The organism is Bacillus sp. PSXD-155 (genome assembly GCF_049310765.1).
Lineage (GTDB): Bacteria > Bacillota > Bacilli > Bacillales > Bacillaceae_G > Bacillus_A > Bacillus_A cereus.
Map to the genome: position 1 here is coordinate 1 of NZ_JBMOWC010000030.1, position 54951 is coordinate 54951.

Here is a 54951-nt window from a genome sequence, read left to right on the forward strand (position 1 = left end):
TGAAATGATATGACAAAGCAGAATAAAGCATATAAATTCCGTTTGTATCCAACAGAAGACCAAGCACATCTTATGCGTAAAACCTTCGGTTGTGTGCGTTTCGTGTATAACAGAATGTTAGCTGAACGGAAAGAAGCGTATGAAAAACACAAAGAGGATAAAGAACAACTAAAAAAACAAAAGCTTCCCACTCCTGCGAAATACAAAGCAGAATTTGAGTGGTTAAAAGAAGTGGATTCATTAGCTTTGGCAAATGCTCAACTAAACTTGCAAACTGCCTATAAAAATTTCTTTCGTGGTCAAAATGACTTCCCAACATTCAAAAGCAAAAAAGACAGAAAGTCTTATACAACGAATGTAGTGAACGGAAATATTATGTTGCTTAACGGTCATATCAAATTGCCAAAACTGAAAATGGTACGTATCAAACAGCATAGAGAAATACCACAAGACCATATCATTAAATCTTGTACAATCTCCATGACACCTACTGGTAAATACTATGTGTCCATTTTGACTGAATACGAAAAAGAGATCATACAAAAAGAAGTAGAAACAGTTGTTGGATTAGACTTTGCAATGGATCAATTATACGTCAGTTCTGAGGATGAGAGAGCCAATTATCCTAAGTTCTATCGTGAAATGTTAGACCGATTAGCAAAGGCTCAACGAGTATTATCAAGACGTACAAAAGGTTCAGGACGTTGGAATAAACAACGTATCCGTGTAGCTAAGCTGCATGAAAAAGTAGCAAACCAACGTAAGAACTTTCTTCATCATAAGTCTAAAGAGTTAGCTACTCATTTTGATGTTGTAGCTATTGAAGATCTAAATATGAAGGGAATGTCGCAAGCACTTCATTTTGGAAAAAGCGTCGCTGATAATGCTTGGGGTATGTTCACCACTTTCTTAGCTTATAAACTAAATGAACAAGGCAAACAGCTTGTGAAAATAGACAAATGGTTTCCTTCCACAAAAACATGTAGCAGTTGTGGTAATGTGAAAAATATGTCATTGTCTGAGCGAGTCTATTCTTGTATATGTGGTGTAAATCTCGATAGAGATTATAACGCAGCTATCAATATCAAAAATGAAGCAATACGCCTATTAGCGTTAGCATAGATAGTAATAAAATAACCCTTGGAACAAGGGAGTTAGCTCGGTTGTCCTAGGACGAATTCGTTAGCTATTAAAAGTAACGACTAACCGAGAAGCCCCCACTTCAAACAGTCCGCTAGGACGTTAAGTGGCGGGTAGTTCACGTATTGAGAGTAAAAGAATAGAAATAGAAAAATTAATGTTTTGCTAAATAATCTATTAAAGAAACTTAAAGGAATAACAAGTTCTCCTATTGTAAGGATTTTAAGTTTATCCTTATTTAGTCCTTTTATTAATTCTTTTAATGTTTGGAAATTTATTTTATTAACGAAAGACCAACTTGGCACAGCTTTTGTATCTGAACCTATTTTGAAAATGATATGAATACTATGTGCACGAAAACCGCTTATTATTAAAATAAGCATAAACCCTAAAATAATGAACCAAGTCATTTTTCAACATCTCCTTTCAGTATTTAATATTAAGATATTAAAACTGTTGAGAAAGTGTGCTGTTGTCCATGAAAAATATTGAGAATTTGTTGAGGAAATATTGAGAATGTTGAAATGCGATTGATTGTAGGGGAGTTAGAGTTAATAATGCTTGTCAGATTATATGCGTGAAAAAAGGAAATAGGAAAGAGAACAGTTGCGTAGACTGTTCTCTTAAGGAGCGGAAGTGCTGAACATTTTCAATGACAATGATTCAACCATTCCGTTAATAGTATGTGCAAATATTTATAATTCATATAAGAAAGACGGCTATTAAAAATAGCCGCCTTGCCTCAGGGAGAATTCAAGAAAATCAGAGATTCATCATGGATACAGATTGGTTGTTACCAATCTATTCTTAGTATTGGAAATAATTCCATAAATTATTCGTAGGTTAAAATCTCAATTCATTGTAGGATGAGTGACATGCAAAGTAAAAAGAGCACTTTTTAAAAGTGCTCTTTTTAAGGTGTGTATTAGGACTTGAAAGAGGCATCAATGACAATTTAGAAGGAGATATTTCTATACAACATATGGAGGTACAATGGAAGGGTGACGATAAAAAATAAAAAGAGCAGTTAGAATGAACTAACTGCTCAGCTCTAGGGGAAATGAATAGTTTCAATTATCGAGACAATAAAAGGATAAGCAAAAAGGATTGAATTTGAAGAAAGTGTGTTGTTTTAATTGTATTAGGAGTTTTAATCATCGTATAACTATTTCCCCTATATGAATGGATAAATTGGAAAGAAGTCTTTGTATATCCTATAGGCTTAATTCTATGTATGATATTTGGACATTTTGGGTTACTAGAGTTTTATATATGAGTAGGGTTAGTATGTATTGTATGAGGTATCCTTATGGCAGTAGGAATTAGTGTCATATAGAAACAATAAGAGCACAGAGCACTTAAATAGAATGCTTTTTATTTTACATAGAAAAAGGAACCCAGAAGGGTTCCTTTTCTTATTCCGATCTATCTTAAGCGCATATAAGACAATGTTATTTTACATCTTAATATTAGGAATTACAATAAAGAAGTAAAGATTACCGTGAGGTGGTGTAAATAGGAGAAAGAACCATAAGTATTCCTGCATGCTCTGGTTGTAATGAGCCTTGCATGTGGATATTAAATGTCTATTAAGTAAATTGGTCAAATTTTTTCTACAAGTGTTTCATAAAGGTAGATTAATTCGTAAATATGAAGTATTACGCTATAAGATAGAAATACTTACAAATTTTAAAAGAATTCCATTTGTGTACCAAGAAGCAAAATATATTTATGATAAAATATAGAAAAAGATGATTAAGAGGGGACAATTAAAGTGAAACCAACAATTTATGATGTTGCGGAAAAAGCAGGTGTATCAATAGCAACTGTATCCAAGGTAATTAATCAAACTGGGCGTATTAGTGAAAAAACAATAAACAAAGTAAATCAGGTAATGGATGAATTAGATTACCAGCCAAGTAGTGTAGCAGTAGCGTTAACAGGTAAAAAAACATATACAATTGGGGTACTTGTCCCAGATATCTCAAACCCTTTTTTTGCTGAAGTAGCAAGAGCTTTTGAAAATAGTGCACGAGAATCAGGGTATACACTCATTTTATGTAGTACAGACCATCAAACAAAACGTGAACATGAATACATTGATTTATTATTTAAAAAGCAAGTAGATGGCATAATTATTGCAACGGAGCTAAATGATTATAAACTTGTAAAAAAAATCGTGAATCGAGATTTACCACTTGTATTATTTACCGTAGATCATCCTTCCATCACGACTCATGTTGTGACAACTGATGATATGAGGGGAGGCTATCTAGCTGGAAGTTATCTAACGCAGAAAGGCCATACATCTTTAACGATTATGATGGAGAAGGATAGAAAAAGTAGCTTAGGGAGATTGAATGGTTTCAAACAAGCTCTTACGGATTCAGCTATTTCGTTAGATGATGATGCTATTATTAGTTGCTATTCGACAGTGGAAGATAGTAAACGTGCAAGTAAGGAATTACTTAATTTACCTAACAGGCCTACAGCGGTTTTTGCTTGTACAGATTTAATTGCGATATGTCTTATGAATGAAGCAAGAAAACTAGGGCTTTCAATTCCGGAAGATTTATCAATTATCGGATTTGATAATACAATTTATGCTGAGATTGCAGATCCTGGGTTAACGACGATTGAACAGCCAATTACACAAATGGCAGCCTGTACATTTGAACAACTCTTAAAAACGATGGAAATGAAGGAGCATGCTAAGCAAAAAATTACTATTATTCCTCAGTTAGTAGAGAGATCCTCAGTAAACGATATTACATGATAGCTTTTTTAATAGCCTATTTGAATGTAACGAAAAGAAGGTCATCATAAACATGTGCAGTTATGATGACCTTCTTTTTAATTAGAGTTTATACTGAGAATTGCTCGCCGCTTTTCGTATTTAAATCTTGTTTCATCTCATTTTCCTTTGGAATAGTAAGGAAATGAGTTAGAAATGCACCAAAGAAGTATAAGCCAGCAAAGATCCACATCACGCCGCCTACACCTAATGGGCCGATGAATGCAGTTACAACTAATGGCCCAACGAATGCTGATAATCCTGAACCTAAATTTAAGACAGACATTGCAGCCCCTTTATTTTCAGGAGATAAAGATGGAACTAAAGCTGTAAGAGGTACATAACCGGCGAGTGTTGCTCCATAGCAACATGCAACAAATAATATAGCCCAATAATTATGTCCTACCATTTGTGGTACATAATAGAGTGCAAGAGTTACAATTCCACAACCGACTCCTCCGAACCATTTAATCGTATTTACCCAACCAAACTTGTCTCCAACAATACCAAAAATAATATTAAACACCATATTTACAAAGAATAGAGTACCCCAAATTTGAAGCCATTCCGTCATCGAAAAATTATATTTCATCATATAAGTAGGCAGGAAAACAACAAATCCAAACTGAGCGGCCGAGTTTATAATTTTTACAATGCCACCAATCCCAACTTTAGGGTTTTCAAATGCGATGGTAATGCCTTTTAGTAATTCACTTGATTTGTTAGCGCTTACGGTTTGTGCTTTAAACTTGTCCTTATTTACAACAATAGAGAATAATCCCCCGACGACAACGAAAATTAAGGCGCTCCATAAAGTAGCGATTTCTCCGATTTTAGGAACCATATAACTAGAATAAAAGGCCCCGATAACACTAAGCCCAAGCTGGAATACGAACCAGAACCAGCCAACTGCTCTTGAAAGCATTTGCTGCGGAGTACTGTATGATACCCAGACTAAGAAAGAATAAGCAAATAAGGGATAACCAAATCCTCGTAGGGCATAGCAAATTATAATTACTGGATAATTCATATGTTGAATACCTATACCTATGAACCCAATAGAACCTAGAATGAATGATACTAAACCAAAAGTCATGACTTTCCTTGGTCCCCACATTTGTACAAATACCCCCGAAAACCAAGAAGAAGCAGATACAGTTATTCCGTAAATAGTAAACAAAAATGCAGCATGTTCTAGCGTTAGGCCTTTCTCAACGAGATAAGGGGATAACCATCCTTGTTCTAAACCATCCCCAATCATAAAAACAATAATTCCTATGTATCCCCAAGTTAAATTAGAAGGGATACCAATCCTGTCCATAAATGTTTTGCTTGAACTAATAGCGTTCATTCTCCCACCACCGATAAGTTATTTTTGGTTAAGCGCTTAATTATTTTTGATAAAAAAAGTATACGCTTACATTATGAGACCGTCAATGAAATTTTTTGATAATTTACAACTTTCTTTTATAGGGGCATTCTATTTACTTATCGGACAATAAAATAATAGTGAGTATGAAAAGAAGGGAATACCTTATAGATGGGAGTTTAGCCTTTAAAAAGCTTCGTTTTCTTTGTTATATCAGTATTTTAAAAGATTATTTTTGTAGCTGTTTAGATTATTTGTTTCTAATTATTAATTTGTATATGGATGTAGTACGTTTAATTACGAAATGTGAAATTCGGATGAAAAGAAGAGTATTCAAAAAAATAAAAATGTTTTCAATTTAGAATCAAGTGTGTATAATGAAGAAAAATAGGGAAAGCGCTTAACTGATTTGGTACGCTAAACCCTATAGACTTTCATTTCGTTTCTTAAATTTTAATATAGAGGGAGAAATCATATGAACGTTTTAACAATTGGGATTATTGGTGCTGGACGAATTGGGAAACTACATGTTGATAATTTGCAGCTTATGCCACAAGTGAAAATTAAAGCGGTTTCAGATGTAGTAATTAGTCATCTAGAAAAGTGGGCTCAAGATAAAGGGATTTCCACTCTGACTACAAACTATCAGGATTTATTAACTGATCCAGAAATTGATGCTGTATTTATTTGTTCACCAACAAATACACATGCGCAAATTATTAAAGAAGCGGCGCTTGCGAAAAAACACATTTTCTGTGAAAAGCCTGTTAGTTTCTCAGTAGAAGAAACATTAGATGCATTAGAAGTGGTAAAAGAACAAGGAGTATCTCTTCAAGTAGGTTTTAACCGTCGTTTCGATCCTAACTTCAGAAAAGTCTATGACCTTATTCAACAAGGGGAAGTGGGACATCCACATATTTTAAAAATTACGTCTAGAGATCCACAACCACCAAGTATAGAGTATGTCCGTTCTTCAGGTGGATTGTTTATGGATATGATGATTCATGATTTTGATATGGCTCGTTATGTGATGAATAGTGAAGTCGTTGAAGTATTTGCATATGGAACAACATTAATTGATCCATCCATTCAGGAAGTAAATGATGTTGATACTGCAATTGTCACATTAAAATTTGCAAATGGAGCTTTAGGGGTAATTGATAATAGCCGCCAAGCTGTTTATGGATATGATCAGCGTGTTGAAGTGTTTGGTGAAAAAGGGGCGGTCGCTGCGGATAATTGTTGCCCGACAACAGTACAAGTTTCAAAAACAGGAGGTGTTATAAAAGACAAGCCGCTTTATTTCTTCTTAGAGCGCTATACGCAGGCTTACATTGAGGAAGTAACACAATTTACAAAGTCAATTATAGAAGGACAAGCCGTTATTTGCAGTGGTAATGATGGATTACAAGCAGAGCGAATCGCGAAGGCTGCGAAGGAATCCTTACTAACAGGAAAACCTGTACAAATTGAACATAAACAGCCTGCATTAAATCAATAAAGAGAGCGCTTACTTATAGATGGATAAAGAGTAATGAATAGTAAGTTTATAAAAATATGAACCATATCATTCACTCATTCATAAAGCATGGGAGGTAGAAATAATGAATCCACTTATTTTTAAAGAAGATTGTCCATTAGACCTAATTGCAGTTGGACGTTTATGCGTTGATTTAAATGCTAATGAAACACAACGTCCTATGGAAGAAACAAGAACGTTTACTAAGTATGTGGGGGGATCTCCTGCGAATATCGCAATTGGTGCGGCGCGTCTTGGCTTACAAACAGGATTTATCGGTAAAGTGTCCGATGATCAAATGGGCCGCTTTATTACAGGGTACCTAAAGGATAACAATATTAATACAGATCAGATATGTATTGATCGTACTGGTGCAGTGACAGGTTTAGCTTTCACAGAAATTAAAAGCCCTGAAGATTGCAGTATTTTAATGTATCGCGACAATGTCGCAGATTTAAATCTTGATCCAACAGAAGTTTCTGAGGACTATATTAAACAATCAAAAGCTCTCTTAATTTCAGGAACAGCTTTAGCGAAAAGTCCTTCTCGCGAGGCGGTATTTTTAGCGCTAGAATATGCGCGTAAACATGATGTAGTCGTATTTTTTGATGTTGATTACCGCCCGTATACATGGCAATCAGAGGCTGAAACGGCTGTGTATTACAATCTAGCGGCTGAAAAATCTGATGTCATTATTGGGACGCGTGAAGAGTTCGATATGATGGAAAAACTATTAAACTACGAACAATCTAATGACCAAGTTACAGCTGAAAGATGGTTTTCTCATCATGCGAAAATCGTCGTAATTAAGCACGGCGGGGATGGTTCAATCGCTTATACGAGAGACGGCCAATCACACCCAGGCGGTATCTTTAAAACAAAGGTATTAAAGACGTTTGGTGCTGGCGACTCGTATGCATCTGCGTTTATTTATGGCCTAATGCAAGGGCTTGAAATTCCTCAGGCGATGCGATTAGGTGGTGCTTCTGCTTCAATTGTTATTTCAAAACATAGCTGTTCTGATGCAATGCCAACAAGGGCAGAGATTTCTACATTCATGGAAACGGCTGAGGAAATTGTATAGAAACATCATAAACCATTAATTAAGCAAGGGCGTATCTTATATACGCTTCTACATTACATAAAAGGGAGAGAATGAATATGACAGTACAAACAGCACAAATTGTAAAAAACTACATTGGCGGCGAATGGGTAGAATCTGTTTCAACTAAGATGGAAGCTGTATACAATCCAGCAACAGGGGAAGTAATCGCCCAGGTACCACTTTCAACAAAAGCAGATGTTGAACAAGCTGTATTAGCAGCAAATGAAGCGTTCAAGTCTTGGTCTAAAACTGCTGTACCAAAACGCGCTCGTATTCTATTTAAATATCAACAATTACTAGTAGATAACTGGGAAGAGTTAGCGAAACTGATTACGATTGAAAACGGAAAAAGCTATAACGAGGCCTACGGTGAAGTTCTTCGTGGTATTGAGTGTGTGGAATTTGCTGCAGGTGCTCCTACATTAATGATGGGAAAACAGCTTCCTGATATTGCGACAGGTATTGAGTCTGGTATGTATCGTTACCCAATTGGTGTTATAGGCGGGATTACACCTTTTAACTTCCCAATGATGGTTCCATGCTGGATGTTCCCACTTGCGATTGCTTGCGGTAATACATTTGTGTTAAAACCTTCAGAGCGCACGCCACTTCTAGCAGCAAAATTAGCAGAATTAGCTGAAGAAGCTGGTTTACCTAAAGGTGTATTAAATATCGTAAATGGTGCACACGATGTAGTAAATGGTCTTCTGGAACATAAATTAGTGAAGGCAATTTCATTTGTAGGTTCTCAGCCTGTCGCAGAATATGTATACAAAAAAGGAACAGAAAACTTAAAACGAGTTCAAGCGCTAGCGGGCGCAAAAAACCATTCCATTGTATTAAATGATGCGAATCTTGAGCTAGCAACAAAGCAAATTATTAGTGCTGCATTCGGTTCAGCTGGCGAGCGTTGTATGGCTGCTTCTGTTGTTACAGTAGAAGAAGAAATTGCAGATCAATTAATTGGAAGACTCTTAGAAGAAGCAAATAAAATTGTAATCGGCAATGGTCTTGATGAAGATGTATTTTTAGGACCAGTTATTCGTGATAACCATAAAGAGCGTACAATTGGTTACATCGATTCAGGTGTAGAGCAGGGCGCTACATTAGTTCGTGATGGACGCGAAGATACAGCTGTAAAAGGAGCTGGTTACTTCGTTGGCCCAACAATTTTTGACCATGTTACAAAAGAAATGAAAATCTGGCAAGATGAGATTTTTGCTCCTGTTTTATCCATTGTTCGTGTGAAATCATTAGATGAAGCGATTGAAATTGCGAATGAATCTCGCTTTGCAAATGGTGCATGCATTTATACAGATAGCGGAGCAAGTGTACGTCAATTCCGTGAAACAATTGAATCAGGTATGTTAGGTGTGAATGTTGGGGTTCCAGCACCGATGGCATTCTTCCCGTTCTCTGGCTGGAAAGACTCTTTCTATGGTGATCTTCATGCGAATGGTACTGACGGCGTTGAGTTTTATACGAGAAAGAAAATGCTTACATCTCGTTGGGAAAAGTAATCATGAAGAGAGAAGTAGAATCTCTCTAGGTGCTTGGAAGCGAAAGTAACGAAGGTAGTAAAACATAAGAAGGAAGTATTAGGAGTCTATCAAATTCCTGATACTCCTTTTTCATATGCAGAATGACTGATAGAGATGGAAAGGAGTAAACAATATGCAAACTGTTAGAATGACGACGGCGCAAGCTTTGGTGAGATTTTTGAATCAGCAATACGTAGAGTTTGATGGAAAGCAACAAAAGTTTATTAAGGGAATCTTTACGATTTTTGGTCATGGAAATGTAGTTGGCCTAGGTCAAGCTTTAGAAGAAGACGCAGGAGAATTAGAAGTATATCAAGGGAGAAATGAACAAGGAATGGCAAATGCTGCGATGGCTTTTGCAAAACAAAAACATAGAAAACAAATTATGGCATGTACTTCTTCTGTTGGTCCTGGATCAGCAAATATGATTACCTCTGCTGCAACAGCTTCTGCAAATAATATTCCCGTTTTACTACTTCCAGGTGATGTATTTGCAACGAGACAACCTGATCCTGTTCTTCAACAAATTGAACAAACACATGACTTATCTATTTCTACGAACGATGCTTTTCGTGCGGTAAGTAAGTACTGGGACCGGATAAATCGTCCTGAACAATTGATGACAGCTATGATTCAAGCCATGCGTGTTTTAACGAATCCGGCAGATACAGGAGCTGTAACAATTTGCTTACCACAAGATGTCCAAGGGGAAGCATGGGATTTTCCGACTTACTTCTTCCAAAAGCGCGTTCACCGTATTGAGCGTCGCCTACCTACCAAAGCCAGCTTAGCGGATGCGGTTGAAATGATTAAGAGAAAGAAAAAGCCAGTTATGATTTGCGGTGGTGGTATAAGATACGCAGAAGCGGCAGAAGAACTCAAACAGTTTGCTGAAACATTCCGCATTCCATTTGGAGAAACGCAAGCTGGGAAAAGCGCGATAGAAAGCAATCATCCATATAATCTTGGCGGCATTGGGGTAACTGGGAATTTAGCAGCTAATACAATTGCAAAGGAAGCCGATCTTGTTATTGGAATCGGGACAAGATTTACTGATTTTACAACGGCATCTAAACAATTGTTCCAGAATAAAGAGGTTGAGTTTTTAAACATCAACATTTCGGAATTTCATGCGAACAAACTTGATGCATTGAAGGTTATAGCAGATGCAAAAGAAGCACTTCTTGCTTTAATAGATGAACTGCAAGTAATTGAGTATCAATCTAGTTACACAGTAGAAATTGCTGATGCAAAAGAGGCTTGGGAAACAGAATTAGCACGTTTGCATAACATTCGCTTTACAAATCAAGATTTTAAACCAGAAATTGAAGGTCATTTCGATGAGAATTTAAATGAATATGTGGACACACTTGGTACACAATTAACACAGACTGCAGTCATTGGACAAATCAATACATTACTTGATGAAGATGCAATTATTGTTGGTGCGGCAGGAAGTCTTCCAGGTGATTTACAAAGAATGTGGGCAGCAAGAAAACCTAATACATATCATATGGAGTATGGATACTCTTGCATGGGCTATGAAGTTGCAGGTGCACTTGGTGCAAAGCTAGCTGAACCATTGAAGGAAGTATATGCAATGGTAGGGGATGGCAGTTACCAAATGCTTCATTCTGAGCTTGTCACAAGTCTTCAAGAAAACAAAAAAATTAACGTCTTATTGTTTGATAACTCCGGATTTGGTTGTATTAATAACTTACAAATGGGCAATGGAATGGGGAGCTTTGGAACAGAGTTTCGCTACCGAAACCAGCAAACTCGTAAATTAGACGGGGCAATTATGAAAATTGATTTTGCAGCTAGCGCAGCTGGATATGGTGTGAAAACATATCATGTTACATCAATAGAACAATTACAAGAAGCACTTATAGATGCGAAAAAACAAACAGTTTCTACATTAATTGATATTAAAGTATTACCAAAAACAATGACAAATGGATACGAGTCATGGTGGCATGTGGGTGTTGCAGAAGTATCTAAAAGTCAAAGTGTACAAGCTGCGTACGAGAGTAAAGTAAGTAACTTGCAACAGGCAAGGTCTTATTAGATTAGGACACAAAGAGAGCTTTTTATCTACATGCATATTGATTAGGAAGCTCTCTATTTAATGACCAGTTAAGAGAATTTGGCAAAATTCTATCACATTTTGTAAAGAGGAGAGACAAGGGGATGTTCAAAGAAAATACAATTAAGCTTGGAATTGCACCAATTGCTTGGACAAATGATGATATGCCGGAGCTAGGGGCAGAAAATACATTTGAACAATGTATTAGTGAGATGGCACTAGCTGGATTTAATGGAAGTGAAGTGGGGAATAAATATCCAAGAAATACTGTTGTATTAAAAAAATCTTTGGAATTACGAAACCTGGAGATTGCTAGTGCATGGTTTAGTACATTCTTGACAACGAAGCCGCTTGAAGAGACGGTACAAGAATTTATTAAGCATAGGGATTTTTTGCATGACATGGGTGCAAAGGTCATCGTTGTTTCAGAGCAAGGGCATAGTATTCAAGGTTTAATGGACGTACCGTTATTTCAAAATAAGCCCGTTTTTACAGACGAAGAGTGGGATAAGCTTGTAGATGGGTTACATCACCTCGGTAAATTAGCTCAGGAAAAGGGTCTACATATTGTATACCATCATCATATGGGCACGGGTGTTCAAACAACGGCAGAAATTGAAAAGTTAATGGATATAACGGATCCAAATCTGGTATCTCTGCTTTTTGATACAGGTCATCTTGTTTTTTCAGGAGAAGAGCCGCTTTATATTCTAAAAAAATATTTACCTCGTATTAAACATGTACATTTAAAAGATATTCGTAAGGAAGTAGTAGATGCTGTAAAGGAAAACGAATTAAGCTTCTTACAGGCAGTGAAGAATGGTGCATTTACAGTTCCCGGGGATGGCGTAATTGTATTTGATGAAGTGTTTAATATTCTTGCAAACTCTGATTATAAAGGGTGGTTTGTGGTAGAAGCAGAGCAAGACCCAGCTTTAGCGAACCCTTTTGAATACGCATTAAAAGCCCGAAAATTTATAAAAGAAAAAGCAGGTCTTTAGTTTCAGCATTTTGAGACTATATCTAAGTTAATCATTCGGCAATCGACATGTCCTCTTACAAATGGAGTAAAAAGACGAGACGTTTGTTTTCTATTTATAAATAATATTGAAACAGGTGAATGTGTAATGCCATTAGTGCAAATGAAGGATATTTTAATTAAGGCAAATCAAGAGAATTATGGGGTTGGAGCTTTCAGTATTGCTAATATGGAAATGGTAATGGGAGCTATCAAAGCAGCTGAAGAGTTACATTCGCCGCTTATTCTACAAATTGCGGAAGTTCGTTTGAATCATTCGCCAATTCATATGATTGGTCCTTTGATGGTAGCTGCAGCGAAAAAAGCAACTGTTCCAGTAGCAGTTCACTTTGATCACGGTATGACTTTTGAAACAATTAAAGAGACATTAGAAATTGGTTTTAGTTCGATTATGTTTGATGGCTCTCACTATCCGTTAGAGGAAAATATACAAAAGACAAAAGAAATTGTAGAACTTGCGAAACAGTACGGTGCGACGGTAGAGGCTGAGATTGGCAGAGTTGGTGGTAGTGAGGACGGATCAGAAGATATTGAAATGTTGCTGACAAGCACTACAGAAGCAAAACGATTTGCAGAAGAAACGGGCGTAGATGCGTTAGCTGTTGCAATTGGAAATGCGCATGGTATGTACAGTGGAGATCCTGATTTACGATTAGACCGTCTACAGGAAATTAATGAGGTAGTTCATATCCCGCTCGTATTACATGGTGGATCTGGAATTAGCCCAGATAATTTCAAACAATGTATCCAACATGGTGTTCGAAAAATTAATGTAGCAACAGCCACGTTTCAGAATGTAATTACTAGAGTTAACACTGCGGCCTTAAATACTCCTTATTTAGATTACTTTATGTACCATCAAGATGTAATTGAGCCCGCATACGAAAACGTTAAAAATCATATACGCATATTCGGAAGTGAAAACAAAGCATAACCAGAAAGGACTTCTTCATTAAATAATAGAAGGAACTCATAATTTAGTTAGTTGACAAAAGTAGAGAATGATAGAGTAGCCATAAAAAAAAGGGGAGAACATCATGTTAGGAAAATTAGGTGAATTAAATGAAGGCTATAATGTATTAACAGAAATGAACGGTCAATGCAGTGATATGTTAATGGATATAGGCATATATAAGATGTCTAATGGAAAAGAAGAGTTGCTATTTGATAATAAAAATGAAACGGCAGTACTTTTACTAGAAGGGACAATACGTCTAGAGTGGGAAGGAATGGAACAAGTTATTCAAAGACAGTCTGTTTTTGAAGAAAACCCTTGGTGTTTACATGTGGCTAAAAAAGTGAAGGTTACAATTACTGCTCTTTCAGATAGTGAAGTGCTTGTTCAAAAAACAGATAATGATCAAGAATTTTCGTCCAAGTTGTATACTCCAAATGAGTGTCAAAGTGTTGTAGCTGGAGAAGGAGTATGGGAGGGAACAGCACAACGTGTTATTCGTACGATTTTTGACTTTAACAATGCAGCATATTCTAATATGGTAGTAGGAGAAGTTATTTCATATCCAGGTCGATGGTCTAGTTATCCACCGCATCATCATGAGCAGCCAGAGGTATATTATTATCGCTTTAACAAGCCACAGGGATTTGGATGTGCGATGGTAGGTGAAGATGCTTATCGCGTTGTACATAATAGTTTTATTACAATTCCAGGTGATCTAGATCACCCGCAAGCAACTGCGCCTGGATATGCAATGTATTTTTGTTGGATGATTCGACATCTTGAGAATAACCCATGGAATGATCGTATCATGGAGGAAGAACACAAGTGGTTATTAGAACCAAATGCGAAAATTTGGCCAGAAAAAGAATAGATGAAAATAAAGGTTCTGGACAAAAACGATGTCACTTGCAATTGTTTTTGCTAAGAACCATTAATTTTTTGTCAATGTAGGCAGGCTCTTATGTGAGGTAACGTAAGAGCTTGTTTGCATGTTCTACCTTTTTTTATGTAGAATAGTAATAAGAGATGATATAGACAGGGAGAGGAAATCCATGTCCACTAAATTAGTAAATTTACGGATTGATTTTGCTTTTAAACAGCTTTTTGGAACAAAAGGAAATGAGGAAATTTTAACGGGTTTCCTAAATGCAATTTTAGAGGAATCTTTAGATGCACCTATTACTTCGCTACAATTAGATGATCCACATCTCCATAAATCTTATGAAGATGATAAGTTATCGATTTTAGACCTATTAGCAACACTGGATAATGGGACGCAAGTAAATATCGAAATCCAGCTTCGAAATACACATGATATGGTGAAGCGCTCCTTATATTACTGGAGTAAACTTTATACTTCACAAATGCAAGAAGGGATGCCATATCGTTCACTTCGGAAAACAATTACCATTAACTTACTAGACTTTATTTTATTTTCTCAGGATGATGAATTTCATACCATCGGACAATTATGGAATACAAAATTACAGCAACTCTTAAGTGACGACATTGAAATCCATTTTGTAGAGATACCGAAATTGGTAAAACAATGGCGTGAAGAAAAAGTAAACCCATGGGAAAATACATTTGTTCGTTGGATGTTATTATTACCAGCACATGAAGATGAACATTTAACTCAAACATTGGAGGAGATTGCGATGAATCAAGATCCAATTTTACAAAAGGCAATAAATAAATGGGAAAATATGAGCCATGATTCTTCTTTCCGAACAGCATATGAAGCTCGAGAGAAATTACTTCTAGATGAACAAGCTAAGTTAGCTCATGCAGAACAAGAGGGAATGGAAAAAGGCATTGAGCAAGGTAAGATGCAGATGATCCGAGGAATGCATGAAATTGGTGTACCACTTGAAACTATTGCAAAAGCAAGTAAGTTGAGTGTGGAAGAAATAGAACGTATCTTAAAGCTAAAATAAATATATATGAGTATATAGAACTCATGAGTAGAAAAAATAGACTTTCATTATCATAGCACGTTTAATGGGAAAGCATTGCTGAAGATTTCAGCAATGCTTTTTCTATATCATTTAAGGAAATTATTCTTTTGTTAAAAAGTCAATTTCTTTTTTACGATTTAAAAATATTTTAACTTTGTAATAAAGGAACCTAAATCATAACCTGTTTTTATTATAGCTATAGCTGAAATTACAGTTAATGGATATTTGATATATGGATTGTTGAGGAATTCCATTATGTTTTTCATATTCTAAACCTCCATGGCATTATTTATATCATTAAATTTATTATCTCAAATATAATGATTAACAGTCAATATAATGTAAAGAAAGATACTTAATTAGCGGAGAACTAAACAAAATAATGGATAACAAAACAATCGTACTTTTTATAAAAACTGCATAGTAATTCACAAGGAAAGACTTCATTTTAATCAAACTTTATTTCAAAGCTACACCTACGATATTACTCTTTTTCAATAATGACAAAATAAATATCATTGTACACTTAATGTACGTGAATAATAAACCTGTTAAAAAGTAATAACGTCATTTCAAAAAACTTTAGAAACACATGGTAATAATTGGTGTAATCACTCTTTATCCTGTATGATAAAAATGGAAATATTCCAATGTTTTTATAGTCAATAATTGACTTAATAGAAGTAGAAAAAATTATTGATAGGAACGAAAAGGATGACCAAAATGGGAAGGAAAAGGAACTGGCATGGCATAGACCGTGTTTTTGTTAAAGATTTAAAATATGAAATAGGATCGCCTGAATCTCATGCAATATCCATACATAAAACTAACTTTGAAGATTGGGAGTTAGAGTTAAGTGCCTATGAAGAAGAACTATATTATTTTGAAGAAGCAAAATAAAAACAGGAACCTATAGAATTTGCTATTTATATTCAATATATGAATCGTTTAACAGGAAAAGCGATAGTGAAAAGTATTGAGGTAAATACAATTGTAGTAAAGGGAATTACTGATTTACATGGTTATAGATATGCATCATCACGTTGAAAATATTTTGACCTTTAAACAGAATAAAATAAACAAATTAAGGGGTATGTAAGATGGGGAAATTTGTGAAAGACCAAAAGGTAGTTGCACTGACATTAGAAGGATTAGCACCATGTACAGTTGTAAGAGTGGATTGGATTTTCATCATGGTACAAGTAGAAGAAACGAAGCATTTATATTCTGTTACAAAAGGTAAAATGACGCCTATAGAAGAAGATCAACACTATCTACTAGAAGAGAGTATTGATGAAGAAGGTGTATTCGATATAGGTAGAATGTTTGCTAAAATAGAAGCAGAAGACATGGACCTTGCAAAGAAATCATTTGAAGAAAATGAAGAATTCAAGAAATACGAAGATTTCCATAAACCATCAGAAGGGAAACTGTATAGTGGGGAGTACTATACTACAATCAAAACAGGTAAAGAGTTACTAGAACAATACTTTAATCGAGAAGAGTTAGAGCGTAATGGTACTAATTAAATTAGATGTGTAAACGGTTAAAGGTCAAATCTTATTTATGTTAGGTATATAGACTAAGAAAATTTATATTTGTTTTTTATGATTAAAAATATGCATAAAAAATCCTCCTCTATACAAAGAGGTAAAGCGGTGCAACCTTCTTCTAAACGGTATGACTTTAGGCTATTTACTCACTCTTAACGTGAATATTGGATAGGTCATGCAAGATATATTACTATTTGAAGAACTATAATCTTGCCGTTGGGCATAGTTACGGTTCAAATCACAAAATAATCTAAACTTGATAACGTCAATTGATTCTATTTTACATCTATTATATTAGAGAATAGCAGTTTCATTTTATTATAAAAAACATCGGTACATATAACAGCACTATTTGGTGGATCAATACCAACTACAGTCATATAATTAGAGAGTAAATAACCATCTTCGTAATATGTAATTAGAACTTCCTCTTCAGATAATAAGGAACATAATAGCATGTTCTCAATCATTAATTCGATATAGAAGAGAAGATATAGAAAGTGTTGTGGATTTCTCGCTTCCTCTTGTTGTTGATAAAGAAAAACTATTGTCAAATATAGAGACTGTAATTTGCGGTGAGGACCAATAGACGTAAGGTTTGAGTGTAATTGTCCTACATTACAAAATCCCAAACGCTCATTTGAATAACAAAGAATGGTGTTTGGGATTTTATAATGAAATTCAACAAACAAGTCAGTTTATTTTTTTTTATAATATAAATGGAGAAGTCCAACGAGAATAAAGGAAATGGAGAGGATTAGTAATTTTTGACCCTGTATCTCATTAAAAGCTGTAAAAAATTTACCTAATGACTTATCCCATTCATCTAATGAGTTTGTATAAAATGCAGCTGCTATATAAGTGAAACCGAAAAGAAGAATTCCAGATAGTATAAGAATTGCTCCAGGTATTTTCATTATTATCTCCCCCTTCTTACTTTATTTATACAAAAAAGTGAAAAAGACCTTTAAAATCTAAGGTCTTTTTCACTTTCTATATTATAACTTCCAAACTACGAAGCAGAATCCTACTTGTCTATAGGCTGTTCCTGTTCCTTTGAATAATTTGGTGAAATATACATCGAATGGTTGGATTCTGAAATCGTCATAAGCAACTATTTGATAATTTTGGCCAGCAGTATCTACTTCTCGTTTTGCTGTTCTGTTAAATTCTGCCCCAACGTTATATCCGACGCCAGCTGAAACGACTTTAGCCGAAACGCCGACATTCGATGAATAAGAATTTGAGACTTTAACTGATTGTTCTAATATTAATTTTCCGCTCGCTGGATCACCAGTTCCTGAAGTTCTTGCACGTACTACTACACCACAACCATCTCTTTCCATTCCATTTTTAACTACGAGCCAATCCCAATCAGCTAAAGGAGCTTTAGAAGACTTTTGAACGTCTTCTATTGAAGATACTCGAATAACCTTCTCGATTTGGGCGTTAGGTGTTGGTTTTTCCCATCCTGTTTCTTGTAATAATTTCTCTTGATTAATTGGGGCGAACTCTTGTTTTTTTTCAGATTGATCAAAGGATAGGTTTTCTTCTGTAAGTTTAAGATTATGTTGATCGTAACATGCTGCTGTAGTTTTAATCGGTTTTGAATTTGGCGATTTTTCAGTAGCTGCAAATGATGTACTTGAAAACAATAAACTAACTAACAAAATTGATGTCCCCGCGATTTTTTTGAAAGTCATTCCCATTCCCCTTTCTACTCCCTGTTTTGAACTAGTTCAATTTCAATTTTACAATAAAAGGAAGTTCTCTAATATTGATAAAATTGGTAATGATTTGGTAATTACAAAGTGGAAAATGATATTGGATCTGAATGAAGACATATCAGTATTTGATATTACTATAAGAAAAAGTGAATATAGAATGTGCTTCTTTATTAGAATCTTAAAGATTTTTCGCTAATCATATAGTATTCACTTTATAGAAAATATCGCAGGAATTGTGTAACAAATGTTGAGAAAACTCCGTTTTAACATTTAATCATTATGGATTTTCGTTCTTGGTTACAGATTTAGATTTGCTATTAAGAGAATAGATTAAGCTATATATGATGAGTTTTTCGACTTTTTCCGTGGATGTAGATTCGAAAAAAGTTTAATCATTTTGAATAAAAAGTAGCATTATTATAACCAATTAGCTTTTCGAAAGTTTTAATATTTATATATAATTAATATTAAAATAAAAGGATTTAGTGTAAGCTTACTATGTTTATAATAATGTAAATGTTTTAGAAGGTTACGTTTTTTATTTGTTTTTGAAAGTATTTATGTAAAAGGAGCCATGTTCTTGAGAAATTTATTCTATTTTATTTTAACTATTTTTAGCTTAATTCTACTTACATCTTGTGGTGTAACGGCGGAGGAAAAAAGGAGACAGAAGCATCATTAGAAAAACAAGTACAGAAATCTATCGAATCACTCAAATCTGATGAGGTACTTACAAAATATTTATCGAATGTTAAATATGAAAAGGATGTAGATTCTGATGATACCAATCTACACTATAATATTCTAGGTACTTTGAATGATTCTTTTGAAGAATTAAAGGAAGCGGAACAATTCGCCGTTATTTCACATTCAATAGATAAAATACATGAAGTTAATAAGGAGAATAATGGTAATCTAAGCTGTGGTAGGCTTTTTCTTTGTGATATCTGGTATGTTGAATTCTCTACAAGCAAAGAAAAATATAGGATGTTCTATGAGGATCCGAACATCAATAATATGAATGGAGAGGAATGAACCCTAGTGGTTGGAGATAGATTTGAATTCAATTCCAAGGGGCTTTTGGTTATCGATAGAAAAGATAATAGTATTAACTCTAGTACAACAAAAGCAAATTCTTCTACAGAAGATGGTAATGATTGGTTGAAAATGGGTGATTCTCAAAAATATAGTACTGTTACTACTATTCTTACTTCACTAAAAAGTAATGGATATACAGTTTTTGAGAACACCGATTGGTTTGTTGATGCTTTAAATGCTTTTTACGGAGTGGATGCAACAAATGGAACAAAGATAACTGAAGCAATTACGCTAGCGGGATTTGCCGGCAAGGTTATCACCAAACCATAATTATATTAGAGATAAAAGTATGGAAAGTTTAAAAGACACATACTTTGACAAGAGGTGTGTCTTATTTTTTGTATATGAAAAGTGATTTTAAATTAAGATATTATTATCATGTAGGTGTTGGCAGATTTCAATAACCTTTTCTCTTGATAAACCTAATTCTTTAAATATACTTTCGTCACATATCTCAAGCTTTTCTAACCACTCAGGTGTTACACCAGTTTGTGGTACCCACATTCCGAGAAATTTAAATGACATCAATTTCACCCTTTTTATTTACTTTTTTTTCCTGCATCAAATACTTCATCTAATATTTCATCTACTTTTTCATTATTATTTAATAGTGAAATCACGCATATCACTGTCCTTTCGCTTATAACATGTAGTATTACGATTTCCGCAAAAGGAGGTTTTTATTCAATTATGGATGAGAAGGAGATTAGATTTACGGTTTCAGAGGAAATATATGATCAGTTGGTAGAGATGGTAGGATATCAGAATTTCAGGAAAAAATTAAATACTGAAGAAAAAGTGGATCTTGAAATATTGGTCAGAGGAATTATTTTAACTTTTTTAAAGAAGATTGAAAAAGCCACAGAAACTGAAGAAATTAATGTAAACTATTTGAAATTATTAGCTTGTGATACAGGGAATCCATTACGTAATAAGTTGAGACAATATCTTAAGAAAATTGGTATGAAGCAAACAGAATTAGCTGCTATAACCAATATAAAAAAAGGGAATCTAAGCTTAATTGTAAATAATCATGTTCAGCCTTCGCTAGAAGCATTCTTTAAAATTTGGGCAGCACTACAATATCCACCTATTGAGGAATTATTCTATCGAGATAAGGATTAGAGTAGTTTTTATTTTGTCCTTAAGTTTTAAATTTAAAACTTTTTGATTTAATTTTAAAAATAAATGTCATAAAACCAGGCACAGGCGTAATAAATTTTACCAAATCGAGAAGAAAAGGTGGCATGACAATATGACTGGTATAGGGTTTCTTATAATGACTGTATCGAAGTTTGGAGTTGCGGGCGCTTTTACAGTTGGTGTTACGAAAGCGATAGACTATTTTCATACCTTCGATAAAAAGAATAAGAAACAAACAAAGTCTAAAGCGCCAGCTTCACCAACTCATGATTATGAAGCAATTAGAAAGGAACTTAACGAAGAAAATGTTTAGTAGTTAATTATTTTTTAAATGGGGTGTACTTATGTTAGAACATCACAGAACTGATGAAGGGCAAGGACATCCATTTTCCGTCGAACAAGTGGGAAACACATATAAAATAAAGTTTCATCAAAATCAGTCTGAGTATCAAAATGTTGAAAAAGAGTTTAATGAGCAACTTAAGAAAGTCCCTTTTCATGTAAAAAATCTAAAAAGGGAAGTGATAAACAGCAAAAAGAAGAAAAGGTACCAGTGGTTAGAATTAGCAAAAAAAAGTATACCAATGTTGAGTGGGATTCTCATGTACGCATCACCAGCAGCTGCTCAAACAGTATCGAAGACGGCGGAAGCAGTATTAATGCCAGCAGAAATGATACAAATACTATTGGCTATTTTAATGAGCTGTATCATTATAGCAATCGGAATTGCACTAGTAGGTTCCGTATTGGCAGGAGTTTGTCGCATGTTTCGAAAACACAAGTTTGCACAGGAATGGAGCAACGATATTATTCGCGGGTTAATTCAAGTATTATTAATGCCACTCGCTATATTTTGCATCATTTTGTTATTCCACTCACTGTTTGGAAATCTAGAGTGGTATATAGATCCCGCAAGGTACTTACCTACATTTCAAGAGGCTTTGGAAACCTTATTCCCTATGCAACCGTAGCAACATCTTTCCTAATGTTTCATGTGAAAGAAGCTTATGCTATGGAAAGTGCAGGTGAACCATGGGCGCCATTTGAAGATAAGTTTCAATTCAAACTACCTACTAAAACAGAAGACCCTGCTCCATTTTCATTTATCCCTGGAAGTAATTATTTTGAAAGTGTAAGTACTCTTTTAACAGATATTAAGTCAAAAGTAACAGGAATATCAGATGCAATTGATAGTATTGATATGTTTATGAAAAATCTACCTCAACACATATATAATGGCAGTGTGATTTTGCTAAATGAAATTTTTGAGTTAGTTTCAAACGTATTGTTAAAGTTACCGGCATTTCTGTTTGAAACGACAATTATTAAAGATCAGACACTTGTATTTTTTACTATTTCATTAATTTTAATCATGATTTTATGTACTATTAATTCGATAAAAATGATGCTTCGCAAACCACATACCCCTATACGAAAAATCCTTCACAGAATTCCTCTTGCATTATTACTAACTGGTGCTGCTCCTACACTTTTTGCAAAAGGTTTCTCCTTATTAAATCTATGTTCAGATGCAATTACTGGTATTGGTGTCAGTGAAATAAAAACTGGTGAATTGGTATTAAATGGATCCTTAAGTTTAATCAATTTAATTGCACTAATAGGTTTTGATTTACTACTTATTTCTACACTTATCCCTGTTTTATTAAAAGCCGGACGGCGATGGTTTGATTTGATGTTGCTTGTAATAAGTACTCCATTAGCACTATGTACATGGATTTTTGATCAACATCGGCATTGGTTTAACCTATGGTGGAAAAATGTTAAGCAGTTATCTTTAATACAGCTTATACATGCAACATTTATTACTTTTATGGCAATTGTTCTATTTGCTACAAGGGGACTTATAGAACCAAATATGATCTTATTGAAAATTTTATTTATAATTGGTGGCTTCTATAGAGTTGCGAATCCTCCTAGGTTTTTAAAAGGTTTTCAAGATAATGGTGATGATGTGTTTTCAATAGGAAAATCGTTAAAGAGTCATTTTACAAGAATTCCTTTAAAAGGAACAGTAATGAAGCTATGGAAAAAAGGGAAGAAAAAATAAATCGAATTGGGGGATCGGTGATGTTTTTTAAACATTTCCAACGTAGATTTACTTCTCAGGCTGATGTTTTATTATCGACAATCTATTCAATAAACACTTTTGATGAAAATACAGTCAAATATGTTTTGAATTGTGATGTGAATTCAACAATAGGGTTTGAGAAAATCATTTATAAAGAAGGTTGTAACAACTATTTATCTACGCCAGTAGGAAATAACTTTGAGGTAGTTCAGGAGCAGATAGATAATAATTATGTTTTAGAACTAATCAGTGGTATGAATCTGTATGAAGTGTCCCTACAAAAAGGGAGTATATTTCCATTGAAGAATGACAAAGGGATATTTCAAAATATACAGGATGTACTGCAAGAAAGAGAAAAAATATTGATACAATTTTTAGCTCAGAAAGAGGATAAAGCAAAAGAAGACCTCATAGAGCAATACATTGATTATTTATCAGGAATTGCGAATCCATCAGATGCTTTGTTTAAACGGAAGTTCCAAAAATATGTTCATCAACTATTTGAAAGTATGAACTATCCATTAAATAAAAATTCTCAGGTGAAGGATATTGAAAACAAAATAAAGGAGCCATTATATCAATATCAGTTAATCATTGGGATCTTCGCTGAAGACGGTTCAAGAAAAGACTATTTGCAGCATGTAATTGCTAATTCATTAGAGAAAGTAACTTATTTTAATCGCCTACACATGTCTCCAATCGAAGGAACTGAGGATGTTATAGACGGTATAAAAAGCAGAAAGATTCATGTGAACCAAAATAAACAGTATATAAGTGAGAGTGAAATTTTGTCTTTGGTTGTACAGCAGGAGAGGTAAGAAATTAAAAGAGATGTTATTGGAAGGAATGAATATGCGATGATTAACCCTACAAGTAATTCAGACACAAATACAGTGTACAGTTCCGACTTTATGGAAAAAGTGGTTGAACTATTACCTTATACAAAAGAGGAACGCACTGTTCGGTTAGAAGCAGATGAGATTACATTAAAGATACTAAATGTTATGAGAGAACAAAATATCATAAAAGAATCGTGTGAAATTATCAAAATAGAAGAAGGGTCTACAATTATGCATGTAACCCTTTCAATTCCTTCTAACGTTAAATTTAGAGACATAAAAAAACATGTAGAGGATATAAGGGTAGCTGTTGGTTTAGAGGACCTACAATTATCATCTGCTTCAGAACTCAACTCAATTATGTTTAGTTTTCCAAAAGAAAAGCGAAGTGTTGTTTACTTAAGAGATATCTTAAGCAGTTCAGAGTTCTTAACGTTCTCAAAAGAGGCGAAATTACCTTTTATCATCGGTTTAGATGGACATGGAAAGCCTCTCTATGAGGACTTAACAGATACCTTACACATGCTAATAGCTGGGGCAACTGGAAGTGGAAAAACGTATTTTTTAATTGGAGTAATTTTGTCCTTATGTTTATTGAAAACGCCTTATGATTTGCATTTTTATATTATAGATCCAAAGCGTATTGATTTTAAGAAATTTAAGGATTTCCCACATGTTCAAAAAATAGTTACTGAAGTTGAGGAGTCAACAGCTGTCTTAGCTGCAGTAACTGAGGAAATGGACCGAAGATATGCATTGATGGAAGAATACGATATAGATGATTTAGTTGACTATAATGTATTACCTGATGTGGAAAAACTTCCGTATATTGTTTGTATTGTCGATGAGTTTAGTGATTTAGTCATGCAAAACCCTGATGTGAAAGACTATATTGTGCGAATTGGTCAAAAAGCAAGAGCTGCAGGTATTTATGTGATTTGCGGGACTCAAAGACCGGAAGTAAAAGTTGTAGACGGGTTAATCAAGGCGAATTTACCAACGAAAATTGCTTTTAGTTGTGGTAGTTATCATGACTACAAAACGGTTTTTGGAAGTGCACCAGGTGTGAAGTTACTTGGTAAAGGAGATGCTTTATTAAAAAGCCCTGTCATGAGCGAAGAATACGTAAGGTTTCAAAGTCCTGTAATTGATTTATCTAAAGGCAAAACTAAGGATATATTGCAAAATATATGTGATTTGTTCCCTTATGAACGTCCAAACAATGGTTTAAACATAAAGCCATTACCAACACCATACGAGCGGATAAAGTCTTACATTATAGAAACAGGGGATACGGCAGTGACACGTGTAAAACAGGAAATGAAACTAGATGTGAAAGTAGTTCGTAATATTATGGATCAGTTAGTTGATGAAGGTTTACTTATAAAAACAGGAAAAGGGAGATTTAAATTGTTAGATGAAGTAGATGAAAAAAACACGAAAATCCATTGATTATTTTAAGACAATTAAAGGGGGATTTTATTATGAAAAGTTTTGTCTCTTTTACTTATAATGCTCCTGGGTGTTTTCGAAAAGAAAAAAAGCATTTTGAAGATAATGTGTTAGCAGAGCGATTCGTATATTCTTTAATTGCTCAATCGGTTTCAGCGCTTTCTAATTATGAAGTAGAGAAATATATGCAAAGTGAAGAAGAAGAATTTGAGAAAACAATGGAGTATTTCTTTGATACAGAAGAGGGGTATTATTTAGATTTATTAATTGAAACACCCATTCAAAATAGAGAATTGAATAGATTAATAATATAAATCAGCTATGCTGGGTTTTATTTTTTGAGCTGGAAAGTTAGGTGCTTTATTTTTATGTATTTTATAAAATTTCAAATTGAAGGTGTCTTCGTTAATTAGAAAACACCTTTTGTAAAGTATTTATTTATGATGAGGGTTTTGAAGTTTATAGTACTTTTTAAGATGTATATATCCCTCATAAAAGTTAATCATATCTTTTTGGATGAATAAGTTATCAAATGTTTTGTGAACGTTATTTTCTTCATATGTATTGGCAATCAAATTAAAATTTTTAATTGCATTTTGCATTAGTGAAAGTTTGATTATTGTTTCTGTATCAATAGATTCTTTTAAAGTGAGTAGGAGTGCTATTCTTTTATCAGTTTCAGTCATAACAAATTGGCTTGCTGTACTCCAGTAATCAAATTGTTTGTTTTGCAACATTATAGGCTTATTATTGATATCGGGTGGTATCCTATGGCTATTTTTCGGAATTGGTCCATTTTTTGATGGTATGTTCCAGGTAATACTAGTAAATTTTTTATTTGCTTAGGAACCATACTTTCTAAATTTAAAGGATGTGTTTCAAAGACATTTATTTCTGAATAACGTCTCATTTGGTAACTGAAGTCATTACATATGCTCCATAATGTACTTAATTCTTCATTAACCATCGGTTCTACTTTCTTTTTAAATTCTTTTTCAGGTAAATAATTATGTACTAAGTAAAATAGAAATGCTGCAATATAAGAAAGAGAAATCGCTTGAAATAACATTCCTAAATTATAGAATACTTCTGAAGGTGCTGGAATTAGTAAAAGGAACTGGTGTGAAATAGCCCAAAGTAAACTAATAACGAAGCAGGTCCATATGATAAATTTCTGCATTATTTAACCTCCATTTCAATATCTTTATATTATTATACAACAGTCATAAGCTGTTGGGATTATTTATCATTTTACTATAAATATTCACTGTATTACCTCTTACCTTCTTAGTTTTGATAGAAGAAATTTATATACTTAAAGTAAAGGGCTTAATATCAATAAAGGGGGAGGATAATTTGGAGGTATTTAATTCAGCTGCTCCTGCACAAACAAATAATGAAGAATTACCATTCGATATTTCCTGGATGACCGATTGGATTGTAGACTGGTTTGGTTCTTTGTTTAATGGCGGCAGTGATGTAATAAAAGATGGGGGAGATAAAATAGATGGTGCAGTCCATGCGAGTGTGCCTGCATTCTTTGATATTATTTTCCTTATTCTTTCTGTAGTAATCTTAATATCATTACTAGTTTTTGGAGCTTCTTTATGGTTTAAACATATAAAGTGGAAAAAAAGATCTATATATTTTGGAGTAGGATCCTTCATTCTAATACTACTAATAAGGATTTTACCGGTGTTAATGCTGACGACACGTTCTTTTGATTTTCAAACTTTTATGAGTAATATGGTGGGTTTAATCACTTCTATAATTTTAGGGACAGCTGTATTAATGTTTTTAATATCTCTAGCACTAGGTATGCTTTATAAGAAATTTGAACATCCGAAATATGGGAAATGGAGTTCGAGTTTGAGATATAGTTCAATTTTTATATTTGTAATGACATTGATAGTACCGGCCTTGTTGCGCCATTTATAATCTATGTTTATCTGGGGGAAGGAGGGAATAGTGCAGGTAATTTCTATTATTTTTCGATGTAATTATACTAGCACTCGTTCTCCTCTAATTTTATGAATTAAGTCTTAGACATTAAAAAGAATTTTGTTGTACGGAGTTTTGGCAAAGGGGGAGAGGTACTAGTGACTACGTTTGTTGTCATGGTGAGTATATTCTTAATTCTGTTCGTAATTGGTCCTAAAGCGACTAAGAAAAAAGAAGAAAGAGATAAAATTGAAAAAGAACATAAAGAGAAAATGGAGGCTTTAGAGGAAGAAAAAATTGACTTAGATATTAATGGGACTAAAGTACGGTTACACAAGAAGCCTAAGCTAAAGAACAGTATATATAAAATAAAGAGTAATAGATAAGGGGAAATTGAATTACATTTAAAAGTAAATTAAGAGCAGGTAGCATAAAACGGATAACATTTAAATATTTGGGGGGATTACTAATGTTTAATAGAACTAAAGAATTACCAAAATATCAACAAATACATTCAGGAGTATATAAGTTTGAATTACCTTACGTTACAGGGCTATTTATGTCCACGGAATCAAATAAAGATAAAGTACGGGAGGTACAACAATTTCCTGTAGAAGTATATGTACTTAATGATAAAGACATAGCAAGAGGTATAAGCGCAAGATTTGTGATTTATGGTAATGGTAGTCGATCAGTAGGAGATCGTTATGCTCAATTGGCAACGATTTTAAGGAGAGCTTATTTTACAGCACTATTTATTCCGGATGTTCCCCAAAAAATAAAATGGATTGAATACCGTGATTCTAAAAATACAGTACTGAATAAAGAAGAAATTTTAGAAGTCGAATTAAAATGGGATGAAAAATCGGCATCTTATAGCTTTGTAGGAAATAGCTTCCTCAATAGTATTTTTGACTGAAATACCAAACGGAGAAATATTTATGAAGCAAAATCAAAATAGTTTCTATGGAAAACCGATTACAAAATATCCCTCTGTAACAGTAGAATGCAAGGATATTGAAACTGGATTTCATTTAAATGTCGGTGGTGTATATGTATTTTATTCGGTTACTGGGGTTACTTTGTATGTGGGAATGTCGAATAACTTGAGAGGACGTATCCTTGAACATTTAAAAGGCAAAAGCGAAGGTACAGAGCTTCTAAATCATTATTTTCATCGGGTAAAGGTATATCTTGTAGAAGATGAAAATGAAAGGGAATCTTATGAACATGAACTAATTAATGAATTATTTCCATTGTTCAATATTGCTGGGAATGACAGTATGCATAGAGACTTTCTGAGTCGTCTTCGTTCATTTGTAAAAGAGATTATTTCAGAACAAGAACAGAAAATTAAAGAACTTGAAAAACCGAGTGAAGAAAAAATAGATTTATTTGGTTAATTTTGTTCAGAATTTTTTAACCCCGCTTATATTTTTTTAAGCGGGGTTATGTTTTATGAATAATTTAATTACAGTCTATATTTTTATTTATCCGTACATATGCAATGTTCTCAACTAATTGATAACCTGTTTCTATTAATTGAATAATAAATTCATTCGAATTGTTTAGCTCATCGATTTCCCGTAGTAAAACAAAATCTCCTAATGTTTTCCTTTCTTTAATTGGTAGGTTCCTATTTTCAAGTATTACGTTTAAGATCCCTAATTCAATGTTAGAAAAGGTTTGCTGCTTTGTTAATTTATTAGCTAGATGAAAGGCAATTAATTGATGAAACGATCTAATGTCATAAGGGATTGGATGAGCATCCCTATAACTATTTGCTAGTTCGTTAAGTACATACAATAGATGATCAAATTCCATAGAAGATAAGGCGGAAATATCTGTAACTGGGAGTTTAGGCTTCTTTTTTCTACCAAATGGTACTTTGATACTATTCATTTTTACACTTCCTTTTTTATATTTATCTCTTCCCATTCACTTTTTTCTAAGTAAATCATCTTAATGGTGCGTCTAAGTAATTGTGAAATGGTTTTAGTAACTATGGAATCATTTAATGGATTATATAATGTCTCAACTTGTTGAGGATTTTCCATTACGAAAATAATATGGTGTTTAGATCCAGTAGCATGAACTATTTCTCCTAAACTATTTGCAATAAGGGGATTATCTTTCTTTATATGAGCAATACAGTTAGGGAGGAAAGTTTCTAACAATTTGCTTGTTTCCCAAGTGATTTCTGGTAAAACAATATCTTTTGCAGTTTCCTTAGCTTTAGGATCGCGATAAATTTGAATGTTTCTGCGTCTTTGATTAGAAGTTGGTTCTTCTTTTTGTTTTTCTAATTCGTCTAAACGCTGATTGAATGCTGCGATGGTATCAAGTAAACTTTGTAACAATGTTTGATTAAGTTCATTGGAATCTTCATTTTCATTATTTTTGATATTCGGTTGGTTCGTTGATATTTCCTGCTCCAGCTGAATTATCTTAACTAATGCAATTTCAATTAGTGTCGCTGCATATACAGAATTCTTTATTTTATACTGCACCGTTGTAAGCTCTTCAAGAATACTTGGAATCTTGGATAATGGTATTCGTTCAGCAAGGTTTATAAAGGCATTATTATAAATGGCCACTTTAAACATGTCAGTTTTTTGAGATAGATTAAATATCATGAGGTCTCTATAGTAACCGATTAAATCGCTTAAAAAGAAATCCGCTTGTTTTCTCTCTAGGATAGTTTGTAAAGAATCCAAAGTGTTGGTTAAATCTTTCTGAGTTATATAATGTATTAGTTTTTCAATATCCTGAATAGCTACTTTACCAACGACAGTTGCAACATGCTCTATTGTTACATTATTTGTTGCGTATGCGATGACTTGGTCCATTATGCTAAGAGCATTTCTTAAACCACCTTCAGCTAATTGAGATATTAAATGTAATGCTTCGTCTGTAATCTGAATTCCTTGATCATTGGAGATGAATTTTAATCTGTCAATCATTGCTTGAAGAGGTATATTTCGAAATTCGAATTGTTGGCATCTTGAAATGATAGTTTTAGGAACCTTTTGTGGGTCTGTTGTAGCCAGTATGAAAATAACATGTGCTGGTGGCTCTTCTAATGTCTTTAATAGAGCATTAAATGCAGAGTTTGAAAGCATATGCACTTCATCGATAATGTACACTTTATATTTTCCTGTAACCGGTGCTAAATGTACCTGGTCTCGTATCTGCCGTATTTCTTCTACTCCATTATTACTTGCAGCATCAAATTCTAGAATGTCGGCGAATTTATTATTATTAATATCACTACAGTTGGCACACTTTTGACAAGGTTCACCATTACTTAATGGATTTAAGCAGTTAACACCTTTTCCAATTATTTTGGCAACAGTTGTTTTTCCAGTACCCCGTGGTCCAGATAGAAGGTAGGCATGTGCTACTTTTTCTAGTTTAATCGCATTCATGATTGTCGTTTTAATATGATCTTGCCCCACTAAATTGTTAAAGCTATTTGGTCTATACGCACGGTATAGTGCAACATAATTACTCATTAATATTCCTCCCGTAAATATCAAATTTTATTAAATGGCAATCCTTTTAAATGCAAAAAAGCAGCCAAATGAGTAGAGTTACTGTTCACATTTTCATGTGTTAACTCAACCCAAAGGGCTGCTTTTAATTTAAAGAAGAAAAAACAAAAAGTAAAAAATATAAGAATATTATAACTCTTGAACTGACAAAAAGGAAGATTAAAAACTTTATGAATCGATTTGACACTCATAATTCCACATATTACTATTTAGAGGAGTTATCAGAAAATTCTTTTGTGAGAGGGGATTTAAAATGGGTGAATTAGTTTCGATTACAAAAAAGGACGGAAAAGAATCAATAGATTTATTTAAACATTACAGTGAATGTTTTGAGGAAGGAGATTCTATAGGTCAAGATAAAATATCTGATGAATTATTTACAACAGTAAAAGATGCTGTTACTCAGTATTGGTTAGAATCTACAGATTCATTACCTGATGTTGTTGATTTGTACATTATTATATCTTTAATAGAAAGTGATTCACCGAAACACAAGAAAATAGTTACACGTTTTTTCAATGACTGTAAAATTTTCTTAACAGCGAAGGAAAAGAAACAGGGTAAACGAGGGAAAATTGATCGCTTGTTAAAAGAATATAGTAAACCACAAATGAAAGAAAGACTTCAAAAGAATTTAAAAGTCGCTGGTGAAATTGAGATAGCTCAATTACAAGCAGCGTATGATCAAACAGATAATCAACAGAAGCAAATTAAAGATGTACAAGAAGTAATTGAGAAGTACGGAATGCATTTCACAATTTTCATTACTGCTTATATAAAAACTCAAGGAACAGATGATATGCATGATTTGTACTTAGAAGCTGCTCCATTCAGATACATTAACATTCTTGCAGAATTAGCAATATTTCATAAGGAGAGATATCCTAGTCAAGAAAAGGCTGAAGAGATTTCGTTTAAAGAGGAGCGGAATAAACTTCAAAGTAAGTTAAACGAGTATGAAAAAAAGTTTAATAAACAAGAAAAAATGTTAAATAAATATAAAATGGAAAATGAACATCTGAAAAAACAAAAAATCTCATCAGATGCTAAGGCATCAAGAGTTGTTAAACAAACAGAGAGGTCGGTAAATGAATTGATGACTGATTTGGCAACTGAGGAGGAAATCAAGTCAGAACAACATAAAAAAGAAGTAGCGTATTTAAATAAAATGATTGAACAAATGGCTCAAGAAATCATTCAATTGCAGAAAGAAGAAGAGCCGCAAGGAAATGTGTATAGGAATGATTTATCAGGAAAGAAAGTGGCTGTAATTGGTGGAAATAAAGAAAGATACTATAGAGAGTGCGTTGAAAAATATAATGCAGAAATTATATTTGTAGCAGAAGATCAGCATCGTAAAATAGATAGTGCAGTTAAAAAAGCTGATGTAGTCTTTTATCTAACAGAATTACTGAGTCATATATATCATGAATTAATTATCCCTGCAGCAGCTCGTTATAACACTCCTATTCGCTTTGTAAATAGTAAGGGGATTTCAGCATTTGAAAGTGCATTAAAAAGATATGCTAGTGAGTAATATGCAAAGTGATTTGTATGTTTAAGTATGATATACTAGCCTTAATGTATTTTTTGAATTTTCTTTCGTTTATTTGAGATTATGCCCTTCGGGTAAAAGATCTATGTACATTGTACATGGCATTCTTTTTCCAGGAGGGCTGTTTTCATTTGTACACAAGTATGAAAGAGAGGGAAAGCTTTTGAAGATGTCAGAAAAACAAAGTGTATTTCTACCACAAGGTTACTTTGAAGTAAAGGCAATACCTCAAGCTGAAATAGCTGATATTTACACTTCTAAGGAATTGATTGCTGATAATGGACTTGATTCATTTTATCATTTTAGCCAAGAAGACTCCTTCCTCAAGGAACGCGAAGTGAGTAGGTGGGAGATGAATTGGCTTCGGACAAGGGATGGCAGAAAGTCATCTTAATTGTTCGACATACATAAACTGTTACTTCACTACCAAACGAACGTACGTTTGTTATATAATAGAATTATATCGAAATGGGGGTGAAATGAATGTTGATCAATAAAGCATATAAATTTCGTATCTATCCAAATAAAGCACAAGCGACACTAATCAATAAAACGATTGGTTGTTCCCGTTTTGTATTTAATCACTTCCTATCTCTATGGGATCATGCATATAAAGAAACAGGAAAAGGTTTGACATATGGTACATGCTCTGTCAAACTTCCTGCCTTGAAGAAAGAGTTTGTTTGGCTAAAAGAAGTCGATAGTATTGCGATTCAGTCATCTGTTCGCAACCTTGCGGATGCTTATACACGCTTTTTCAAAAAACAAAACAGTGCCCCGCGTTTCAAATCTAAGAAGAACAACGTACAATCTTACACCACAAAACAAACAAATGAAAACATTGCCGTTGTAGGAAACAAAATGAAATTGCCAAAACTAGGTCTTGTTCGATTTGCCAAAAGTCGTGAAGTAAAAGGACGTATTGTAAATGCTACGGTTAGACGGAACCCTTCTGGTAGATACTTTGTGTCATTGTTAGTGGAAACAGAAGTGCAAGAACTTCCGAAAACAAATTCTTACATTGGAATGGATGTGGGACTAAAAGATTTCGCCATTTTGTCAGATGGAACAACCTATAAAAATCCGAAGTTTTTTCGATTACTAGAAGAGAAGTTGGCAAAAGCACAGCGTGTTCTTTCTAGAAGAATGAAAGGATCTTCTCGCTGGAATAAACAACGAGTAAAAGTAGCTAGAATTCATGAATACATGGCAAATGCTAGAAAAGATTACTTGGACAAAATCTCGACTGAAATCATCAAAAACCACGATGTTATTGGTATAGAGGATTTGCAAGTATCGAATATGTTAAAGAATCATAAGTTAGCAAAAGCAATTAGTGAGGTATCATGGTCACAGTTTCGAGCCATGTTGGAATATAAAGCAAAATGGTATGGCAAACAAGTCATTGTCGTATCGAAAACATTTGCTTCAAGCCAATTATGTTCATGTTGTGGGTATCAAAATAAAGACGTTAAAAATCTAAACCTACGTAAATGGGAGTGTCCTTCTTGTCGTACACACCATGATAGGGATATTAACGCAAGTATCAATCTAAAGAATGAAGCGATAAGGCTTCTAACCGCAAGGACTGCGGGGTTAGCCTAATCAATTAGAGTTCGATAGAACTCTTTACTTAGGAATCCTCCACTTCTAAACGAAGTGAAAGTGGGGGTAGTTCAAGGCTGCACAGCATATAGTACGACAGGCTGTGATTTTCAAATTAAGGAGAAGATATTAGGAAAGAAAATATCTAGTGCACAAGTGAAAAAAATATTGAAAGATGGAAAAACAAACATGATTAAAGGATTTAAGAAAGGGGAGGATCTTTTCGGTGCTGTGTTGTCATATAACATAGCAGCTAATAAGTTAGAGTTTAACAAGCCTGAAATTAAAGAAAAGGTGGAAAAGAAGGAAAGAACCATTCAAATTTCAATTTTTAATCAACTGTAAAACGTTGAATCTGTTTTCATTGCAGGAAGAAATGAGGTTTTAAAGTGGAGAAAGCATTATTTAATGTAATTGGAATAACACTGGGGTTCTGTGTATTTATTACTGCGTGTTCAAAATCAGATACTACGTCTTCTAAATCTAATGAACTAAAAAGTGAAGTAGTTGAAAAGGAAAGCAGCAAAAAAGAACTTGAAAAAGAGGATACCAAGACATATGAATCGTTATTTGCTACAAATGCCCCGTTAATGACACAAGAAGGACCAGGTAAATACGCAAAGGAAAGGGCACTCTCATCAGAAGAAATGAATGAACTTAATCAGGAATTGATAAAATTACCAAAGGATTTAAGTGCAGAACAAATATACGTACAATTACTAAATTTACAAGCGCAAATTTATAAAGAAGCTGTAAGTAAACTGGAGGGAATTATCCCTGAATTAGCGATTAAAGAACAAAATAATGACAATGTACATTCTATAAAGCCAAAAGAAAAATCCCTGAATGTGGAGATTTTACTTGATGCAAGCGGTAGTATGGCTGGTAAAGTTAATGGTCAAGTTAAAATGGAAGCAGCTAAGAAAGCTATTTACAACTATCTTGATAAGATTCCGAATAATGCAAATGTAATGTTAAGAGTTTATGGACATAAAGGAAGTAATAATGAAAATGATAAAAGTTTATCCTGTGGATCTTCGGAGGTAATGTATCCATTACAGCCTTATAAAAAGGAGCAATTTAATGCTGCTTTATCCAATTTTGGTCCGAAGGGGTGGACGCCGTTAGCATCCGCTATTGAGTCTGTAAATGATGATTTTAAAGAGTATACCGGTGAGGAAAACCTAAATGTAGTATATATTGTGAGTGATGGAGAAGAGACTTGTGGGGGAGATCCAGTCAATGCTGCCAAAAATCTCAACCAATCTAGTACTCATGCAGTTGTAAATATTATTGGATTTGATGTGAAAAATAGTGAACAACAGCAATTAAAGAATACAGCAGAAGCAGGAAAAGGAAATTATGCGACAGTAAGTACTGCTGACGAATTATATCAAACTCTTAATACAGAGTATGAAAAACTATATAAGGAATGGGAAAATTGGAAGATTAATCAATACTTCAGTCTGAATACGCAGTGGGCAGATTTATTTATGAATATTAAAAAGGCTCATATGGAGATTAATGATGTAATTAATAAAGAGCATTATAACTTAAAGAATAATATTTCTTACTTAAGTGAGAAAGAAATTATTGATAATAATAAAAAGCTCAGTCTTGAAAAACTTATTAAACTTCGTTTTGATACATTAACTAGTTATTATAATGATAGAGAAAAGGAGTTAATAAATCTTATAACTGAAAATGAAAAGAAAATGAAACAACACTTGGAGCAATCTAAACCATAATGAAAAGGTGTTAGTATATAAATGATTTATAATTTATTAGGGGGAATATTATTATGAAAGCAACTGGAATTGTTCGAAAGGTTGATGAATTAGGAAGAGTTGTAATACCTAAAGAATTGAGAGATACACTAGGTATAGGGATTAAATCACCGTTAGAAATTTTTGTTGATAATGAAAATATAATTTTAAAAAGATACTCGCCTTATAATGCTTGCCAAATCACTGGAGAGGTATCTGAAAAAAATATAACTTTAGCAGATGGCAAAATTACTTTAAGTCCTAATGGAGCTAAACATTTAGCTGAAGAACTAGAAAAATTTTTGGTGAAATAGGTTTAATATCCAAACATTTCATTTGCAGCAAGTACAATCTGTAAAAATGGATGTTTACTAGGATAGAATGGTATTTAAAAAGATTGTGTGAATTTCTAATAATCAAGACCAAAAATGAATAGGCTTAGATAAATTAAAGGACATTACATATTTAATATGTAATGTCCTTTCTTATGTACTTAAAGCACATATTACTTTAGGTACATTTATTCATAGTTCTCTTCTTTTAAACAAAGTTCGATGAATGCAAAAATATTCTTTGCCTCGATAGCACGCCTTCCATAGTCATGGTAATAGTATAAAACCTGTCCTGTAAACCCAGCTTCAGAGGGATCTGTATCAATGCAAAGGTAATCTCCGCCACCATTTTCTGCAATTGGAATCCACTTAGAATTCCAAAGAGCTGGTTTAAGCTCTTTTTCAATATCTGGCTCTAAATCATCATCAGGGTCGAATTCTTCCTGTAAAAATTCCCAATTAGCTATAATTTCAGAAATGGGAGACAGAGTCAAATTTCTTACAAATGGATTCACCCCAGGTTCCCAAATTTGTCCGTTATACACTCTGTAAAAGCTCTTCATTTCTTCAGGGAGTGTAAGACCCAGTGTATCCTCAATAAGTTGAAAATCTTCATCACTTGCACCTGGCTGAAGATTTAACGATTCTTTAAAGTTACTTTCAGAATTTGATCCTCTTTCGATAATACGTTGCCACAACCATTCAGCTTGATTTATCATGCTATTTATCCACCTCGTCTCAAACTTAATACCTTCACTACAGGATTGGAGACTATGATTATCTTTATTTTATAGCCTTTTTAAATTTACGACCAAAAGTAATTAACATACCTGCAAGGATTGCTAATATACCTACAGCGGTACTATTATTTGAACTTGCACCTGTTTTTGGAAGCTCTTTTATAGTATCTTTTTTATTATCCAAAGTACTACTAGTGTTGTTATTGTCAGAGACGTTTCCGGTAGTAGTAGTACTATTGTCAGGACCTTCTCCAGAATTAGTATTGTTATTACTATTATCAGAACCATTTCCAGAATTAGAGTTGTTATTATTATTGTCAGAACCATTTCCAGAATTAGAGTTGTTATTACTATTATCAGAACCGTTTTCAGTGTCTGTATCTTTTACAGTTACTTTTTGTGTGGCCGTTACTTCATTTCCACTTGCATCACGAACTAGAAACTTAACTTCGAAATTACCTGCTTTAGATGTATCAACTTCGCCCATATGAATTACTTTGTCAGTAATATCGCCATCTTCTTTATCGATAGCTTTAACGCCAGAAAGTGGGTTGTATTTATCCCCGACATGAATAGTTACTTCAGTAGGTACAGTTAAAACTGGATCTTCATCTTTTGTTTCTACTTTTTGTTTTACTATAACAGTTTGCTTAGCGATAACTGTATGCCCATTAGAGTCTGAAACTGTATAAGTTAACTCATAAGTACCAGGTTTAGAAGCATCAACGCTGCCATCAACTGTTACTTTATTAATAATATCGCCGTCTTCATTATCAATAGCTTTAACGCCAGAAAGTGGATTGAATGTATCCCCTACATTAATCGTTGTTTTAGTAGGTACTGTTAATTTCGGTTCCATATCGGGAGTTTCTTCATTTTCTTTTACAATTACAGATTGTGTAGCTGTTGCATTAACTCCTTTAGAATCAACGACCCAATATTCTACAATGTATTTACCGGGTTTAGAAGTATCTACATTACCTTTATATTTAATTTTATTAGTTAAATTACCATCTTCCTTATCTGATGCAGATACACCAGCCATTGGATCAAATTCTTCACCGACGCTAAGTGACGTAGTAAATGGAACAGTTAATACAGGTGCTTCATTTTTTGTTTCTACTTTCTGTTTCACAGTAATAGTTTGTTTAGCAGTAACTGTATGCCCATTAGAGTCTGAAACTGTATAGGTTAACTCATAAGTACCAGGTTTAGAAGTATCCACGCTGCCATCAACTGTTACTTTATCAGTAATGTCGCCATCTTCATTATCAATAGCTTTAACACCTGTCATTGGGTCAAATTTATCGCCGACATTGATAGTAGTCTTAGTAGGTGCTGTTAAAACTGGGACCTCATCTTTAGGCACTACTGTTTGTTTGACAGTAACAGTTTGTTTAGCAGTAACTTTGTGTCCTTTAGAGTCTGAAACTGTATAAGTTAACTCATAAGTGCCAGGTTTAGAAGTATTCACGCTGCCATCAACTGTTACTTTATCAGTAATGTCGCCATCTTCATTATCAATAGCTTTAACACCTGTCATTGGGTTAAATTTATCTCCTACATTGATAGTTGCTCCAGTAGGTACAGTTAATTTTGGTTCCATATCGGGAGTTTCTTCATTTTCTTTTACAATTACGGATCGTGTAGCTGTCGCATTAACTCCTTTAGAATCAACAACCCAATATTCTACAATGTATTTACCAGGTTTAGAAGTATCTACATTACCTTTATATTTAACTTTATTAGTTAAATTACCATCTTCCTTATCAGTTGCAGACACATCTGACATCGGATCGAATTCTTCGCCAACTTGAAGTGACGTAGTAAATGGAACAGTTAATACAGGTGCTTCATTTTTTGTTTCTACTTTCTGTTTCACAGTAACAGTTTGTTTAGCGGTAACTTTGTGTCCTTTAGAGTCTGAAACTGTATAAGTTAATTCGTAAGTACCAGGTTTAGAAGTATCCACGCTACCGTCAACTGTTACTTTATCAGTAATATTGCCGTCTTCTTTATCAGTAGCAGATACTCCCGTCATAGGGTTAAATTTATCTCCTTCAGTAATTGTGGCTGCAGCAGGTACTTTGAGTTCTGGTGCTTCATCTGTCTCTGTAACTTTCTCTCTTACAATTAATGTAGCGACTGTATTTACTGTGTTTCCAAAAGAGTCTGTCACCTTATAATACACTTTATAAGTACCTGGCTTATTTACAGATCCAGTATAATACTCATATTCTACTTTAGAAGTGATATCTCCATCCTCAGGGTCAGTAGCTTTAACGCCAACCATTGGATCAAATTGTTCACCTTCAGTAATTACAAATTCATCTGGAGTTGTAATTACTGGGGACTGGTCTATTACTGTTATAGTTCTAGTTTTTAGATCCATTTTTCCCTGAGAATCCATTAGGTAATACGTTATATAGTACGTACCAGGCTTACTTGTATCTAGCCCATTATCATAAGTAATTTTATGAGTCAGATTTCCTTCTTCAGAATCTGACCCAGTTACACCTTCCATTGGATCAAATGTATCACCTATATTAAGTGTAATTTTATCGCGCAGTATTAATATTGTTGGAGCAGTATTAGTAACGTGCTTATATCTCACTGCTACACGTTGCTTTTGAACAACAGTATTACCTTCATCATCTGAAACGGTAAAGGTTAATTCATAATCTCCCATTTTAGTTAAATCTACTTTTTCATCGCCTGTATAAGTTATTTTTGATGTAATATCCTTACCGTTTTTATCTTTGGCCCATACATCTTTCATAGGATCAAATGAATCACCTACAAAAACAACATTTTGAGGAGGGACAAACAATGTAAGTTGCTTGTCTTCTGCTCTTTCCTGTACTGGCTCACTTGCTTTTAATGAATCTGTCGTTTGTGCACTTGCGTTACCTGCCCCTGCAATCATTGATGTAGCTAATGTTGCTGTTGCTACAAATCCTACTAGTTTTTTTGATTTGGATGTTGAATTCCCCATATATAAGCCCCTTCCAATACTTGAACAATTAGTATTTTTTAAATATTCAATGATATTTTAACATAATTTATCCAGTATATGTATAATTTGATTGATTTATATCTAAATATTAAAAATCTTCAACTCTAGATTAGCTCTTTAAAATCATATTAATTGAAAGAAACATTGGGTAGCCAATAAGGGAAGTTGTTTACAACCGTAATACATGTTTTCAGATTTTTATAACAATCAAAATCCCTCTTGATAATTGTAAATTTATATATTTTATTTTTGTAGTATATGATATGTTTCCATATGTTAATAAAAATACTTATAAAAAGGAGTATACATAATGAAAGCGAAGAAACTAATATGTTTAGCGCTTACTATCATGCTATTAGGGGTAGGTTGTGAAGCAGGGAAAGACTATTCTAAATCTAACAGGGGGAAAGAAGTAATGGAGGAACTGGAGAATAAAAACTCTAGTTATGACGAAGAACTGTATGCTTTAGGGGATGCTTTAAAAGATTCTGAAGATATCCTAAACTATCTTGTCGAATCTGATGATCTGGTATTGCATAAAGACGAGTACAGAGACGCACTTTATGACTTAGAGAGCATTGCTATAGAAATTGGAGACCTAAAGCCTGATAACGGGTTTAAGGAACTACATAAAGAAATCATTAAGTATATGGAAAAGTATCGAGAAGGTATAAACATACAGCTTAAAAGAATAGACCCAAAAGATAGAGATTTCCTTGATGGGCGATTAAAAATGAGTACTGCTAAGATAGGGTATTTGCAGACAATTTATAAAATGACTAAAAAATACGAAAAAGAAACGAAATAAGTATCAAACTATGTGTATTGCAAAAGGGTAAAGGGTTTATTAAGGAGGCTTCTCTTTATCGAATAAATCCTTTTTGAAAGTGGGGAGAGTATACTAGATATAATTAAAGAAACGAAAGGGGATTATAATTTGCAAACATATACATGGAATCTTGGTGATGCATCACTTACATTTCAAAACGGTACTATGGTTCCATTTCAAAAGGGGGAGCTTGCTACTACGACTCGTGACATGATGTATTTTTTTACGACGTTCTTTTACAAGTGCGTCAGGAAACACGTCGTATCTTGGTTCGTAATCATCCAACAGCGCATTATATTGCGGACGCGATTCATGCAATGATCCATCACCCCACAAAGGCAGAGGGGTACTTGTTAGAAAACACAAGAAGTACTCCTGATTATATTCGTAAAGTCTGGTATCATCAAATGGAAATTGCTGATTTATTCTGGCGAGATATGTTTATTCGGCTTGAAAAATATCAGCATGAGGTAAAGAAATCATATGAAGAAACAGTAACAGAAACTACAGAATATAAAATAACCATTGGTACCATTCCAACTGATTCAGAATCCAATAGTAATTTTGTTTGGTATATTAATGGGGTAACGCAGGAGAAATTACAAGAACTTGCAACAGTCGTTCAGAATTTTACTGCGGATACCATCCATCTATACAATCATGGTGTAGAAAAAGAAGTAAGATAACATAAGAATAGAGGGGAGGTTTTGATTATACTTTTTCAAAACTTGCGCTCTATTCTTTTTTTATATGAAGGTTACTTGTAATAATCCTATCAAACTCTATTTTAAAACTACATGAGGGTATTTTCGTTATAGGACTGTTTACGTCTAAAATAACGTTGTTTAATAAATGTAATTAATGACATTGAATTATACTTCTTTTCAATATGTGACAGATTACCTAGATAAGTATCTATTTCATTGTTATAGCTTTCATTTTGTTTACTTAGAAATGTGAAATACATTTCAGATATTTTATTTTCAGTGTTTGTACAGAACTCATGAAATTCATTACTTTCTACTTTTAGATTAAAGAAACCATTTTTTACGTTAAATCCAACTTTTGTATAAAAACCTATTAAATATTCTTCATCAAAGGCCATGCTAATCATTCCATTGAAGAGGAGTCCATAACCAGGATAGCTAAAATATGCCCATCTGTATATGGAATATACCATAGCAGTTCCAACCCCATTTCCAATATGATTTGCATCTAAACTGGTAATAGTAATTTCAATTTTGTTTTCTGATTGATCTTTTTGAATACGACATGAAGCAGTTCCGACCCTTGAGTTATTAACAAGGTCGTGAAATTGCATGTCGAAGGAAATATACTGAAACTCACATCGTTCACTAATACTAATAAATGAACATTTTAATTTTTGGCCATTAGTAGTCATTATGATTGGAAGTGTAGTCAACATAGAATAAATTACACCCTTTCTACATAATAGTTAATCCTGCGATTTTTGATTAATGAAACTCCCAGTATAAAATTGGGCGAGGCAAAGAAGTTAGGCGGGAGATCAACTGCTAGCAAAAGACTGACGGATTCAGCTGAATATATGAACTTAAGGACACATGAGTCCAACTTAATGTAATAAAAAAAGAGCCATATATGATGGTATGGCTCCTTTTAAGTATTAAAATGTTTCTCCATGTTCCCTCATTACGTAATGGATAGAGCTATCCTGTACTTTTGGTGCAAATGTTTCTCCATGCTCAGCATTTTGAGTAATGTTGTTTGAAGTGAAGCTAAATCCGAAAACGGCTACTAATCCTAGAGTGATACCTAAAACTTGAATTACTTTCTTCATTATTTTAGTGCCTCCTTTTTACGTAGTTTTTCTTCGGCTTCGTGTGACTTAAAGAAATATTGATTTGCTTTATCTTGTTGGTTAGATGAGTAGAATTTTAAAGCCAATTGTTTCGAGTAGTCATGAACGAACCCTAATAAACCTTCTTGTTCAAAGTACTCAATTCCTTCTGCGATTGTATTTTCGGACTTTTCTGTAGATTCTTTCGAGTTTAGTGCGCTTAATATTGAGAAGTGGTGTTTATATTCCGTGTTATTGATACGATTGCATGCTTCTATTCCAGTTTCAATAAATTTTAATGACTCTTCTGTATTTCCGAGTTTGTAGTTTTCTCTTGCAATAAGGAAAATTGCTTTATAACTCTTTTCTGGAGTATCGATAGCTGTTGTTAGGTTTCGTATAGCTGCTTCTGAAAGATCTTGCTCAGCATATAGAAAACCTAAGTTATGTCTAACTTTAAGGCCTAACATGGTGTTGTGTTTTTTTGTAACGATATCTAAAGCCTTAATAAAATATTCTTCCGCATATTCATATTGTTTAAGTGATGTGCATGTTAATCCAAGGATATTATTACAAGCTGCTATATTAAGTTCATATCCTGTTTCAGGTTCGAAGAATTTTAAAGCACGGTTTGCATACTTCACTGCTTCTAATGGTTGTCTTACCTGATAGTAAAAAGCAGCTACTTTATAATAGAATTCAGCTTTCTCAATCTCATCAGGGATATTTGCGATTAATTGTTTTGCCTTATCGAAATACTCACCAGCTTTTTTATATTCTCCAATTTCTGTGTTATGAATTGCCTTAAAGAAGTTGTAATAATAATTTAAAAGTTCTTCACTAGGTTTATTAAAATCTTCAATTTTTTCAAGCGATTTTTTAGAGCCTTCATAATCTTTGTTTAACATATTATGTCTAAACTCTAATAAAGAGTAATATAAAAGTATGTTTTGATTTTCTTCAATTTTATCAATCTTATTTTTTATTTCTCCAAATAAATTAGTTGATTTTTCATGATCAAGTTCGCGAATAGAGTCATGCCAGTTACTTAAAAGCTCTGTAATTTCACTTAATGTTACTGTTGCAGCTCCCATATAAACCCCTCCTATTATATATTGTGCGATTTCTCATTATTGTATCAAAATTGTTAATATTTAGGTATCTAGAAAAATATTTCTCAACAATTTTCTATTGACTTCTCCGAAAAAAAGTATTGTTTTCGAGTTTTTCAGACTGTAACATCTATGAATAAAATCAGAAAAATTCCTTGTGAAGATAATTGACCTTAGCAGAATGGAGAGCAGGTTAGTTAAATATGACCTAGTTTTGAATACGCCTGGTTCTTTTTAAGAATAGGTTGATATTATTTTACTGTCGCTTAGTTTCGTAGAATTATTTGTATATATTTAAAGTGAAGGACAAGTTACCGATAGTAACCTGTTAGATAAAGAGTTATTTTTATATTTATAATTAAAGGGGGGATTTGTAGAAAAGTGAATCTAGTTTTGTATGCGATTCTCATGATAGTTATAGCAATAATGTTTAATCTAGGAATTCTGTTTTGGGGAAGAGTAAGGAGAAATTATAAAAAGCACCATTTGCATAATACTAATCTTAAGAAAAGGGAGAAATGACATTTGTCTATTTTTGATAGATTATTATTTTTTTTTTATGTTTTAAGCATGGTTGCTTTATTATTCTGTGATGTTTTAGGAATTAATGTGTTTTTTAGTTTTTCTACAATGATAATAAATATGGTTTGTTCATGTTGTCTATATATTCATTATGTGAAAAGAAGGAATAGAGAAGTCCTTTATGTTATTTAAAAGTAACTGGTAGAAATTTGTGAACATACTTAGTAGTCAATTCTGAGAATATTAATTGTGGGGGAAAAAGATGAAATGGGGAATAGAAGCAATAAAAAGTTATGAATTAAATTGTAATGGTTTAGAACGTTTTACTTTTTTAGGGGAAGAATACCAAAGTACCAATTGGAGTTACTTATCCCTCTCTCATCTTCAAAATTTCCTGGAAACATCGGGTTTGGATAGAGATATGATTTTAGAACTGCTGCCAATTAATTTTAAAGGCATTGTATGGAATTCTCTCGAAAGCGAGGACTTGGAATTTCTAAATACTTTAACGAACCCTAATAGATGTTTGGAAATTTTAGATAGGTATAACTTAATGGATTCTGCAGCAGCTTATACACCAAGCATGGAATATAAACTGAGATGGTTAAAAGAGCGCTGGGTGAAAGGATATTATGTTTTCGCCAACTGTTAAGATAAGACTTGAATAATAGAAAGGAGGATACAATTGAGAGGCCCAACTCATGTAGCAGCAGGAGCAGCATTGGCTTTAATCGCACATAATTATGCGGGAATAGGTGATGATCCATATTTATTAACGGCCACATCAATAATTGGGGCATTAATACCAGATATTTGTCATCAAGGATCTACTTTAGGAAGAAAAATACCTTTATTATCTTGGGGGATCAATAAAACTTTTGGTCACCGTACAATAACACACAGTCTAATCTTTTTGTTTGGTATAACGGCACTTCTTAAGTACCTAGTTCCCCAGTACCCCATAATATATATAGGAATGTTTATTGGGGTATTAAGTCATCTAGTGTTAGATGCCCTTACACCAAGTGGGATTCAATTGCTTTACCCTTTGAAAATGAAAATAAGATTTCCGATATATACAAGAACAGGAAGTATGATTGAATATATATTTTTCTTTTCACTTATTGTAATTGATATAACTTTAATTGGAGGCTCTTTTTAAATTCACATGAAAAATAGGGTAGAAATAAGGCACTCGAACAGCTATTTAATGTTCAAGTGCTTTTTTATGTAGAGTCTACATTTTAATTAATTATGGGTAAACTTTCTATCTTATTTATACAAATTATGCTATGGTACAATATGTTAATTAAATACAATTTTTTCTAGGAGGATGGGGCATAGTGAAAGCAAAGAAACTAGTAACGTTTGCGATACCGTTCATGCTATTGGCAGGTTGTGGTACCGATAAAACAGACGCAAAGCCAAAAGAAAAAGTAGAATCTAAATCAGAAACGAAAGAAAAGCTATCAAAAGAGAAGTATCCAACTCGAATGACTGGTTTATCTTCTGAGTTAGTGCAGAAAATTACAGTAATAACTGAGATAGCTATGGATAAAACTAAAAAGGAAACTGACTTAAAGAAAGAAATTCTAAAAGAAGAGTCTGAGTTGCAAAAGATTATCGCTAAGTTTAAGAAGATAGACCCACCAAAAGAGTTTGAAGACGCTCATAAAGAGATTTTAAAAGCAGTAGACTGTTATAGTGAAGCCTATGCACTTCAAGTAGAAATTTTGAAGGGGAAAGGAAAAGTAACAGACGAAGATAGAGAAAAGTCTAAAAAGTCAATGGACTTGATTAATGAGGGTAACAAGTACTGGCATAAAGGATTCGACCCTATTGAATCCCATAATGAGAAGGAAGCAAAAGCCTTAGGTTTCGATGTAGATACGAAGACCGACTCTAAGTCGTCAACTACTTCTGATAATGGTAACGTACAAATATCCGTAGACGGTAACGAGTTAATCGGTTCTTGGGGTAGTTACAAAGGTTCTGAGTTTCGTAAGGGTTTAGACTTTAGACAAGATAAGTCATTCACGGCTTATGATGACACTGGTAACTCTTCTTATGAAGACAACCATATGACAGGAACATGGTTATACAATAAAGACAGTAATAAAGTAACTTTGATTCCTACTGAATTTGTTAAAGACGGTAAGAAGATAGATGCTAGACAAATGAATGCGGTAGTAGATTATACTGTCGAGTTCTTGAGAGCAGGTTCTTTAAGAATGGTAGATAGTAAAGGTAACAAATTAGAAGTAGAGAGACAGAAGTAAAATTGGAATAAAGTCGAACTGTTTATAAAAAAGCTGAACCAGTAGATTCCTTTGTATAAAAGGAATCTTTTTTGTGCTTATTTTTCATTTCGATATTCCTATAAATTAATACTTTTGTTACAGGTAATGAGGAAAAAAGATTAAAGAGGTGTTGATTTCAAATAAAGTTAATTTCCAATCAATAATATAACTAATATGTATCGGAGAGAAATTCATGTACAGAGATAATAAAGTTGTTTAATTTACAATAAAGTCATTTAAAAAATAATATAGTAGTTTAAAAATCCTTCTTCTACTAACGAGGCAGGTTAGTGGAAGAAATAGCAAGTGGGTTTAACTAGGAGAAGTGTCGATGACATTAAAGAAGACACCGAGGTGTCTTCTGTTTTTTAAATTAAAAATATCGATAAATTAGGATTTATTTACTTAACGTTATACTTATTTTCGGACCGAGGCATCTAATCGGTGAGTATATACAAACCAAGTAATGCTTGCTGTTAATAATGTTGACGAAATTAAAGCTGTAAGAACACTATATGTTTGCCAAATAAGTATCGTTGACCAATCGAAGGCAAAAAACATTATACACTGGGCAATCGTAGCGATTAGGAAAATAATTGTTACGATTGTTCTCTTTTTTGTCATTGGCTGCTGCTCATTCGTTTTCCTTTTTCTTAATCCTAAGAAAAATAACAGAACGGCTAATAGGCAAAGAATAATTGTGGTAGACGACAAAATGATGTCCAAAAGCTGTGTGCCACTTATCTCATATGACTGAGTTAGATTGCCGTTTAATATATTTTTAACTTGTAGTACCAAGTTTATATTGGTATTTGCGCCGTTGCTCAGTAAGCAGATGGCTGTTCTTTCATTTGGCAGTATGGCTACTTTGGTACTAAAATTTGGATTACCCCCAGTGTGTTCTATAAACGTTTGTTCGGCGTTTACCGACCAACCTGCCGCATAATACATATCATTGACAGCCGAAACAGACATATCACCCCTATGTGATTTTTCGATGGCCCTGTGAAATATTTCGGGTATGTCCTGCACGATACCCATCTGTATGCCCATCCAACGCGCCATATCTTTTGTATTAGAAATGATATAGCCGGCAGGTTTATTCCCAGTATAATACGGAGCGTTAAATGGAGTTGTTATAAAAAAGGAAGAACGGTAACCCTGTGCTAACTGTCCAGTGGCTTGAGCATCTTCTTTATAAACATACGTCTGGTGAAGACCTAAGGGTAGAAATACCTGCTCCTTCATAAAGTCTTCATAGCTTTGTCGTGATACAATCTCAATAACCAAACCCAATACGTCATAATTAACGGTTCCATAGTTATATTGTTCACCAGGAGAGAACGCCAATTCTGCATCTACCAGCGTTTCCACAGTCTTTTGCAACATATCAGGCGTATTACCTTGTGGAATATTTTGAAGATGTCTAATATTTGTTAGGCCGCTGGTATGGTGAAGAAAGTTATTTAGTGTAAGGTTTTGCATATCAACAGGTTTACCTTGATACTTTAACGTAAACCAAGGTAAATATTTTTGGATAGGGTCAGTCATTGATAGCAGCCCTTGCTCTTCCAATAGCAAAATCCCCATACCAGTAAAAGCTTTACTCACCGAGGCCAACTCATAGAGTGTATTTTCACTTGCAGACAGTCCCTTTTCAAGATCTGCATACCCAGAAGAAAAGTAGAACACTTCACCATCAGCAAGTATTGAGAGTGACATTCCAGGCACACCTGACGTACGACAGGCATCATCTAGCAATGCTTGTATTGCCACAGATTTCGAATCTGACAACGCATAACTTTGTGTTGCGAATCCTGAGAATAATATAAATATCGTTAATACAAAAACAATAGTCTTTTTCATACACTCTCCTTTCTGAAGAATTATAAGGGTATAAATAACTTATTTTTATAACTATAAACTAAATTTTGATTTATATTTCTATTTATCTATATAATATCAAATAATTGTGAAGAGTTACACTTAAACTAACGGGGGCGTTAGTTTAATAAGAAGTAAACAACTTTATTATTCATTTTTTAAGCATTACATAAGCAGATGGATATAATTTGAAACAACTTTAAAGAGCCTTGCTGCATATAGAATGTAGTAAGGCTCTTATCTTTTTTAATCAAAGTTCAATAACTTTATTATCACTATACAATTCAATAGATTTAAAAAATTAGTGGTTAAATTACAAAATCAAAATGTGTGAATATGAAAATGGTTTGTAATAAATGTAAAAAAATAAAAAAATTTGGAAAAATGATTTAATGTTTGTAATTTTTTGTCTTATAATAGTTCTTAGGTTTATTGTGATTATTTTTAATATTTAAATAATCATGCAAAACAAATATTGTTTGGGAGGTTTTTAGATTGGGGAAAAGAGTTGTTGTAAGAGTTCTAGCAGTACTTTCTGTACTTGCGCTATTCCTAAATGTTTTTTTACCAAGGGTTAGTGCAGAGGTAATGACGCACGAGAAATATTCAATGAACTGGAGTTATAGTAATAGTTTAGGCAAGTACATTCGAACTGAAATGATTAAAAATTCAAGCGGTCAAATTGCTTATTGCTTAACTCTTGGACTAAAATCACCAAATGGTGAAGATCTTCCTGAAATGGGGAAAACAGATAATGTAGTATATAGGGTCCTATTAAACGGTTTCCCGCAAAAAAGTGTTCAGCAGTTAGGAGTAGCTAATCAGAATGAAGCGCATTACGCAACTCAGCTTGCAGTTTGGAATGCATTAGGTCAACTTGATGTAAATGAACTGAAACATGAAAATAAAAATGTTGAAAAAGCAGCTAAGGCAATTATCAATGCTGCTAACAATAGCGGCGATACACAAGATATCTATATGAATGTTATCCCAGCTGAAAAGCAAAAAGCAGAATTAAAAGGTGAGTTCTTCGAAACGAATCTATATACAGTACAAACAAATGCTAAGAGTGGTTCTTATAAAGTAGTAGCGAAAAATGCACCTAATGGAGTAAAAATTGTTAGTGAAAATGGTGAAGTGAAAGATCAACTTTCAGTGGGAGAGAAATTCCGTATCCAAATTCCTAAAAATACAAAAACAGGTGAATTTAATCTAAGTGTTGCTGCAAACTTAACAAAAGTTCAAGCAATTGCTTACCGCGGTACGGATACTGTTCAGAATGCTACAGTATTACTAGAAAGAAATGAAGAAAAGCTTAGTAGTGACCTTGCAGTAAATTGGGAAGCAGCTGGTTCCTTAAAAATTAAAAAAGTTGGAGAAAGTGGAGAAGTATTAGCTGGTGCGGTATTCGAGGTTTTTAATGCGAATAATGAATCAGTTGGAAAAATTACGACTGGTGCTGATGGTACTGCAGAATTAAATAACCTACCAATTGGTACGTATACTGTAAAAGAAATAAAAGCGCCAACAGGCTATGTTTTAGGTGATAAACCACAAACCATTGAGGTTAAGACAGGAGAAACTGGGGCTGTTCAAATAGTAAACAACAAGGCAAAGGGAAACATTGAAATAAAAAAACTTAGTGATTCAGGTAAAGTGCTACCTAATGTTGAATTCACTGTTTTTACTGAAGATGGAAAAGAAGTGAAAAAGGCAGTAACAAATGAAAATGGAATTGCAAAGGTTGAAGGCCTTACATTTGGTAAGTATTATTTCTTGGAGACAAAAACACCAAATGGATATATCGGAAATAAAACTAAGTATCCTTTTGAAATTAAAGAGCACAATAAAACACTTACTTTTACAGTAGAAAACACCGAAGTAAAAGGTAGTGTAAAACTACTAAAAGTAGATAATGAGGATATTAGTAAAAAATTAGAAGGTGCAGTATTCGAGTTAAAAGATGCAAGTGGAAAAGTAATTGGCGAATATAAGACAGATAAAAATGGTGAGATTAACGTTAAAGATTTAGCGTATGGTAAGTATTCATTTGTAGAAAAGACTTCTCCAAACGGTTACGTTCTTGTTACAGAACCAATTGTGTTCGAAATAAAGGAACATGGAAAAATTATTGAGCTATTAGCAGTTAATCATCTAATCAAAGGTGATCTGGAAATTACAAAGGTAGATGTTGCGGATGGAAACAATAAGCTTCCAAATGCAGAATTTACGATTTATAACGAAGCAGGAAAAGAAGTAGTAAAAGGTAAAACAGATGATAAAGGTATCGCTAAATTTGAAAAGCTACCATTTGGAAAATACACATATAAAGAAACTATTGCACCAAACGGTTACATTTTAAATGAAGAGACGTTTTCTTTTGAAATCAAAGAGAATGGTCAAATAATTAAACATATCGTCAAAGATGAGAAGATTCCTTCAATTAAAACAACAGCATCTGATAAAAAAGATGGTACAAAAGAAATGCACTCTTCTAAGTCTGTAACAATCCAAGATAAAGTGGAATACAAAGACCTACAATTGGGTAAAGAGTACACTTTAAAAGGTAAATTAATGGATAAAAAGACTAATAAACCATTAGTTGTAAATGGTAAAGAAGTAACTGCTGAAACTAAGTTTACACCAAAAGAAGCAAACGGATCTATCACACTAGATTTCACTTTTGATGCAACTGGTTTAGAAGAAAAAGAAGTAGTAGTATTTGAAGAGTTACTGAAAGACGGAAAAGTTGTTACTACACATGCTGATATCAATGATAAAGGTCAAACAGTTAAGTTCGTTAAGCCATCAGTAAAAACAACTGCTACAAACAAAGCTGATGGTGGAAAAGAGATTCATTCAAAGGATTCTATCACAATCCAGGATAAAGTGGAGTACACTAACTTAGTTGTTGGTAAAGAGTACACTGTAAAAGGAAAATTAATGAACAAAGCTATTAACGAACCATTATTAATTGATGGTAAAGAAGTAACAGCTGAGACTAAGTTTATTGCAAAAGAAAAGAACGGTTTTGTAACATTAGACTTTACTTTTGTTGGTGCTGAACAGCAAGGAAGAGAAGTAGTCGTGTTTGAAGACTTATTACATGAAGGTCAAGTAATTGCAACTCATGCTGACATTAACGATGTAGGTCAAACAGTTCGTTTTGTAGAACCTTCTATTAAAACGACAGCTACAAACAAAGCTGATGGTTCTAAAGAGTTAGATGCTTCTAAATCTGTAACAATCCAAGATAAAGTGGAATACAAAGACTTAATCGTGGGTAAAGAGTACGTTGTAAAAGGTAAACTAATGGATAAAGCAACAAAAAAACCATTATTAGTTGATGGTAAAGAAGTAACAGTAGAATCTAAGTTTACTCCAAAAGAGAAAAATGGTTCTATCACACTAGATTTCACATTTAATGCTTCTGCATTACAGGGTAAAGAAGTGGTAGTGTTTGAAGAATTGTATCAAGATAACGTCTTGGTAGCTATACACGTTGACATCGAAGATAAGGGACAAACAGTGAAATTCAAAGAAGTAAAACCGGAACAACCAAAACCAGAACAGCCGCATCAAGATAAAAATACTCCAACTTCAGAACAACCAAAAGAGCAAGTAAAAGAACAACCACAACCTAAGAAAGAAGTTCAGTCTAAAATTGGATGGTTACCGCAAACAGGTGCGGACCTTACAAGTTGGATCTCTATGGCTGCGGGTGCATTACTGTTAATTGTTGGTGGAGTTATTTTCTTAAAACGTAAAAACGCATAAAAATTAAAAAATAAGCACATCTGTTTTATAGGATGTGCTTATTTTTATGTTAGTATTTTTGTATATTTGAAATACAGTCGCGATGCTTTACCCCTTCAGGTAATCATATCTAAAGGAGTATTTTTATTGCAGGAGTAAAATTATGTTGTTTGGATGTATATCCTCCTGTAATCCATCGTTTTATTTAATTTGCCCTGAAAATGAAGGTTGTAAGTGACGTTACGTCACCTATTATAGTTAGGTTATATCATACAAAGAAAGAGGAGTGATGAATGAAGAAAAAAGACATGAATTGGAAGGGTCAACACCCTTGGGAATTAAAAGAATTTCTATTAATGATGATACTCGAATTTGTATTTGTTATAGGATGCATAAAATTCTTAGTAAAGCCTATTTATTCTCAGTGGTTTGATAATGAATTATATTCAGGAACTTTAATAGGATTAACAATAGCGATTGTTATAGTTTCAGGTGTGTATTTCATGATCCTTCGTCCAAAGAAACATGGTTCTGCTAACAATTATGGGATAATAGAAGTTTGTTGTAAGTAGGTGAAGTATCCAATGCCACTTAATACATACTTTTAAATCGTTCTTTTTTCACTTTAGATATGAACTATATTCAAAATTAACTATTGGGGAGCAGGGGTGCTGGGGTGAATGTAATTGCGTGGTTAATCGTTGCATGTGAAATAGGGTTTTGGGTTGTTATCACTTTAGGTTTATTCACAAGATATATCCTTAAAAGAAGTAAATTAGGATTGTTTTTCCTAGCCTTGACACCTGTCATTGATTTAATTTTATTGGTTGCTACGGGTGTAGACTTGTATCGTGGTGCGACTGCTACCAAAGTGCATGCAATTGCTGCTGTGTATATTGGAATCTCTATCGCATACGGTAGAAGTATGATTGAATGGGCTGATATACGCTTTCAATATTATGTGATGAAACAAGGATCGAAACCAGTTAAAAGATTTGGCATCGATTATGCGAAACACTACTTTAAAAGTTGGGGACAACATGTGCTTGCCTTTCTAATAGGTGCTGGAATTTTATTGGTCCTAATCTATTTAATTAACGATTTTTCCCGAACAGAAGTGTTGGCTGGGTTTCTAAAATTATGGACACTTGTGTTAGGTATTGATTTTCTGATTGCCCTAAGCAATTTTATTTGGCCAAAAAGGGCAAAAGGTTAATAATATAAAATAGCGCAAACGGGCGCGATTGTTTAAGAGCATCGGTAGTAAATGATCAAACTTTATTATAAACATTGCATAGTATTTCACAAAGGCTTAACCCGTTTTGATCAATCTTTTTTCAAAACGGGTTCTTATCGTTTAACTTAAAATACGGTTTTGGGGGATATTTCTGATCAAACTTTATTCCAAACCAACAATTTTAGTCTTATTTACAGTATTTTAATCTATTTGACTATTTTTGAGTTGTTGTAATAATTCCAGGACAGCAAAACAGTCAGAAGCAGCCCGGTGTTTAATCGTCAATTCCGTTGCATCACTTAATGAAATCCATCTTTTTGAATCTATAAAATCGGCGTACATTTTCATAATACATGTGGATTTAAAGCTCTTTAATTCTACATTGTTAGTAATACAAGTACTTTCTATCATACCTAAATCAAATTCAGCGTTATAAATAAGTAGAGTTTTTCCTGCAGTAACTTCACATAATTCTTTATATATTTCTATCCACGATGGTGCATCGTGTACCATTTCATTTGTAATACCATGAATGGAGGCTGCTTCAGCTGGAATATTTATAGTTGGCTTAACTAAAGAGTTTAATAGGATTTTTCCGGTTAAATCAATTACACTTATCTCGATAATTTGATCTCTTAGAGTAAGTCCAGTTGTTTCGGTATTTAAAATAACGAATTGCTCTCTGTTTATAAACATGTTATTGATATATGTTTTGATTTCTAATTTTGTTTCCTTTAATTGATTCATAACTACTTGGTGTTCGTAACAGCTAGGGCAGAGACTTAGACGTAGTTTAGCTTTACTTTGAACGATATGACCACACTGTTTACAAGTTCGTTGCTCTAAACTTAGTTTTCTACCATTTGATAATGCAAGTTTTTGCTTATCAGATAATTGCCGTTTTTTTTCTGATTTTGAACGTTCATATAGCTCTATATACCTATTGTTTACTCTCTGGAATACCCTAGCTACAGGAGCTTCTATGGGCTTTAAACCTTCTTTGTTGAGTTTAGTTTTGCTTGCAAGTTCTAAGGGGACCTCACTCCAATTTTTATAACTTATCATTTATCTTCACCCCAATGGTTATATTAGTTATTGAAATAAAAATGTGGGAATCTTTTAGATTTATTGTTAAACCTATCTAAATTCTAACTTAATTCTAATTTATGGTAAAATTAAACGAAGAATAGGAAGAAAAAGGATAAAGGGTAAGCGATTATTAGCATATCGGGGGAATAAAAATGTTAAACAATAATGTATTAGATGAACTATTTAATGAGGTAGCATATGAAGATGAATCGTATTTTTATTATTTTTACACTATGAAAATGGCAGCAACATCAGAATATATTAAATTTGGTCCTGGTGCATTTTTAGAAAATCAACATCAAGTTATTTGTTTTACTAATAAGAGGATAATGATGCTTGAATTGAATCCGTTAACTGGTAAGTTTAATGGGAATAAAATAATAATTGATATTGAAAATGTAGAGGGTATAAAAGTAAAAAGAGGGCTAATAAAGTCTAAAGTTATTGTTACATTAAAAGGTAACAAAGGAGATATCGTTATGAA

At 33.5% G+C, this 54951-nt stretch carries 57 protein-coding genes and 1 pseudogene; 40 read left to right on the forward strand and 18 right to left on the reverse strand.

All coding sequences use genetic code 11. The annotated features are described in order from the left end of the window. The first annotated feature begins 9 nt into the window (after positions 1–9). Positions 10–1122, forward strand: a complete 1113-nt coding sequence (locus ACO6VI_RS23995) for an RNA-guided endonuclease TnpB family protein (protein WP_422424253.1) — start codon at positions 10–12, stop codon at positions 1120–1122. Positions 1123–1202: 80 nt separating this feature from the next. Here the strand turns inward: ACO6VI_RS23995 and ACO6VI_RS24000 are convergent, their stop codons facing one another. Continuing rightward, positions 1203–1550 (reverse strand): hypothetical protein, encoded by a 348-nt coding sequence (locus ACO6VI_RS24000; protein ID WP_098376048.1) that lies wholly within the window; start codon positions 1548–1550, stop codon positions 1203–1205. A gap of 1364 nt (positions 1551–2914) precedes the next feature. Here ACO6VI_RS24000 and ACO6VI_RS24005 point away from each other — a divergent pair. Beyond that, complete coding sequence (locus ACO6VI_RS24005) at positions 2915–3916, forward strand: LacI family DNA-binding transcriptional regulator (protein WP_422424255.1); 1002 nt, start codon at positions 2915–2917, stop codon at positions 3914–3916. A gap of 88 nt (positions 3917–4004) precedes the next feature. On the opposite strand, the gene ACO6VI_RS24010 is transcribed toward ACO6VI_RS24005, so the two are convergent. Next, the gene (locus ACO6VI_RS24010; RefSeq protein WP_069604475.1) at positions 4005–5285 is read right to left on the reverse strand and encodes an MFS transporter; all 1281 of its coding nucleotides are present in this window, start codon (positions 5283–5285) and stop codon (positions 4005–4007) included. Between the two features lie 493 nt (positions 5286–5778). Between ACO6VI_RS24010 and iolG the strand changes: the two genes are divergently transcribed. From iolG to ACO6VI_RS24050, 8 genes are all read left to right on the forward strand, one after another. Further along, entirely contained in the window at positions 5779–6804 is a 1026-nt protein-coding gene (gene iolG, locus ACO6VI_RS24015; protein ID WP_098818747.1) for an inositol 2-dehydrogenase, read from the forward strand. Positions 6805–6907: 103 nt separating this feature from the next. Next, positions 6908–7906 carry a 5-dehydro-2-deoxygluconokinase gene (gene iolC / locus ACO6VI_RS24020; RefSeq protein WP_098818748.1) on the forward strand — a complete coding sequence of 333 codons (999 nt, stop codon included), beginning with the start codon at positions 6908–6910 and terminating at the stop codon, positions 7904–7906. Between the two features lie 77 nt (positions 7907–7983). Beyond that, the gene (locus ACO6VI_RS24025) at positions 7984–9447 is read left to right on the forward strand and encodes a CoA-acylating methylmalonate-semialdehyde dehydrogenase (RefSeq protein ID WP_098818749.1); all 1464 of its coding nucleotides are present in this window, start codon (positions 7984–7986) and stop codon (positions 9445–9447) included. A 154-nt stretch (positions 9448–9601) separates the two neighbouring features. Further along, complete coding sequence (gene iolD / locus ACO6VI_RS24030) at positions 9602–11536, forward strand: 3D-(3,5/4)-trihydroxycyclohexane-1,2-dione acylhydrolase (decyclizing) (protein ID WP_422424259.1); 1935 nt, start codon at positions 9602–9604, stop codon at positions 11534–11536. Positions 11537–11658: 122 nt separating this feature from the next. Next, a complete protein-coding gene (gene iolE / locus ACO6VI_RS24035; protein ID WP_422424261.1) occupies positions 11659–12555 on the forward strand; it encodes a myo-inosose-2 dehydratase in 897 nt (298 codons plus the stop codon). Positions 12556–12681: 126 nt separating this feature from the next. Further along, entirely contained in the window at positions 12682–13527 is an 846-nt protein-coding gene (locus ACO6VI_RS24040) for a class II fructose-bisphosphate aldolase (protein WP_422424262.1), read from the forward strand. 103 nt (positions 13528–13630) lie between these two features. After that, positions 13631–14422 (forward strand): 5-deoxy-glucuronate isomerase, encoded by a 792-nt coding sequence (locus tag ACO6VI_RS24045; protein ID WP_422424264.1) that lies wholly within the window; start codon positions 13631–13633, stop codon positions 14420–14422. A gap of 181 nt (positions 14423–14603) precedes the next feature. Then, positions 14604–15488, forward strand: coding sequence for an Rpn family recombination-promoting nuclease/putative transposase (locus ACO6VI_RS24050; RefSeq protein ID WP_048565539.1), 885 nt, complete (start codon positions 14604–14606; stop codon positions 15486–15488). Between the two features lie 158 nt (positions 15489–15646). On the opposite strand, the gene ACO6VI_RS24055 is transcribed toward ACO6VI_RS24050, so the two are convergent. Beyond that, positions 15647–15775 carry a hypothetical protein gene (locus ACO6VI_RS24055; protein ID WP_255259139.1) on the reverse strand — a complete coding sequence of 43 codons (129 nt, stop codon included), beginning with the start codon at positions 15773–15775 and terminating at the stop codon, positions 15647–15649. Between the two features lie 448 nt (positions 15776–16223). Here ACO6VI_RS24055 and ACO6VI_RS24060 point away from each other — a divergent pair. Next, positions 16224–16556 (forward strand): annotated as a pseudogene (locus ACO6VI_RS24060) (transposase). Between the two features lie 53 nt (positions 16557–16609). Next, positions 16610–17038 (forward strand): hypothetical protein, encoded by a 429-nt coding sequence (locus ACO6VI_RS24065; protein WP_161520624.1) that lies wholly within the window; start codon positions 16610–16612, stop codon positions 17036–17038. A gap of 299 nt (positions 17039–17337) precedes the next feature. Here ACO6VI_RS24065 and ACO6VI_RS24070 read toward each other — a convergent pair whose 3' ends face one another. The 3 genes from ACO6VI_RS24070 to ACO6VI_RS24080 all read right to left on the reverse strand — a co-directional run bounded on the left by ACO6VI_RS24070 (position 17338) and on the right by ACO6VI_RS24080 (position 18765). Next, on the reverse strand, positions 17338–17616 hold the full coding sequence (locus ACO6VI_RS24070) for a YolD-like family protein (protein ID WP_338326377.1): 279 nt from the start codon (positions 17614–17616) through the stop codon (positions 17338–17340). A gap of 144 nt (positions 17617–17760) precedes the next feature. Beyond that, positions 17761–17979 carry a hypothetical protein gene (locus ACO6VI_RS24075; protein WP_161520623.1) on the reverse strand — a complete coding sequence of 73 codons (219 nt, stop codon included), beginning with the start codon at positions 17977–17979 and terminating at the stop codon, positions 17761–17763. Positions 17980–18060: 81 nt separating this feature from the next. Beyond that, entirely contained in the window at positions 18061–18765 is a 705-nt protein-coding gene (locus tag ACO6VI_RS24080) for a hypothetical protein (protein WP_161520622.1), read from the reverse strand. Positions 18766–19830: 1065 nt separating this feature from the next. Here ACO6VI_RS24080 and ACO6VI_RS24085 point away from each other — a divergent pair. Further along, positions 19831–20157 carry a hypothetical protein gene (locus tag ACO6VI_RS24085; protein WP_422424266.1) on the forward strand — a complete coding sequence of 109 codons (327 nt, stop codon included), beginning with the start codon at positions 19831–19833 and terminating at the stop codon, positions 20155–20157. A gap of 87 nt (positions 20158–20244) precedes the next feature. Here the strand turns inward: ACO6VI_RS24085 and ACO6VI_RS24090 are convergent, their stop codons facing one another. Further along, positions 20245–20412, reverse strand: a complete 168-nt coding sequence (locus ACO6VI_RS24090) for a hypothetical protein (RefSeq protein ID WP_000008614.1) — start codon at positions 20410–20412, stop codon at positions 20245–20247. A 165-nt stretch (positions 20413–20577) separates the two neighbouring features. Between ACO6VI_RS24090 and ACO6VI_RS24095 the strand changes: the two genes are divergently transcribed. From ACO6VI_RS24095 to ACO6VI_RS24125, 7 genes are all read left to right on the forward strand, one after another. Further along, positions 20578–21012, forward strand: coding sequence for a helix-turn-helix transcriptional regulator (locus ACO6VI_RS24095; protein WP_422424268.1), 435 nt, complete (start codon positions 20578–20580; stop codon positions 21010–21012). Positions 21013–21142: 130 nt separating this feature from the next. After that, on the forward strand, positions 21143–21343 hold the full coding sequence (locus ACO6VI_RS24100; protein WP_000145720.1) for a hypothetical protein: 201 nt from the start codon (positions 21143–21145) through the stop codon (positions 21341–21343). 31 nt (positions 21344–21374) lie between these two features. Further along, entirely contained in the window at positions 21375–22001 is a 627-nt protein-coding gene (locus ACO6VI_RS24105; protein ID WP_422424270.1) for a hypothetical protein, read from the forward strand. A gap of 41 nt (positions 22002–22042) precedes the next feature. Then, entirely contained in the window at positions 22043–23098 is a 1056-nt protein-coding gene (locus tag ACO6VI_RS24110; RefSeq protein ID WP_422424272.1) for a hypothetical protein, read from the forward strand. 20 nt (positions 23099–23118) lie between these two features. Next, positions 23119–23937 (forward strand): hypothetical protein, encoded by an 819-nt coding sequence (locus ACO6VI_RS24115; protein ID WP_422424273.1) that lies wholly within the window; start codon positions 23119–23121, stop codon positions 23935–23937. Positions 23938–23976: 39 nt separating this feature from the next. Further along, positions 23977–25410: an FtsK/SpoIIIE domain-containing protein gene (locus tag ACO6VI_RS24120; RefSeq protein WP_422424275.1), complete on the forward strand. Its 1434-nt coding sequence runs from the start codon at positions 23977–23979 to the stop codon at positions 25408–25410. A gap of 32 nt (positions 25411–25442) precedes the next feature. Next, entirely contained in the window at positions 25443–25724 is a 282-nt protein-coding gene (locus ACO6VI_RS24125) for a hypothetical protein (RefSeq protein WP_047956844.1), read from the forward strand. Between the two features lie 120 nt (positions 25725–25844). Here the strand turns inward: ACO6VI_RS24125 and ACO6VI_RS24130 are convergent, their stop codons facing one another. Next, positions 25845–26144 (reverse strand): hypothetical protein, encoded by a 300-nt coding sequence (locus tag ACO6VI_RS24130; RefSeq protein ID WP_422424277.1) that lies wholly within the window; start codon positions 26142–26144, stop codon positions 25845–25847. A gap of 2 nt (positions 26145–26146) precedes the next feature. Beyond that, the gene (locus ACO6VI_RS24135; RefSeq protein WP_422424279.1) at positions 26147–26590 is read right to left on the reverse strand and encodes a hypothetical protein; all 444 of its coding nucleotides are present in this window, start codon (positions 26588–26590) and stop codon (positions 26147–26149) included. 158 nt (positions 26591–26748) lie between these two features. Between ACO6VI_RS24135 and ACO6VI_RS24140 the strand changes: the two genes are divergently transcribed. From ACO6VI_RS24140 to ACO6VI_RS24155, 4 genes are all read left to right on the forward strand, one after another. Beyond that, on the forward strand, positions 26749–27348 hold the full coding sequence (locus ACO6VI_RS24140; RefSeq protein WP_202626590.1) for a hypothetical protein: 600 nt from the start codon (positions 26749–26751) through the stop codon (positions 27346–27348). Positions 27349–27509: 161 nt separating this feature from the next. Further along, a complete protein-coding gene (locus tag ACO6VI_RS24145) occupies positions 27510–27737 on the forward strand; it encodes a hypothetical protein (protein WP_078399578.1) in 228 nt (75 codons plus the stop codon). 83 nt (positions 27738–27820) lie between these two features. Beyond that, positions 27821–28270 (forward strand): hypothetical protein, encoded by a 450-nt coding sequence (locus tag ACO6VI_RS24150; protein WP_161520614.1) that lies wholly within the window; start codon positions 27821–27823, stop codon positions 28268–28270. Between the two features lie 22 nt (positions 28271–28292). Then, a complete protein-coding gene (locus ACO6VI_RS24155; RefSeq protein ID WP_098940282.1) occupies positions 28293–28754 on the forward strand; it encodes a GIY-YIG nuclease family protein in 462 nt (153 codons plus the stop codon). Between the two features lie 64 nt (positions 28755–28818). Here ACO6VI_RS24155 and ACO6VI_RS24160 read toward each other — a convergent pair whose 3' ends face one another. Both ACO6VI_RS24160 and dnaX read right to left on the reverse strand, forming a co-directional pair. After that, complete coding sequence (locus ACO6VI_RS24160; RefSeq protein WP_161520613.1) at positions 28819–29253, reverse strand: hypothetical protein; 435 nt, start codon at positions 29251–29253, stop codon at positions 28819–28821. A 2-nt stretch (positions 29254–29255) separates the two neighbouring features. Continuing rightward, entirely contained in the window at positions 29256–30866 is a 1611-nt protein-coding gene (dnaX, locus tag ACO6VI_RS24165; protein ID WP_161520612.1) for a DNA polymerase III subunit gamma/tau, read from the reverse strand. Between the two features lie 292 nt (positions 30867–31158). On the opposite strand from dnaX, the gene ACO6VI_RS24170 reads away from it, so the two are divergent. The 6 genes from ACO6VI_RS24170 (at position 31159) to ACO6VI_RS24195 (ending at position 36145) form a co-directional block, all read left to right on the forward strand. Beyond that, a complete protein-coding gene (locus ACO6VI_RS24170; RefSeq protein WP_161520611.1) occupies positions 31159–32442 on the forward strand; it encodes a DUF2325 domain-containing protein in 1284 nt (427 codons plus the stop codon). A 181-nt stretch (positions 32443–32623) separates the two neighbouring features. After that, complete coding sequence (locus ACO6VI_RS24175; RefSeq protein ID WP_237655476.1) at positions 32624–32854, forward strand: hypothetical protein; 231 nt, start codon at positions 32624–32626, stop codon at positions 32852–32854. Between the two features lie 89 nt (positions 32855–32943). Next, entirely contained in the window at positions 32944–34065 is a 1122-nt protein-coding gene (gene tnpB / locus ACO6VI_RS24180) for an IS200/IS605 family element RNA-guided endonuclease TnpB (protein ID WP_106075323.1), read from the forward strand. A 60-nt stretch (positions 34066–34125) separates the two neighbouring features. After that, on the forward strand, positions 34126–34410 hold the full coding sequence (locus ACO6VI_RS24185; protein WP_223266048.1) for a topoisomerase C-terminal repeat-containing protein: 285 nt from the start codon (positions 34126–34128) through the stop codon (positions 34408–34410). A gap of 44 nt (positions 34411–34454) precedes the next feature. Continuing rightward, positions 34455–35813 carry a VWA domain-containing protein gene (locus ACO6VI_RS24190; RefSeq protein WP_161520610.1) on the forward strand — a complete coding sequence of 453 codons (1359 nt, stop codon included), beginning with the start codon at positions 34455–34457 and terminating at the stop codon, positions 35811–35813. Positions 35814–35866: 53 nt separating this feature from the next. Beyond that, on the forward strand, positions 35867–36145 hold the full coding sequence (locus tag ACO6VI_RS24195; RefSeq protein WP_000648287.1) for an AbrB/MazE/SpoVT family DNA-binding domain-containing protein: 279 nt from the start codon (positions 35867–35869) through the stop codon (positions 36143–36145). Positions 36146–36351: 206 nt separating this feature from the next. Here ACO6VI_RS24195 and ACO6VI_RS24200 read toward each other — a convergent pair whose 3' ends face one another. Both ACO6VI_RS24200 and ACO6VI_RS24205 read right to left on the reverse strand, forming a co-directional pair. Beyond that, positions 36352–36882, reverse strand: a complete 531-nt coding sequence (locus ACO6VI_RS24200) for an SMI1/KNR4 family protein (protein WP_048539380.1) — start codon at positions 36880–36882, stop codon at positions 36352–36354. 64 nt (positions 36883–36946) lie between these two features. Further along, complete coding sequence (locus ACO6VI_RS24205) at positions 36947–39898, reverse strand: immunoglobulin-like domain-containing protein (RefSeq protein ID WP_161520608.1); 2952 nt, start codon at positions 39896–39898, stop codon at positions 36947–36949. A gap of 331 nt (positions 39899–40229) precedes the next feature. Here ACO6VI_RS24205 and ACO6VI_RS24210 point away from each other — a divergent pair, with 331 nt between their 5' ends. The 3 genes from ACO6VI_RS24210 (at position 40230) to ACO6VI_RS24220 (ending at position 41434) form a co-directional block, all read left to right on the forward strand. Beyond that, on the forward strand, positions 40230–40727 hold the full coding sequence (locus ACO6VI_RS24210; protein WP_161520607.1) for a hypothetical protein: 498 nt from the start codon (positions 40230–40232) through the stop codon (positions 40725–40727). 129 nt (positions 40728–40856) lie between these two features. Further along, a complete protein-coding gene (locus ACO6VI_RS24215; RefSeq protein ID WP_202626589.1) occupies positions 40857–41069 on the forward strand; it encodes a hypothetical protein in 213 nt (70 codons plus the stop codon). After that, entirely contained in the window at positions 41015–41434 is a 420-nt protein-coding gene (locus ACO6VI_RS24220) for a hypothetical protein (protein WP_237655474.1), read from the forward strand. Before ACO6VI_RS24215 ends, ACO6VI_RS24220 begins: the two co-directional genes overlap by 55 nt. A gap of 107 nt (positions 41435–41541) precedes the next feature. On the opposite strand, the gene ACO6VI_RS24225 is transcribed toward ACO6VI_RS24220, so the two are convergent. The 3 genes from ACO6VI_RS24225 to ACO6VI_RS24235 form a co-directional block, all read right to left on the reverse strand. Next, positions 41542–42174, reverse strand: a complete 633-nt coding sequence (locus tag ACO6VI_RS24225; RefSeq protein WP_161520606.1) for a GNAT family N-acetyltransferase — start codon at positions 42172–42174, stop codon at positions 41542–41544. Positions 42175–42393: 219 nt separating this feature from the next. Then, positions 42394–42567 (reverse strand): hypothetical protein, encoded by a 174-nt coding sequence (locus ACO6VI_RS24230; protein WP_000755959.1) that lies wholly within the window; start codon positions 42565–42567, stop codon positions 42394–42396. Beyond that, positions 42567–43661, reverse strand: a complete 1095-nt coding sequence (locus ACO6VI_RS24235) for a Rap family tetratricopeptide repeat protein (protein ID WP_161520605.1) — start codon at positions 43659–43661, stop codon at positions 42567–42569. Before ACO6VI_RS24235 ends, ACO6VI_RS24230 begins: the two co-directional genes overlap by 1 nt. A gap of 802 nt (positions 43662–44463) precedes the next feature. On the opposite strand from ACO6VI_RS24235, the gene ACO6VI_RS24240 reads away from it, so the two are divergent. The 3 genes from ACO6VI_RS24240 (at position 44464) to ACO6VI_RS24250 (ending at position 46480) form a co-directional block, all read left to right on the forward strand. After that, the gene (locus ACO6VI_RS24240) at positions 44464–44853 is read left to right on the forward strand and encodes a hypothetical protein (RefSeq protein ID WP_074651321.1); all 390 of its coding nucleotides are present in this window, start codon (positions 44464–44466) and stop codon (positions 44851–44853) included. 33 nt (positions 44854–44886) lie between these two features. Beyond that, positions 44887–45363, forward strand: coding sequence for a metal-dependent hydrolase (locus ACO6VI_RS24245; protein WP_422424284.1), 477 nt, complete (start codon positions 44887–44889; stop codon positions 45361–45363). 181 nt (positions 45364–45544) lie between these two features. Then, complete coding sequence (locus ACO6VI_RS24250) at positions 45545–46480, forward strand: DUF7018 domain-containing (lipo)protein (protein ID WP_422424286.1); 936 nt, start codon at positions 45545–45547, stop codon at positions 46478–46480. 438 nt (positions 46481–46918) lie between these two features. Here ACO6VI_RS24250 and ACO6VI_RS24255 read toward each other — a convergent pair whose 3' ends face one another. Next, on the reverse strand, positions 46919–48367 hold the full coding sequence (locus tag ACO6VI_RS24255) for a serine hydrolase domain-containing protein (protein WP_422424288.1): 1449 nt from the start codon (positions 48365–48367) through the stop codon (positions 46919–46921). A 513-nt stretch (positions 48368–48880) separates the two neighbouring features. On the opposite strand from ACO6VI_RS24255, the gene ACO6VI_RS24260 reads away from it, so the two are divergent. The 3 genes from ACO6VI_RS24260 to ACO6VI_RS24270 all read left to right on the forward strand — a co-directional run bounded on the left by ACO6VI_RS24260 (position 48881) and on the right by ACO6VI_RS24270 (position 53357). After that, a complete protein-coding gene (locus tag ACO6VI_RS24260) occupies positions 48881–52162 on the forward strand; it encodes a VaFE repeat-containing surface-anchored protein (protein ID WP_422424290.1) in 3282 nt (1093 codons plus the stop codon). A gap of 272 nt (positions 52163–52434) precedes the next feature. Beyond that, complete coding sequence (locus ACO6VI_RS24265; RefSeq protein WP_225989109.1) at positions 52435–52713, forward strand: hypothetical protein; 279 nt, start codon at positions 52435–52437, stop codon at positions 52711–52713. Between the two features lie 104 nt (positions 52714–52817). Then, complete coding sequence (locus tag ACO6VI_RS24270; RefSeq protein WP_078399531.1) at positions 52818–53357, forward strand: hypothetical protein; 540 nt, start codon at positions 52818–52820, stop codon at positions 53355–53357. A 222-nt stretch (positions 53358–53579) separates the two neighbouring features. Here ACO6VI_RS24270 and ACO6VI_RS24275 read toward each other — a convergent pair whose 3' ends face one another. After that, complete coding sequence (locus ACO6VI_RS24275; protein WP_422424292.1) at positions 53580–54443, reverse strand: exonuclease domain-containing protein; 864 nt, start codon at positions 54441–54443, stop codon at positions 53580–53582. 176 nt (positions 54444–54619) lie between these two features. On the opposite strand from ACO6VI_RS24275, the gene ACO6VI_RS24280 reads away from it, so the two are divergent. Further along, positions 54620–54951 (forward strand): PH domain-containing protein (locus ACO6VI_RS24280; RefSeq protein ID WP_422424294.1); only part of this gene is annotated, 332 nt, incomplete at its 3' end.

What these genes read in the sequence shown, in the direction of transcription:
- ACO6VI_RS23995 (WP_422424253.1), top strand. Translation starts at nt 10, where the DNA reads ATGACAAAGCAGAATAAAGCATATAAATTCCGTTTGTATCCAACAGAA.
- ACO6VI_RS24000 (WP_098376048.1), bottom strand. Translation starts at nt 1,550, where the DNA reads ATGACTTGGTTCATTATTTTAGGGTTTATGCTTATTTTAATAATAAGC.
- ACO6VI_RS24010 (WP_069604475.1), bottom strand. Translation starts at nt 5,285, where the DNA reads ATGAACGCTATTAGTTCAAGCAAAACATTTATGGACAGGATTGGTATC.
- iolG (WP_098818747.1), top strand. Translation starts at nt 5,779, where the DNA reads ATGAACGTTTTAACAATTGGGATTATTGGTGCTGGACGAATTGGGAAA.
- iolC (WP_098818748.1), top strand. Translation starts at nt 6,908, where the DNA reads ATGAATCCACTTATTTTTAAAGAAGATTGTCCATTAGACCTAATTGCA.
- ACO6VI_RS24025 (WP_098818749.1), top strand. Translation starts at nt 7,984, where the DNA reads ATGACAGTACAAACAGCACAAATTGTAAAAAACTACATTGGCGGCGAA.
- iolD (WP_422424259.1), top strand. Translation starts at nt 9,602, where the DNA reads ATGCAAACTGTTAGAATGACGACGGCGCAAGCTTTGGTGAGATTTTTG.
- iolE (WP_422424261.1), top strand. Translation starts at nt 11,659, where the DNA reads ATGTTCAAAGAAAATACAATTAAGCTTGGAATTGCACCAATTGCTTGG.
- ACO6VI_RS24040 (WP_422424262.1), top strand. Translation starts at nt 12,682, where the DNA reads ATGCCATTAGTGCAAATGAAGGATATTTTAATTAAGGCAAATCAAGAG.
- ACO6VI_RS24045 (WP_422424264.1), top strand. Translation starts at nt 13,631, where the DNA reads ATGTTAGGAAAATTAGGTGAATTAAATGAAGGCTATAATGTATTAACA.
- ACO6VI_RS24050 (WP_048565539.1), top strand. Translation starts at nt 14,604, where the DNA reads ATGTCCACTAAATTAGTAAATTTACGGATTGATTTTGCTTTTAAACAG.
- ACO6VI_RS24055 (WP_255259139.1), bottom strand. Translation starts at nt 15,775, where the DNA reads ATGAAAAACATAATGGAATTCCTCAACAATCCATATATCAAATATCCA.
- ACO6VI_RS24065 (WP_161520624.1), top strand. Translation starts at nt 16,610, where the DNA reads ATGGGGAAATTTGTGAAAGACCAAAAGGTAGTTGCACTGACATTAGAA.
- ACO6VI_RS24075 (WP_161520623.1), bottom strand. Translation starts at nt 17,979, where the DNA reads ATGAAAATACCTGGAGCAATTCTTATACTATCTGGAATTCTTCTTTTC.
- ACO6VI_RS24080 (WP_161520622.1), bottom strand. Translation starts at nt 18,765, where the DNA reads ATGACTTTCAAAAAAATCGCGGGGACATCAATTTTGTTAGTTAGTTTA.
- ACO6VI_RS24090 (WP_000008614.1), bottom strand. Translation starts at nt 20,412, where the DNA reads ATGTCATTTAAATTTCTCGGAATGTGGGTACCACAAACTGGTGTAACA.
- ACO6VI_RS24095 (WP_422424268.1), top strand. Translation starts at nt 20,578, where the DNA reads ATGGATGAGAAGGAGATTAGATTTACGGTTTCAGAGGAAATATATGAT.
- ACO6VI_RS24100 (WP_000145720.1), top strand. Translation starts at nt 21,143, where the DNA reads ATGACTGGTATAGGGTTTCTTATAATGACTGTATCGAAGTTTGGAGTT.
- ACO6VI_RS24105 (WP_422424270.1), top strand. Translation starts at nt 21,375, where the DNA reads ATGTTAGAACATCACAGAACTGATGAAGGGCAAGGACATCCATTTTCC.
- ACO6VI_RS24110 (WP_422424272.1), top strand. Translation starts at nt 22,043, where the DNA reads ATGGAAAGTGCAGGTGAACCATGGGCGCCATTTGAAGATAAGTTTCAA.
- ACO6VI_RS24115 (WP_422424273.1), top strand. Translation starts at nt 23,119, where the DNA reads ATGTTTTTTAAACATTTCCAACGTAGATTTACTTCTCAGGCTGATGTT.
- ACO6VI_RS24120 (WP_422424275.1), top strand. Translation starts at nt 23,977, where the DNA reads ATGATTAACCCTACAAGTAATTCAGACACAAATACAGTGTACAGTTCC.
- ACO6VI_RS24125 (WP_047956844.1), top strand. Translation starts at nt 25,443, where the DNA reads ATGAAAAGTTTTGTCTCTTTTACTTATAATGCTCCTGGGTGTTTTCGA.
- ACO6VI_RS24135 (WP_422424279.1), bottom strand. Translation starts at nt 26,590, where the DNA reads ATGCAGAAATTTATCATATGGACCTGCTTCGTTATTAGTTTACTTTGG.
- ACO6VI_RS24150 (WP_161520614.1), top strand. Translation starts at nt 27,821, where the DNA reads ATGTTTAATAGAACTAAAGAATTACCAAAATATCAACAAATACATTCA.
- ACO6VI_RS24155 (WP_098940282.1), top strand. Translation starts at nt 28,293, where the DNA reads ATGAAGCAAAATCAAAATAGTTTCTATGGAAAACCGATTACAAAATAT.
- ACO6VI_RS24160 (WP_161520613.1), bottom strand. Translation starts at nt 29,253, where the DNA reads ATGAATAGTATCAAAGTACCATTTGGTAGAAAAAAGAAGCCTAAACTC.
- dnaX (WP_161520612.1), bottom strand. Translation starts at nt 30,866, where the DNA reads ATGAGTAATTATGTTGCACTATACCGTGCGTATAGACCAAATAGCTTT.
- ACO6VI_RS24170 (WP_161520611.1), top strand. Translation starts at nt 31,159, where the DNA reads ATGGGTGAATTAGTTTCGATTACAAAAAAGGACGGAAAAGAATCAATA.
- tnpB (WP_106075323.1), top strand. Translation starts at nt 32,944, where the DNA reads ATGTTGATCAATAAAGCATATAAATTTCGTATCTATCCAAATAAAGCA.
- ACO6VI_RS24195 (WP_000648287.1), top strand. Translation starts at nt 35,867, where the DNA reads ATGAAAGCAACTGGAATTGTTCGAAAGGTTGATGAATTAGGAAGAGTT.
- ACO6VI_RS24200 (WP_048539380.1), bottom strand. Translation starts at nt 36,882, where the DNA reads ATGATAAATCAAGCTGAATGGTTGTGGCAACGTATTATCGAAAGAGGA.
- ACO6VI_RS24205 (WP_161520608.1), bottom strand. Translation starts at nt 39,898, where the DNA reads ATGGGGAATTCAACATCCAAATCAAAAAAACTAGTAGGATTTGTAGCA.
- ACO6VI_RS24210 (WP_161520607.1), top strand. Translation starts at nt 40,230, where the DNA reads ATGAAAGCGAAGAAACTAATATGTTTAGCGCTTACTATCATGCTATTA.
- ACO6VI_RS24225 (WP_161520606.1), bottom strand. Translation starts at nt 42,174, where the DNA reads ATGTTGACTACACTTCCAATCATAATGACTACTAATGGCCAAAAATTA.
- ACO6VI_RS24230 (WP_000755959.1), bottom strand. Translation starts at nt 42,567, where the DNA reads ATGAAGAAAGTAATTCAAGTTTTAGGTATCACTCTAGGATTAGTAGCC.
- ACO6VI_RS24235 (WP_161520605.1), bottom strand. Translation starts at nt 43,661, where the DNA reads ATGGGAGCTGCAACAGTAACATTAAGTGAAATTACAGAGCTTTTAAGT.
- ACO6VI_RS24240 (WP_074651321.1), top strand. Translation starts at nt 44,464, where the DNA reads ATGAAATGGGGAATAGAAGCAATAAAAAGTTATGAATTAAATTGTAAT.
- ACO6VI_RS24255 (WP_422424288.1), bottom strand. Translation starts at nt 48,367, where the DNA reads ATGAAAAAGACTATTGTTTTTGTATTAACGATATTTATATTATTCTCA.
- ACO6VI_RS24265 (WP_225989109.1), top strand. Translation starts at nt 52,435, where the DNA reads ATGAAGAAAAAAGACATGAATTGGAAGGGTCAACACCCTTGGGAATTA.
- ACO6VI_RS24275 (WP_422424292.1), bottom strand. Translation starts at nt 54,443, where the DNA reads ATGATAAGTTATAAAAATTGGAGTGAGGTCCCCTTAGAACTTGCAAGC.